42 protein-coding genes and 1 other RNA gene (2 of these 43 running past the window's edge) are annotated in these 57,671 nt (G+C 65.4%); 22 read left to right on the top strand and 21 right to left on the bottom strand.

Annotation, left to right across the window (positions count from 1 at the left end; genetic code table 11):
- Together XARJCFBP2528_RS00880 and XARJCFBP2528_RS23085 are read left to right on the top strand one after the other, a co-directional pair.
- Positions 1–1,150, top strand: partial view of a 3-hydroxyacyl-CoA dehydrogenase NAD-binding domain-containing protein gene (locus tag XARJCFBP2528_RS00880; RefSeq protein ID WP_016903800.1) — the 3' portion only. 932 nt of this gene lie to the left of the window's left edge; 1,150 of the gene's 2,082 nt are visible here — the last part of the coding sequence; its start codon lies off the left edge, out of view; it ends in the stop codon at positions 1,148–1,150.
- A 346-nt stretch (positions 1,151–1,496) separates the two neighbouring features.
- Positions 1,497–2,423 (top strand): hypothetical protein, encoded by a 927-nt coding sequence (locus XARJCFBP2528_RS23085; RefSeq protein ID WP_146011209.1) that lies wholly within the window; start codon positions 1,497–1,499, stop codon positions 2,421–2,423.
- Positions 2,424–3,245: 822 nt separating this feature from the next.
- Here XARJCFBP2528_RS23085 and XARJCFBP2528_RS00875 read toward each other — a convergent pair.
- The 6 genes from XARJCFBP2528_RS00875 to XARJCFBP2528_RS00850 all read right to left on the bottom strand — a co-directional run bounded on the left by XARJCFBP2528_RS00875 (position 3,246) and on the right by XARJCFBP2528_RS00850 (position 10,781).
- A complete protein-coding gene (locus XARJCFBP2528_RS00875; protein WP_016903801.1) occupies positions 3,246–4,211 on the bottom strand; it encodes a cation diffusion facilitator family transporter in 966 nt (321 codons plus the stop codon).
- 845 nt (positions 4,212–5,056) lie between these two features.
- Entirely contained in the window at positions 5,057–5,959 is a 903-nt protein-coding gene (gene mmsB, locus XARJCFBP2528_RS00870) for a 3-hydroxyisobutyrate dehydrogenase (RefSeq protein ID WP_180968826.1), read from the bottom strand.
- Positions 5,960–6,117: 158 nt separating this feature from the next.
- On the bottom strand, positions 6,118–7,290 hold the full coding sequence (locus XARJCFBP2528_RS00865) for an enoyl-CoA hydratase/isomerase family protein (protein WP_026064480.1): 1,173 nt from the start codon (positions 7,288–7,290) through the stop codon (positions 6,118–6,120).
- The gene (locus XARJCFBP2528_RS00860; RefSeq protein ID WP_016903185.1) at positions 7,290–8,087 is read right to left on the bottom strand and encodes an enoyl-CoA hydratase; all 798 of its coding nucleotides are present in this window, start codon (positions 8,085–8,087) and stop codon (positions 7,290–7,292) included. Before XARJCFBP2528_RS00860 ends, XARJCFBP2528_RS00865 begins: the two co-directional genes overlap by 1 nt.
- On the bottom strand, positions 8,084–9,265 hold the full coding sequence (locus XARJCFBP2528_RS00855) for an acyl-CoA dehydrogenase family protein (RefSeq protein ID WP_016903186.1): 1,182 nt from the start codon (positions 9,263–9,265) through the stop codon (positions 8,084–8,086). The genes XARJCFBP2528_RS00860 and XARJCFBP2528_RS00855 overlap by 4 nt, the downstream gene beginning before the upstream one ends.
- Positions 9,266–9,275: 10 nt before the next feature.
- The gene (locus tag XARJCFBP2528_RS00850) at positions 9,276–10,781 is read right to left on the bottom strand and encodes a CoA-acylating methylmalonate-semialdehyde dehydrogenase (protein WP_047124201.1); all 1,506 of its coding nucleotides are present in this window, start codon (positions 10,779–10,781) and stop codon (positions 9,276–9,278) included.
- A 123-nt stretch (positions 10,782–10,904) separates the two neighbouring features.
- Here XARJCFBP2528_RS00850 and XARJCFBP2528_RS00845 point away from each other — a divergent pair, with 123 nt between their 5' ends.
- The 4 genes from XARJCFBP2528_RS00845 (at position 10,905) to galA (ending at position 19,263) form a co-directional block, all read left to right on the top strand.
- Positions 10,905–12,290 (top strand): helix-turn-helix domain-containing protein, encoded by a 1,386-nt coding sequence (locus tag XARJCFBP2528_RS00845; RefSeq protein ID WP_047124200.1) that lies wholly within the window; start codon positions 10,905–10,907, stop codon positions 12,288–12,290.
- Positions 12,291–12,652: 362 nt separating this feature from the next.
- Positions 12,653–15,337, top strand: coding sequence for a TonB-dependent receptor (locus XARJCFBP2528_RS00840; RefSeq protein ID WP_047124199.1), 2,685 nt, complete (start codon positions 12,653–12,655; stop codon positions 15,335–15,337).
- A 162-nt stretch (positions 15,338–15,499) separates the two neighbouring features.
- Positions 15,500–16,699: a glycoside hydrolase family 53 protein gene (locus XARJCFBP2528_RS00835; RefSeq protein WP_047124198.1), complete on the top strand. Its 1,200-nt coding sequence runs from the start codon at positions 15,500–15,502 to the stop codon at positions 16,697–16,699.
- A complete protein-coding gene (gene galA / locus XARJCFBP2528_RS00830) occupies positions 16,696–19,263 on the top strand; it encodes a beta-galactosidase GalA (RefSeq protein ID WP_047124197.1) in 2,568 nt (855 codons plus the stop codon). The genes XARJCFBP2528_RS00835 and galA overlap by 4 nt, the downstream gene beginning before the upstream one ends.
- A 191-nt stretch (positions 19,264–19,454) precedes the next feature.
- Here the strand turns inward: galA and XARJCFBP2528_RS00825 are convergent, their stop codons facing one another.
- Both XARJCFBP2528_RS00825 and XARJCFBP2528_RS00820 read right to left on the bottom strand, forming a co-directional pair.
- Positions 19,455–19,760: a hypothetical protein gene (locus XARJCFBP2528_RS00825; RefSeq protein WP_016903192.1), complete on the bottom strand. Its 306-nt coding sequence runs from the start codon at positions 19,758–19,760 to the stop codon at positions 19,455–19,457.
- A 212-nt stretch (positions 19,761–19,972) separates the two neighbouring features.
- Positions 19,973–21,898, bottom strand: a complete 1,926-nt coding sequence (locus tag XARJCFBP2528_RS00820; protein WP_047124196.1) for an alpha-L-fucosidase — start codon at positions 21,896–21,898, stop codon at positions 19,973–19,975.
- Between the two features lie 878 nt (positions 21,899–22,776).
- Here XARJCFBP2528_RS00820 and mutS point away from each other — a divergent pair.
- The 3 genes from mutS (at position 22,777) to katG (ending at position 28,857) form a co-directional block, all read left to right on the top strand.
- Positions 22,777–25,332 carry a DNA mismatch repair protein MutS gene (mutS, locus tag XARJCFBP2528_RS00815; RefSeq protein ID WP_374057750.1) on the top strand — a complete coding sequence of 852 codons (2,556 nt, stop codon included), beginning with the start codon at positions 22,777–22,779 and terminating at the stop codon, positions 25,330–25,332.
- A gap of 301 nt (positions 25,333–25,633) precedes the next feature.
- On the top strand, positions 25,634–26,248 hold the full coding sequence (locus XARJCFBP2528_RS00810; RefSeq protein WP_047124195.1) for a DUF937 domain-containing protein: 615 nt from the start codon (positions 25,634–25,636) through the stop codon (positions 26,246–26,248).
- Between the two features lie 362 nt (positions 26,249–26,610).
- Positions 26,611–28,857: a catalase/peroxidase HPI gene (katG, locus tag XARJCFBP2528_RS00805; protein ID WP_047124194.1), complete on the top strand. Its 2,247-nt coding sequence runs from the start codon at positions 26,611–26,613 to the stop codon at positions 28,855–28,857.
- A 522-nt stretch (positions 28,858–29,379) separates the two neighbouring features.
- Here katG and XARJCFBP2528_RS00800 read toward each other — a convergent pair.
- Entirely contained in the window at positions 29,380–29,787 is a 408-nt protein-coding gene (locus XARJCFBP2528_RS00800) for an RNA-binding S4 domain-containing protein (RefSeq protein ID WP_039528472.1), read from the bottom strand.
- A gap of 315 nt (positions 29,788–30,102) precedes the next feature.
- On the opposite strand from XARJCFBP2528_RS00800, the gene XARJCFBP2528_RS00795 reads away from it, so the two are divergent.
- On the top strand, positions 30,103–31,578 hold the full coding sequence (locus tag XARJCFBP2528_RS00795; protein ID WP_047124193.1) for an MATE family efflux transporter: 1,476 nt from the start codon (positions 30,103–30,105) through the stop codon (positions 31,576–31,578).
- Positions 31,579–31,905: 327 nt separating this feature from the next.
- On the opposite strand, the gene rplS is transcribed toward XARJCFBP2528_RS00795, so the two are convergent.
- The 7 genes from rplS to ffh form a co-directional block, all read right to left on the bottom strand.
- On the bottom strand, positions 31,906–32,313 hold the full coding sequence (gene rplS, locus XARJCFBP2528_RS00790; protein ID WP_005989873.1) for a 50S ribosomal protein L19: 408 nt from the start codon (positions 32,311–32,313) through the stop codon (positions 31,906–31,908).
- Between the two features lie 144 nt (positions 32,314–32,457).
- Complete coding sequence (gene trmD, locus XARJCFBP2528_RS00785) at positions 32,458–33,216, bottom strand: tRNA (guanosine(37)-N1)-methyltransferase TrmD (RefSeq protein WP_039520068.1); 759 nt, start codon at positions 33,214–33,216, stop codon at positions 32,458–32,460.
- Positions 33,217–33,285: 69 nt separating this feature from the next.
- Positions 33,286–33,798, bottom strand: a complete 513-nt coding sequence (gene rimM, locus XARJCFBP2528_RS00780; protein ID WP_016901486.1) for a ribosome maturation factor RimM — start codon at positions 33,796–33,798, stop codon at positions 33,286–33,288.
- 44 nt (positions 33,799–33,842) lie between these two features.
- Positions 33,843–34,103 (bottom strand): 30S ribosomal protein S16, encoded by a 261-nt coding sequence (gene rpsP, locus XARJCFBP2528_RS00775; RefSeq protein WP_011036396.1) that lies wholly within the window; start codon positions 34,101–34,103, stop codon positions 33,843–33,845.
- 97 nt (positions 34,104–34,200) lie between these two features.
- On the bottom strand, positions 34,201–34,998 hold the full coding sequence (locus XARJCFBP2528_RS00770) for an aminotransferase class IV family protein (protein ID WP_047124192.1): 798 nt from the start codon (positions 34,996–34,998) through the stop codon (positions 34,201–34,203).
- A complete protein-coding gene (locus XARJCFBP2528_RS00765) occupies positions 34,989–36,059 on the bottom strand; it encodes an NAD(P)H-dependent flavin oxidoreductase (RefSeq protein WP_047124191.1) in 1,071 nt (356 codons plus the stop codon). The genes XARJCFBP2528_RS00770 and XARJCFBP2528_RS00765 overlap by 10 nt, the downstream gene beginning before the upstream one ends.
- 92 nt (positions 36,060–36,151) lie before the next feature.
- The gene (gene ffh / locus XARJCFBP2528_RS00760) at positions 36,152–37,528 is read right to left on the bottom strand and encodes a signal recognition particle protein (RefSeq protein WP_016901489.1); all 1,377 of its coding nucleotides are present in this window, start codon (positions 37,526–37,528) and stop codon (positions 36,152–36,154) included.
- 337 nt (positions 37,529–37,865) lie between these two features.
- Between ffh and XARJCFBP2528_RS00755 the strand changes: the two genes are divergently transcribed.
- On the top strand, positions 37,866–38,657 hold the full coding sequence (locus XARJCFBP2528_RS00755) for a cytochrome C assembly family protein (RefSeq protein WP_016901491.1): 792 nt from the start codon (positions 37,866–37,868) through the stop codon (positions 38,655–38,657).
- A gap of 52 nt (positions 38,658–38,709) precedes the next feature.
- Here XARJCFBP2528_RS00755 and XARJCFBP2528_RS00750 read toward each other — a convergent pair whose 3' ends face one another.
- Complete coding sequence (locus XARJCFBP2528_RS00750; RefSeq protein ID WP_047124190.1) at positions 38,710–39,759, bottom strand: aldose epimerase family protein; 1,050 nt, start codon at positions 39,757–39,759, stop codon at positions 38,710–38,712.
- Positions 39,760–39,997: 238 nt separating this feature from the next.
- Between XARJCFBP2528_RS00750 and XARJCFBP2528_RS00745 the strand changes: the two genes are divergently transcribed.
- Positions 39,998–41,581, top strand: coding sequence for an alpha-N-arabinofuranosidase (locus tag XARJCFBP2528_RS00745; RefSeq protein WP_047124189.1), 1,584 nt, complete (start codon positions 39,998–40,000; stop codon positions 41,579–41,581).
- Between the two features lie 187 nt (positions 41,582–41,768).
- Here XARJCFBP2528_RS00745 and XARJCFBP2528_RS00740 read toward each other — a convergent pair whose 3' ends face one another.
- Positions 41,769–42,734 carry a LysR family transcriptional regulator gene (locus tag XARJCFBP2528_RS00740; RefSeq protein ID WP_047124188.1) on the bottom strand — a complete coding sequence of 322 codons (966 nt, stop codon included), beginning with the start codon at positions 42,732–42,734 and terminating at the stop codon, positions 41,769–41,771.
- Between the two features lie 135 nt (positions 42,735–42,869).
- Here XARJCFBP2528_RS00740 and XARJCFBP2528_RS00735 point away from each other — a divergent pair, with 135 nt between their 5' ends.
- Together XARJCFBP2528_RS00735 and XARJCFBP2528_RS00730 are read left to right on the top strand one after the other, a co-directional pair.
- Positions 42,870–43,145: a DUF2798 domain-containing protein gene (locus XARJCFBP2528_RS00735; protein WP_039528493.1), complete on the top strand. Its 276-nt coding sequence runs from the start codon at positions 42,870–42,872 to the stop codon at positions 43,143–43,145.
- A gap of 427 nt (positions 43,146–43,572) precedes the next feature.
- Positions 43,573–44,922: a glycoside hydrolase family 16 protein gene (locus XARJCFBP2528_RS00730; protein ID WP_047124187.1), complete on the top strand. Its 1,350-nt coding sequence runs from the start codon at positions 43,573–43,575 to the stop codon at positions 44,920–44,922.
- A gap of 84 nt (positions 44,923–45,006) precedes the next feature.
- Here XARJCFBP2528_RS00730 and XARJCFBP2528_RS00725 read toward each other — a convergent pair whose 3' ends face one another.
- Both XARJCFBP2528_RS00725 and XARJCFBP2528_RS00720 read right to left on the bottom strand, forming a co-directional pair.
- Complete coding sequence (locus tag XARJCFBP2528_RS00725) at positions 45,007–45,375, bottom strand: response regulator (RefSeq protein WP_024938072.1); 369 nt, start codon at positions 45,373–45,375, stop codon at positions 45,007–45,009.
- Positions 45,368–46,531, bottom strand: coding sequence for a PAS domain-containing sensor histidine kinase (locus XARJCFBP2528_RS00720; RefSeq protein ID WP_047124186.1), 1,164 nt, complete (start codon positions 46,529–46,531; stop codon positions 45,368–45,370). Before XARJCFBP2528_RS00720 ends, XARJCFBP2528_RS00725 begins: the two co-directional genes overlap by 8 nt.
- A 156-nt stretch (positions 46,532–46,687) precedes the next feature.
- Between XARJCFBP2528_RS00720 and XARJCFBP2528_RS00715 the strand changes: the two genes are divergently transcribed.
- The 6 genes from XARJCFBP2528_RS00715 to trxC all read left to right on the top strand — a co-directional run bounded on the left by XARJCFBP2528_RS00715 (position 46,688) and on the right by trxC (position 53,764).
- Positions 46,688–49,852: a response regulator gene (locus tag XARJCFBP2528_RS00715; protein ID WP_047124185.1), complete on the top strand. Its 3,165-nt coding sequence runs from the start codon at positions 46,688–46,690 to the stop codon at positions 49,850–49,852.
- On the top strand, positions 49,825–50,676 hold the full coding sequence (locus tag XARJCFBP2528_RS00710; RefSeq protein ID WP_180973865.1) for a CheR family methyltransferase: 852 nt from the start codon (positions 49,825–49,827) through the stop codon (positions 50,674–50,676). Before XARJCFBP2528_RS00715 ends, XARJCFBP2528_RS00710 begins: the two co-directional genes overlap by 28 nt.
- Before the next feature lie 5 nt (positions 50,677–50,681).
- Positions 50,682–51,260: a chemotaxis protein CheB gene (locus tag XARJCFBP2528_RS00705; protein ID WP_024938076.1), complete on the top strand. Its 579-nt coding sequence runs from the start codon at positions 50,682–50,684 to the stop codon at positions 51,258–51,260.
- Complete coding sequence (locus XARJCFBP2528_RS00700; RefSeq protein WP_016901504.1) at positions 51,257–52,387, top strand: hybrid sensor histidine kinase/response regulator; 1,131 nt, start codon at positions 51,257–51,259, stop codon at positions 52,385–52,387. The genes XARJCFBP2528_RS00705 and XARJCFBP2528_RS00700 overlap by 4 nt, the downstream gene beginning before the upstream one ends.
- Positions 52,388–52,775: 388 nt before the next feature.
- Positions 52,776–53,141: a DUF1428 domain-containing protein gene (locus tag XARJCFBP2528_RS00695; protein ID WP_024938078.1), complete on the top strand. Its 366-nt coding sequence runs from the start codon at positions 52,776–52,778 to the stop codon at positions 53,139–53,141.
- 176 nt (positions 53,142–53,317) lie between these two features.
- Complete coding sequence (gene trxC / locus XARJCFBP2528_RS00690) at positions 53,318–53,764, top strand: thioredoxin TrxC (protein ID WP_016901506.1); 447 nt, start codon at positions 53,318–53,320, stop codon at positions 53,762–53,764.
- Positions 53,765–53,912: 148 nt separating this feature from the next.
- On the opposite strand, the gene XARJCFBP2528_RS00685 is transcribed toward trxC, so the two are convergent.
- Positions 53,913–56,288, bottom strand: coding sequence for a TonB-dependent receptor (locus tag XARJCFBP2528_RS00685; RefSeq protein WP_047124184.1), 2,376 nt, complete (start codon positions 56,286–56,288; stop codon positions 53,913–53,915).
- A 108-nt stretch (positions 56,289–56,396) separates the two neighbouring features.
- Here XARJCFBP2528_RS00685 and XARJCFBP2528_RS21770 point away from each other — a divergent pair.
- Both XARJCFBP2528_RS21770 and XARJCFBP2528_RS00680 read left to right on the top strand, forming a co-directional pair.
- Positions 56,397–56,473: non-coding RNA, sX9 sRNA (locus tag XARJCFBP2528_RS21770), on the top strand.
- 249 nt (positions 56,474–56,722) lie between these two features.
- Positions 56,723–57,671, top strand: partial view of a glycoside hydrolase family 43 protein gene (locus XARJCFBP2528_RS00680; RefSeq protein WP_047124183.1) — the 5' portion only. 701 nt of this gene lie beyond the right edge of the window; the window shows 949 of its 1,650 coding nt (coding positions 1–949); the start codon lies at positions 56,723–56,725; the stop codon falls past the right edge of the window.

Raw genomic sequence — 57,671 nt, 5'->3', positions numbered from 1 at the left:
TGCAGCCTTGGCACCGATTCGCTATGTGCATGTGGTCGGTGCCGGCGTGATGGGCGGCGATATCGCGGCCTGGGCGGCCTACAAGGGCTTGGAGGTGACGCTGCAGGATCGCGAGCAGCGCTTCATCGATACGGCGCTGGGCCGCGGCGGCGAGTTGTTCGCCAAACGCGTCAAGGACGAGGCCAAGCGGCCGGCGGTGGCGGCGCGCCTGCGCGGCGACCTGGCCGGCGCGGGCGTGGCGCAGGCGGATCTGGTGATCGAAGCGATCATCGAGAACCCGCAGGCCAAGCGCGAGCTGTATCAGTCCATCGAGCCGCAGCTCAAGCCCGATGCGTTGCTGACCACCAACACCTCGTCGATTCCGTTGACCGAGCTAAGCGGGCATCTCCAGCGCCCGGCGCAGTTTGCCGGCCTGCACTACTTCAATCCGGTATCGATGATGCCGCTGGTGGAAATCGTGCAGCACGACGGGCTGGACCCGGCCAACGTCGCGCGCCTGGCTGCGTTCTGCAAGGCGCTGGACAAGTTCCCGGTACCGGTGGCCGGCACGCCGGGCTTCCTGGTCAATCGCGTGCTGTTCCCGTACCTGCTCGAAGCGGCCACCGCCTATGCCGAAGGCGTACCGGGCCCGGTACTGGACAAGACCGCAGTGACGTTCGGTATGCCGATGGGGCCGATCGAACTGATCGACACGGTGGGGCTGGACGTTGCCGCCGGCGTGGGGGCGGAGCTCGCCCCGTTCCTGCACCTGCCGATCCCTGCGGCGCTGGCCACTGTGGAGCCGGGCAAGCGCGGCAAGAAGGACGGCCAGGGCCTGTACAAGTGGGAGAACGGGCGCGCGGTCAAGCCCGAGGTCGCCAGCGGCTACGAGGCGCCGGCAGACCTGGAAGATCGCCTGATCCTGCCGCTGCTCAACGAAGCCGTCGCCTGCCTGCACGACGGCGTGGTGGCCGACGCGGACCTGCTCGACGCCGGCGTGATCTTCGGCACCGGCTTTGCCCCGTTCCGCGGCGGCCCGATCCAGCACATCCGCAGTGTCGGCGCCGACGCATTGCTGGCACGTCTGCAGGCACTGCAGGCGCGCCATGGCGAGCGTTTCGCGCCGCGCCCGGGCTGGGAGTCGCCGTTGTTGCGTGAGCCGGTGGTGTGAGCCGTTGACACCGTCGTCGACGTCGATCAGACACGCAAGCGAGGGGCGATCGGCGACTGAGATGATCTGCAGGTTGCAGCGCGGCGAGCCATCGACAAAAGCTTTCGCAGGCCACAAAGAACAACGGCGAGCCAAGGCTCGCCGTTGTTTTTACCAGCTTGTCAAACGATCACATTATTGATTTTGACGCCACAGCAACCTTCGCTTGAGTAGAGCCTTCACGGTCAATTTGACAGAAGAAAAATAACGAAGTATAGAGACTCTGCGCCATAAGGTAATGGCTGCATAGGAAGTGCTCACCTGCGCAACCGCGTACGTTCTACAACGAAGCAAATGAGGGATCTATATGCGCTTTAGATTTATTTATATTGGAATTATGACAATAGGTGCACTTTTGTCGTCATCTGCTAAAGCAGAGGATACGGCGATTGTCTGTGACACGTGCACTTCACTTAGTCAATTTCAGATGGCTGCCAGAGGCGGGGTCTCGGGAACAAACGTAAACAGTGAGGTGCTGGTAGTAAACCCAGTAACGGAGCAGGCAATTTGGATTTCAGTCCTTCCACGGTCTGGAGGAGGTACTAGATCCCAGAAAAATTCAGAAGTTTATAACAAGGAACTTTTGCCAGGTGAACCAGTAACACTTATTGAGAGTGCAGGAATAATTCGTGGCAAACAACAGCTTGATGCTTTAGCCTCTGCAGCAGCACCCGGCTACGACTTTCTCAATAGAGATCTAACCCCAGATGAAAAAGCAGAAGTAGGCTCCCTTATAAAACTCAGCGGAAAAGATACAATTGTAGTATTACCTCCGGATGACGGAAGTGGCTACTTCAACTCATATCACGGGTCTATTGCTGAAGGCACCAAGCTTTATGTATTCAATCGAGTAGCAGCATCCAACGAAGGGCTACTTAAAACCGCTCTAGCTTCACGAATTCGCCAATTATTGACAAATCGGCTTGCTGCATATTTTGGCAAACAGAGCAGAAATTGCGCCGTATACAACAACGGAGATTCTGTTTGCTGGCAAATTGATCTTATGTGCCCCAGCTGTAATACAAGCATTAATGGCACTGCCAAAGATGTCAGAGGCAATATCCTTCCATCTACTGGTGGGGAGCCAATCAGAGGGGAAGGTCTCACCGTAGTAAACACCCCTCCAAATGTCAATTATGGGCCAGCGGGCGGGAATGGCAGCAAGGGCGAGGTATGGCTTTTCTGTAGCTTTGTAGGTAACCAAGTACAAACATGTTATCTCCAGAGATTTTAGCTTAGAAGTCATTTCCGCAAACATCGCATTAATCAATATTAGACATTGATAAAAATTTTCTGCACCCTACCTTGAACTTAAATCGACAGAAAATTTATAATTTAATTGTAAAATTAAATAGAAATTAACCGGAAATTATATAATGCTTGTTTAGCTCGCACTACGCGGGCTTTTTTTATCAGATAGACGCATTTAATTCAATAAAAATTGCAGTACAAACGATGAAGGCCGTAGTGAAGCAAGCCTGGATTATTTCCTGTTACAGCGAGGCAACTTTATTGCACTTTCCGACTATGCGCACCACTGCCCCCACCTTCCTGTAACTTGGACCAGTCACAGCTAGCGCATATATATGTCCAAAACTTTTAGATGCACCATGCTATCGGGTTGCCCCTGAAAAACTTCTTCCAAACACCAATTGCCTGCTGTGAAAAAGTGCAGGCTACTGAATAATGTGAATGCCATTGTGCAGATCCTGCAACAACGTGATTCAGCGCAGCAGCCTATACACCCATATCACTCAAAACACATTCAATCTGCAACGGCGCAACTCGCGACCATTTTTTAGATGTCCGATCGCCAGTTCCACGCTTGACATCGTTTGACCCGCCACTATACAGCAGCATTTTGCCATCCTCATGCACAGCAACGCCTCCCCGCTCTAGCAAACTTCTTAACATGCTCAACTAACATATAAAGCAGTAGGAAAACCATCAATAGCCGAGCTTCGTGGGAAGCAAGCCGCATCAGCAGCGTGCGGATGCTAATTAAGCTCATATCGCTATCGCTTGCCTATTCAGATGAATAAACCTCACTGAAAAATCAGCGCAAATGGAAGCGATGGGTGTGCGAGTGATCTTGGTGATCATGCCCCGCTGCGCCTTTCAATACACTAGGCGTCCCACACGGCTCGGTACCGCAATCGCCGCTCTCCACCTGCAAGGTGACGTGGGCGATCTCGAAGCGCGCGTGCAGCAGCTCGGCAAGGGCGTCGCGCAGGCGGTCGCGGTCGGTGGTTTCGCCGACCACCACGTGTGCGGTGAGCGCGGGCGTGCTGGAGGCCAGTGCCCAGACGTGCAGGTCGTGCACGTCCTCGACGCCGGGGTGGCTGGCCAGCGCCTGCTGCACCTGCGGCAGATCGATGCCTTTGGGAACACCTTCCAGCAGCACGTTGATCGCCTCGCGCAGCAGCACCCAGGTGCGCGGCAACACCCACAGGCCGATCAGCACGGCCAGCACCGGGTCGATCCACTGCCAGCCGGTCCAGCGGATCAGCAGCGCGCCGATGATCACCGCCACCGAGCCGAGCATGTCGCTCCAGACTTCCAGATAGGCGCCCTTGACGTTGAGGCTCTCGCCGCTGCCGGCGTGCAGCAGCTTCATAGCGATCAGATTGATCACCAGGCCGAAGCCGGCGATCAGCAGCATGCCGCTGGAGGAAATATCCTGCGGTGCGCGAAAGCGCTGCGCGGCCTCCCACAGGATGTAGGCGCCGACTGCGAACAACAGCGCGCCGTTGGCCAGCGCGCCGAGCGCTTCCAGCCGCACATAGCCATAGGTGCGGCGCGCATCGGCAGGACGACGGCTCAGGCGCACGGCAAGCAGGGCGATCATCAGGCCCACGGTGTCGGTGGCCATATGCGCGGCGTCGGACAACAGCGCCAGGCTGTTGGTGATGAACGCACCAATGACTTCCGCCAACAGGAACGTGGCGGTGAGGCCCAGCGCCCACCACAGCGGTGTCTCGTGGCGGATTTCGCTGGGTGCGTGGTTGTGGTCGTGTCCCATGGATGCGGTAGCCTCGTGCGATGCGCGCACCTTAGGCGCACGCGAGGGCGGAGACTATTACACCCGGGCGTGATGACATCACATCACGCGGAAGTGGCACTGCACGTTATTGCTCAGGCCAGGTAGCCACCTGGAGTGACTCACGAAACCCCTCGAACGCTGCAGCGATGGCGGCAATGTATCGGCAACACTCGCCCTCGTTGGCGGGTGGAGTGATGTCGTATTGGCAGTGACATTGCTCGGATTGAAAGAAGCCGATCAGACCGCACCTCAGCGGACGGCCGCGCTGCAAGCACTGCATGCACCGCTTGCAACCATGCGTACCGAACATCGTGACAGGTCCTTGCCCGCCCGCCGTCGCGGGACCTTACGCGGCATGGATGCCGCGTAAGAGCTTACCAGGACGTACTTGCAGCGTGTCCCGCGATGGTGCGCGGGCAAGGACCCTGCAGCAAACTTGCAGCGTCGAGGGCGCGGCGCCCTCACCGCACCAGACAGTTGGTCGGCGCTCATTTGAAAAGCGGTCTGTAGTCAGGTGTGCATCAGACGTGGAGCCGATGCTTCGTGATCGAACGAGGCGCATCCGGACGGCTTTTACATGCACACCGACCATCTCGACGGGTCCTTGCCCGCCCACCGTCGCGGGACCTTACGCGGCACGGATGCCGCGTAAGAGCCTCCATGGACGGATTCACGGCGTGTCCCGCGATGGTGGGCGGGCAAGGACCCTGCAGCAAAGCCGCAGATCAGACGCCGCCCCGTTCTATCAACTCTCCAGACGGATGCAAACCACCACTCTGGCCGCGCCTGTTCGACGGCAGGCGTAGACGCCTTGACGACCGCTCTCACACCTTGGCCACCAGCTTGATCACGCTGGAAAAATCCAGCGCACCGTTGCCGGCCTGGCTGTTCATCGCATACAGATTGCGCGCCAGCTCGCCGAGCGGAATCGACACGCCCGCCTGCACTGCGGATTCGGCGACCAGCCCCAGGTCCTTGAGCATCAGATCGTTGCCGAAGCCACCGCTGTAACCGCGCGATGCCGGCGCGTTGGGCAGCACGCCTGGCCACGGATTGCAGACTTCGGTGGCCCAGCTTCGCCCGGTGCTGACCGCCATCATCTGCGACAGCACCGCCGGGTCCAGCCCCTGCGCAACGCCGAGCGCCAGCGCCTCGCCGGTGGCCGCCATGATCACGCCCAGCGCCATGTTGTTGCACAGTTTGGCGACCTGGCCGGCGCCGTTGTCGCCAACGTGGAAGATGTTCTTGCCCATTGCCTGCAACACCGGCCGCGCGCGCTCCAATACCTGCGCAGCGCCGCCGACGATAAACGTCAGGCTGCCTGCAGCCGCACCCGCCGTCCCGCCGGAGACCGGCGCATCCAGTATCGCCAGGCCACGCGCCTGCGCCTCGGCAGCGAGCTTGCGTGCGCTGGCGGGTGCGATGGTGCTGCAGTCGATCACCAGGGCAGCGGCAGGAATCTGCGCCAGAATCCCGGCCTCGCCCAGGTACAGCGCTTCGACATGGCGGCTGGCCGGCAGCATCGAGATCACGATCTCGGCGTCGGCCAGGGTGTCGTGTGCGGAGCTGGCGGCATGCGCGCCGGCAGCAACTGCCGCGTCCAGCGCAGCGGGCACCAGATCGAACACCCGCAGCTGGTGCCCGGCCTTGCTGAGGTTGGCGGCCATCGGCCCGCCCATATTGCCCAGGCCGATAAAAGCGATCTTGCTCATGGTGTGGTTTTCCAGGGTTGGGCGGCCATCACCGACTGGCGCGGCCGTTGAATGGTGTGCCCGGCCGCAGCGCAGCGCGGCAAACGGGCACAGTGGCGTCCCTCGGTCCTGCACTGCAGATGCGGCTCATTGTCCGCATCCGCCAAGACCGTTCGCAGCGGCGTAGCAGCGACTCAACCTGCACCAAGGTCGGCAAGCGGATGCCGTGCAGGTGGCCAGGGCGATTGCAGGAATGGCGCCGCCCATTGCGCATCGGCCTGTTCGAGCGCGGCAGGCTGCCACTGCGGCGTACGGTCCTTGTCGATCAACAGCGCGCGAATGCCTTCGGCGAAGTCGCCATGCGCGGCGGCATGCAGCGCCACCACGTACTCGGTGCGAAAGGTGTCGGCCAGCGTGCCGGTGCCCGGGTGACGTTGCAGCTCCCAGGCCAGGCGCGCCGAGCCGGGGGCGCCGGCTGCCAGCGTTGCACGCGCGGCCTGCAACCAGGCATCTTCACTTTGCAGTGCCAGGATTGCGGCGACCACTTCCTGCAGCGTCTGGCCTGCCACCAATTGCGCGATCAGCGCCGCATGCACCTGCAGCGGGCCGGGCTCCAGCGGTTGCGCAATCCCGTGCAGGAATGCGCCGAGCTGGGCGCGATCCTCGCTGGCATCGCCTGTCCAGGCATGCGCGTCCAGGGCGTCCAGCACTGCCGCGTACTGCGCATGTTCCAGGCGCACATCCGCAAGCCCGGCATAGATGGCATCGCTGGCATCCAGCGGCGCGCCGGTCAGTGCCAGAAACAATCCTGCGCCGTGCGGCACGCGGCGCAACAACCAGCTGCCACCCACGTCGGGAAACAGGCCGACACTGATCTCCGGCATCGCCAGCCGCGAGCGCTCGGTGACCACGCGATGGCTGGCGCCGGACATCAAGCCGATACCGCCGCCCATGACGATGCCGTGGCCCCAGCACAGCAGCGGCTTCGGGTAGGTGTGGATGCGATGGTCGAGCCGGTACTCCTCTTCGAAGAACGCAGCGGCGTGCGCATTGCCCTGCGGTTGCGCGCGACGTTGCTGCGCGTCCGGTACCGCCTCGCGATGCGCGCGCATGCTCTGGTACAGACCATGCAGGTCGCCGCCCGCGCAGAACGCTTTCTCGCCGGCACCACGCAACACCACGCAGGCAATCTGCGCATCGTCAGCCCAGACGCGCAACTGCGCATCCAGCAGGCGCGTCATCTGCAGGGACAGGCCGTTGAGCGTCCTGGGCGCATTCAAGGTGGCGATGCCGATGCGATGCCCGTCGGCGCAATCGCGTTGTTCGAACAGCACCGGGGCTTCTTCGGGGAGGCTCACATCCAGCATCAGCCATTGCTCCACTGCGGTGCGCGCTTCTCGAGAAAGGCAGCCACTCCCTCGGCCTGATCGGCCTGCTCGAACAGGTCGACGAAGGCTTCGCGCTCTGCCACCAGCGCGGCGGCATGCGTGCCGTGGCGGGTGGACTGCACCAGGCGCTTGCACGCCGCAACGCTGGCCGGACTCTGCTTGCCGGCGCGCTGTGCCCAGGCAATGGCCAGCGCGCGCGACTCGCCCGTGCCCACCACCTCTTCCACCAGGCCGATGCGGTGCGCGGTGGCGGCATCCAGACGCTCGCCAAGCAGGATCATGCGCTTGGCCCAACCCTCGCCGACCAGGCGCGGCAGGTTCTGGGTGCCGCCGGCGCACGGCAACAAGCCGACGCTGGCTTCCGGCAAGGCCAGCTGTGCGTGCTGCTCGGCAATGCGCAGGTCGCAGGCCAGCGCGCACTCCAGGCCACCACCCATCGCATAGCCGTTGATGGCGGCGATCGACACGCCGCGAAACGCGCTCAAGGCCTCGAAGGCTTCGCCGAAGCGACGCGCGGCCTCCCGTGCAGCAGCCTTGTCGCCATCGGCAAACTGCTTGAGATCGGCGCCGGCACTGAAGAACTTCTCTCCATCGCCAGTGATCACCAGCGCGTAGATGCTGCGGTCCGCATCCAGCGCGCGGACCAGGTCGCGCAAGGCTGCAAGACTGTGCACGGTCCAGGTGTTGGCCGGCGGATTGCGCAGGGTGACGATGGCGACATGGCCGTCGCGTTCGACATGTAAACCGGTATGCGTGCGTGTTGCCCAATCGCTCATCGCAGTTCCTCCTCGCCGTTGAGCAGGTGGCGCGCAATGATCATGCGCATCACCTCGTTGGTGCCTTCCAGGATGCGGTGCACGCGGCTGTCGCGCAGCAGGCGCTCGATCGGATACTCGCGGATATAGCCGTAGCCGCCGTGGATCTGCAAGGCATCGTCGCAGATCGCAAAGCCGGCGTCGGTGGCGAAACGCTTGGCCATCGCGCACCACACGGTGGCATCGTGGCTGCCGGCATCGAGCTTGCGTGCAGCGGTGTGCACCATCTGCCGCGCGGCCACCAGTTGCGTGGCCATGTCGGCCAGTTTGAACTGCAGCGCCTGGAAATCGGCCAGCTTCTTGCCGAACTGCCGGCGCTCGCCCATGTAGCGGCGGGCGGCGTCCAGCGCGCCTTGCGCCGCTCCCAACGAACAGGCGGCGATATTGATGCGGCCGCCATCCAGTGCCTTCATCGCCATCTTGAAACCTTCGCCTTCCTTGCCCAGCAGATTGCCGGCCGGAATGCGCACGTTCTCGAAGCTCACCCCGCGCGTGGGCTGGCTGTTCCAGCCCATTTTCTCTTCCTTGCGGCCGTAGCTGATGCCGGGCGCATCGGCGGGCACCACGAAGGCGCTGATGCCGCGCGCGCCGTCGTCGCCGGTGCGGGCCATCACCACCAGCACATCGGTGGCGCCCGCGCCGGAGATGAAGGCCTTGCTGCCGTTGAGCAGGTAGTTGTCGCCGTCGCGCTGCGCACGCGTCTTGAGCGAGGCCGCGTCCGAGCCGGCACCCGGCTCGGTGAGGCAGTACGAACCCAGTTTGGCGCCGCTGGTCATCGCCTCGCCCCACTGCGCGCGCACCGCGTCGTTGCCGTAACTGGCGATCAACCAGGTGGCCATGTTGTGGATGCTGATGAAGGCCGAGGTGGATGGATCGACCGTGGCCAGTTCCTCGAACACCACCGCGGCATCGAGCCGGCGCATGCCCAGGCCGCCCACGCCCTCATCGGTGTACAGCCCGCAGAACCCCAGCTCGGCCGCCTTGGCGATCGCCTCGCGCGGGAAGTGGCTTTCCGCATCCCAATGCGCGGCGTGCGGTGCGAGTTCCTTGTCGGCAAAGTCGCGCGCGGCAGCGCGGAACGCTTCCTGCTCGTCATTCAAATCGGCCGTATTGGCGTGTAGCTGGATGGCTGCATTCATGGCGATCGTGTCACTTGAGGGAAATGGTGGTGTTGACGCCTTGGCCCAGCGTTTCGTCGTCGAACCAGCGCGCGGTCACGGTCTTGGTCTGGGTGTAGAACATCACCACCTGCTTGCCGTACGGGCCCAGGTCGCCGAGCTTGGAGGCACGCGATCCGGTGAACGAGAACAGCGGCACCGGTACCGGGATCGGCACGTTGATGCCGACCTGGCCCACGTCGATGTCTTCCTGAAAACGCCGCGCCGCCGCACCGGACTGGGTGAACAAGGCGGTGCCATTGCCATTGGGGTTGGCATTGACCAGGGCGATGGCCTCGTCCAGCGTGGCTGCCTCCAGGATCACCAGCACCGGTCCGAAGATTTCCTCGTCGTAGATGCGCATGCCCGGCCTCACGCCGGAGAAGATCGTCGGGCCGACGAAGTTGCCCTGCTCGAAGCCCGGCACGCTGGGCGCGCGCCCATCCAGTTCCAGTGTGGCGCCCTGCTCGACGCCGGAGGCGATCAAGCCTTCCACACGCTCGCGCGCCGCGCAGGAGATCAGCGGCCCGACCTCGGTGCCCGGCGCATTGCCTGCGCCCAGGGTCAGGCCCTTTGCCTTGGCCACCAGCGCCGGAATCCATTGCCGCGCCTCGCCCACCAGCACCAGCGTGGACGCGGCCATGCAGCGTTGGCCGGCCGCACCGAAGGCGGCGCCGACCATCGCATTGAGCGTCTGTTCCTGATTGGCGTCCGGCAGCACCACGGCATGATTTTTCGCACCCATCATGCATTGCACGCGCTTGCCGGCCAGCGCGGCGCGCCGATAGACGTGCGTGCCGACCCTGGTCGACCCGACAAACGACAGCGCCTTGATGTCCGGGTGGTCGCACAACGCGTTGACCACGTCTTCGCCGCCGTGCACGACATTGAGCACACCCTTGGGAATGCCTGCCTCCAGCGCCAGTTCCACCAGCCGCATGGTCACCATCGGGTCCTGCTCGGATGGCTTGAGCACGAAGGTGTTGCCGGTGGCGATGGCCATCGGAAACATCCACAACGGAATCATCGCCGGGAAGTTGAACGGGGTGATGCCCGCGCACACGCCCAGCGGCTGCAGCAGGCTATAGGTGTCCACGCCGTTGGCGACGTTGTTGGCCAGCTCGCCCAACTGCAGGTTGCCGATCGCCGCAGCGTGTTCCACCACCTCCAGCCCGCGGAACACATCGCCTTCGGCATCGGCCAGGGTCTTGCCCTGCTCGGCGCTGAGCAGCGCGGCCAGCTCGGGCATGTGCTCGCGGATCAGCTGCTGGTACTTGAGGAAGATGCGCGCACGCGTGCCGATCGGGGTCTTGCGCCAGCTCACGAAGGCCTGGCTGGCCGCCGCCACCGCCGCGGCCACTTCGCCGGTGGTGGCGAACGGCACCTGTGCCAGCACCGACTGATCGGCCGGGTTGACCACGTCCTGCCAATGGGGGCTGGCGGAGGTGACGAACTGGCCGTCGATCAACAGGGAAACGCGCGGGACGGAATTACTCATTGCAGGGTCGCTCGCAGAAGGTCGCTACGGATGCTTCGCATTGTTCGCACCGCGACCTGGCATTCCCAGCCCGAGACTGCTTAATCGCGCTAAGCTGCCGTCACTATTTTGCGAATCTTGCGAATGCCCCAGTCGCCTCTCCCGCTCCGCCACCAGCTCGGCCTGCGCCTGCAGCGGCTGCGCCAGCGCCACGGCCTGACCCAGGCGGAGCTGGCGCGCCGGCTCGGGCTGTCGCCGAGCTACCTCAACCAGATCGAGCGCAACCAACGCCCCCTGACCCTGGCAATCCAGCAGCGGCTCAAGGCCGCCCTGGGCGATCTGGACGGCCTGCTCGACCTGGACGACCCGGCCGCGCTGGTCGAGCCGCTGGACGAATCGCTGCGCAGCCTGGGCCACAGCCTCTCGGCCGCAGAGCTGCGCGTGCTCACCGGCAACCTGCCGCAGGTGGCCCAGGCGCTGCTGGACCTGCACCGCGCTCACCAGCACCTGCTCGAGCGCACCGCCGCACTGGAAATACAGATCGGCGCCGACCACGCCACACTGCCCTCGCTGTCGCCGGGCGAGCAGGTGCGCGATTACTTCAACCGCGCGCACAACTATCTGCCGGAACTGGATGAGCGCGCCGAGGCGCTGTATGCCGAACTCGGCCTGACCTCGGACAACCTGCCGCTGCGGCTGCGCCAACGCCTGGCCGATCGCCACGGCCTGCTGGTGCAGGATGCGCCGGATCTGCACAGCGACAAGCGCAGTGTGGATACGCAGGCGCGCGTGCTGTGGCTGCCCGCGCATCTGCGCCCTGGCCAGCAGGCCTTCCAGATGGCCGCGCAACTGGCCTTGCTGGAATGCGCGCCCTTGCTCGACGCACGCATTGCCGATGCCGGCTTCGAAGATGCCGAGCGTATCGCGTTGTCGCGGATTGGGCTGTCGAACTATTTCGCCGGCGCGCTGGTGATGCCGTATGGCCAATTCCTGCGCAGCGCCCAGCGCTCGCGCTACGACATCGAATGGCTGGCCGATCGCTTCGGCGTCGGCTTCGAGGCGGTCTGCCACCGGCTCAGCACCTTGCAGCGGCGCGGTGCGGCCGGGCTGCCGATCTTCTTCATGCGGGTCGATCGTGCCGGCAACGTGTCCAAACGCCACTCGGCCACCGACTTCCACTTCTCGCATGTCGGCGGCGCCTGCCCGCTGTGGATCGTCTATGAGGCCTTCAACCAGCCCGACCGCATCCTGACCCAGATCGCGCGCATGCCCGATGGCCGGCGCTACTTCTGGCTGGCGCGCCAGGTCAGCAGCGGCGCGCCGGGCTACGGCCGCCCGCGCAAGACCTTTGCGTTGGCGATGGGCTGCGACCTGCGCCATGCCGATCAACTGGTGTATGCGCGCGGCTGGGATCTGGACGCGGTGGACGATGCGGTGCCGATCGGCCCGGGTTGCCTGACCTGCGAACGCAACGACTGCGTGCAGCGCGCCTTTCCGGCACTGCCCCGGTTATCTACCAGCGCGCGCTAGGCCGAGACCCGGGTCCGTCGCGTCCACCAGGCAACCTTGGTTCCCGGTACCGGCAACTCACGCCGCAACTGTGACCAGGCAGACGCTACCGCTGCACTGCAGCATTCCAACGCGAGATAGCTCCCGCAAAATGCTTCATTGGAATGGAATGGCTTGCGCTTCTACCCTGAAGCGGACACATGCAGGACAGGGGGACGTCAAGGCGATCGACCATCGTCGCAGCGTCACGCAAACGATCAGTCAGCTCCACACCGCAGCAACCGCCATGCCCGCGTTGGACACGCCAACGCGCAGCCGCGCCACAGCGCCGCACCAGCGGCCACTATTTCATTCGGTAACTTTGTCCTGGGAGGGATCAAACGATGCCCGTTCACCACACCGGCCACCTGGCCAGCCGGCGCCTGCGCCGCACCCCCGTGCGCGACGTCCTCTGCACCACCATCGCCTGCGTGCTGGCCACCGCGTTCAGTGCGCAGGCACAGGACAGCGCGCCTGCCGCGCAGCCGGCCACTGACGCCACCACCAGTGCTGCGCCGCCGGTCACGCTCGACAACATCACCGTGATCGGCCAGCGCGCCAGCCTGAACCAGGCGGTGCAGGCCAAGCAGATGTCCGATCACGTCATGGAAGTGATCTCTGCCGACAACATGGGTCAGATGCCCAACGTCACCGTGGCCGAAGCGCTGGTGCGCCTGCCCGGTGTCAACGGCACCCGCGACCGCGGCAACGAGAGCCTGGCCACCGTGCGCGGCCTTGGCCCGCGCATGACCATGGGCACCGTCAACGGGCGCGAAATCGCCTCCTCCGAACCCAATCGTGCAGTGCGCTGGGAAGTGTTTCCCACCGAGATCGTCTCCACCGTCAAGGTCTACAAGACCCAGTCGGCGGACCTGGTCGCCGGCGGCCTTGCCGCGACGGTGGACATCTCCACCATCAGCCCGCTGGACTACACCGGCCCGGGCTTTGTCGGCACCGCCGGCCCGGTGTTCTACGACCACGCCAAGGACGTGGACGGCTATTCCCCGTGGGGCAGCCGCTTCGGTGCCAGCTGGGTGCACCACATCAACGACAACCTGGCGGTTGCGCTGGGTGCCACCTACCAGAAGCAGAAGAACTCCAACTCCTCGATCGGCAGCTGGGGCTATACCGATGCCACCACCTCGCGCGATGTGGATGGCGACGGCCGCGTAGACCCGACCCCGTTCGGCGCGGCCGACCAGCTCAAGCTCACCGAGCAGACCCGCACCGGTGCGATGGGCACGGTGCAATGGCGCTCGGGCAACTTCGAGTTGAAGTTCGACGGCCTGTATTCGCGTATCGAGATCGACGAGGACCAGTTGCAGAACTGGTTCAACGGGCTGGCCTACAGCACCTTCTCGACCGGCGCCAATCCGTACACCACGCCGGGCTCGTCCTACACCATCGTCGATGGCGATGTGGTGGCCGGCACGCTGGCCAACTCGAACCTGCAGGTCGACCATGTGGTCAGCCACTACAACGAGGTCAAGACGCTCACCGCCGGCGGCCTCAACGCTAAATGGAGCGGCGATGTGTGGACGCTGGGCAGTGACCTGTCGTTCTCGCAGGCCAAGCGTGACAACACCTGGCAGGCGGTGCGCTTCGGCAGCAACCCGGACACCGTCTCGTTCGATTTCCGCCGCAGCGTCACCCCCACCATCAGCACCAGCTCGGACACGCTCGAGTGGGGCATCGCCGGCCAGACCGAGCCGCAGGGGCTGCGCGACAAGATCGCCGCGCTGGTGCTCAACGCCAGCCGCCCGGTCGATACCGCGGCGTTCACCTCGCTGGAATTCGGCGCACGCGCCGCGCGCCGCGAGAAGCAGAACCGCCGCTTCATCAGTAACCAATCCGGTTACGACCAGCCGATCTCGGCGTACCAGGGCCTGATCTATCCGGTCACCATGCCGGACTTGAACGTGCCCACGCTGACCGGCGGCAACATGGATGCCATCGCCCAGATCGGCTTCGGCGGTTTCGACCCGGCCACGCTCGACGAGCAGTTGCTCGACCACTGGAACGTCAAGGAAGACGTGCGCGAAGCCTTCGCCAAGGCGGTGTTCAGCTCGCAGCTGTTCGGCACCGATGTCACCGGCAACATCGGCGTGCGCCTGGTCAACACCAAGACCACCAGCGACGGCTTCGATTCGGTCGGCACCACCGTGCAGGCCAGCAGCGATAGCAAGGAATACACCGACGTGTTGCCCAGCGCCACCGTCAACTTCCTGATCGACGATCAACGCATCCTGCGTTTTGCGGTGGCCAAGGTCATCGCACGTCCGCCGCTGGACGAGTTGCGCACCGGCCGGCGCCTGGATGACCCCAACGTCACCGTCGGCCAGCTCACCGGCAGCGGCGGCAACCCGCAGCTGGATCCGTTCAAGGCCACCCAGGTCGACCTGTCCTACGAGTGGTACTTCCACAAGGAAGCGCTGGCGGCGATTGCGGTGTATCGCAAGGAAGTGGATTCGAGCATCGGCTACCGCACTGACCGCGAAGTGATCAACGGCCTGGATTACCTGGTCAGCGCGCCGTTCAATGGTGGCGGCGGGCATATCAACGGTGTGGAACTCACCTTCCAGACGCCGTTCTACTTCATCCCGCACATGGAAAACTTCGGCGTCTACTCCAACTTCTCGCTGGTCGATTCCAACCTCAAGGAGTTCTCGCCGGAAGACAACCCGCTGCCGCTGAGCGGGCTGGCACGCAAGACCGGCACCTTCGACCTGTGGTACAGCAACGGCAGCTTCGAAGCGCGCGTGGGTTACAAGTACCACAGCCCCTACACCGTGGTGTACGGCTGGAATGCGGCGCGGCTGGCACGGTTGCAGAGCGAAGGCACGGTGGATCTGAGCCTGAACTGGCAGTACAGCAAGCAGCTCGGTTTCCGCTTCCAGGCCGGCAACCTCACCAACGAACCGCTGCGCGCCTACACCGACAACAAGCCCAACCGTCTGGCCAATCAGGACGACGGCGGCTATCAGGTGTTCGGCCGTCGCTACTCGCTGGAAGCGACCTACAAGTTCTAAAGCACCGCTGACACCGCTGCTGCACGCCTGCTCCACCACTGCGCGCGGTGTGCGCAATCGCCTACGTCGCTGACGTTGTGATTGCGCGCACCGCCCGCACGACGGCACCGCCGCATGCGGCAGGCTGTCACCCGCTCCGCGTTTCATCTGTCGAGGAATTGCATGCGCTCCACACGCCGCCTCTGGACGCCCGCGCTGCTCGCGCTGGCCATCTCCACCTTCGCACACGCCGCCCCGGCCCCCGCCACGTTGTATCTGGGCGCGGACCTGTCCTACGTCAACGAGATGGAGGAATGCGGTGTGCAATACCGCGAGAACGGCGTGGTCAAGGACCCGTTCGAACTCTTCCATGCGCACGGTGCCAATCTGGTGCGCGTGCGGTTGTGGAACGATGCCCGCTGGACCCGCTACAGCGACCTGTCCGACGTCAAGAAGACCATCGCACGCGCACGCGCGCAAGGCATGCAGGTGCTGCTGGACCTGCACTATTCCGACGACTGGGCCGACGGCGAAAAACAGCTGATTCCCAAGGCCTGGGCCAGCATCACCGACACCGATGAACTGGCGCGCACGCTCTACGGCTTCACCTACGACACGCTCAGCGCGCTCGACCGTGCCGGCCTGATGCCGGAGCTGGTGCAGGTCGGCAACGAAAGCAATTCCGATCTGATGGACAGCAAGCCGTGGGACAAAAAGCGCCCCATCGACTGGCAGCGCAATGCCAAGCTGTTCAACGCCGGCATCAAGGCGGTACGCGACATCGGCGCACGCTCGGCGATCAAGCCGCGGGTGATGCTGCATATCGCCCAGCCGGAGAATGTGGAACCGTGGTTTGCCGCCGCGACCAAGGCCGGCGTCACCGACTACGATCTGATCGGCATCAGCTACTACCGCAAGTGGTCGACCCAGTCGATGGCCGAGCTGGGCAGGACCATCAAGCGCCTGCGCGGCCGCTTTGATGCCGACGTGGTGGTGGTGGAAACCGCCTATCCGTGGACGCTGGACTCCGGCGACACCTCGCACAATCTGCTCGGCCAAGACTCGCTGATTCCCGGCTACCCGGCCACGCCGCAGGGCCAGTTCCGCTACATGGTCGATCTCACTCAGCTGGTGATCGACACCGGCGGCGCCGGCGTCGTGTACTGGGAGCCGGCATGGACCAGCAGCAGTTGCAAGACCCGCTGGGGCACCGGCTCGTCGTGGGAAAACGCAAGCTTCTTCGACTTCAAGCACGCCAATGAAGTGCTGCCGGCGATCGACTTCATGCGCCACCCGTATACCGGCGTGCCTGCAACGACAAGCAAGCCTGCTGCGGGCACGCAAGGCAACGCTGCGGATACCGACAAGAGGACCCAGCCATGACCGGCATCAATCGCCGCGAACTGCTGCGCGGCATGCTCGCCAGCGGCGTGAGTGCCGCACTCCCGGTCGGTACGGCCGGTGCGTTGCTGCCCGCCATCGCCGCTGCAGCACCAGCTGCAGGTAATACCGCCACGCCGCTTGCCGCGCTCGGCGATGCAGCCCTGGCACCACGCGAACGGCTGCTGTTCGACTTTGGCTGGCGCTTCCATCTGGGCCATGCCAGCGACCCAGCGCGCGACTTCGAGTTCGGTACCTTCCAGCGCAGCTTCGCCAAGGCCGGCAAGGACACCGCCACCGCCGCGCAACTCGCCTTCGACGACAGTGGCTGGGAACTGCTGGATCTGCCGCACGACTGGGCCGTCACCCTGCCCTTCCGGCAGGAACCGATCTCGGCCACCATCACCGAGGAAGATCCGGCCGCCGCGCACGGCTACAAACCGCTGGGCACGAGCTTTCCGGAAACCAGCGTGGGCTGGTATCGCCGCGTGCTGCAGATTCCCGCAGACGATCTGGGCAAGCGCATCAGCCTGGTGTTCGACGGCGTGTTCCGCGACTGCATCGTGTTCTGCAATGGCCACATCGTCGGGCGCAATGCCAGCGGCTATTGCGGCTTCGAGGTCGACCTCAGCGAGGTGCTCGACTACGGCAAACCCAACCTGATTGCGGTGCGAGTGGATGCCACGCTGGGCGAAGGCTGGTTCTACGAAGGCGCCGGCATCTATCGCCATCTGTGGTTGCACAAGACCGACCCGCTGCATCTGCCGCAGGACGGCGTATTCGTGCGCAGCACGCTGCAAGGCGCCACCGCCACCGCGCAGCTGTCCACCGAGGTGCGCAACGACGGCAGCGCCCCGCGCCAGTGCACGGTGCAGGCGCGCGTGACCGCCCCGGATGGACGCGTCGTCGCACAGGCAGCCAGCACCGCGGTCACCGTTGCACCCGGCCAGGTGCACCTCGTCGAACAGACCCTGCCGCTCGGCGAAGCGGCGCTATGGTCGATCGACACCCCGCAGCTCTACCGCCTGACCACCAGCGTGCACAGCGACGGCAAGGCGGTCGATGCGCTGGTCACGCCGTTCGGCGTGCGCACGGCCGTCTTCGATGCACAACGCGGCTTCCTGTTGAACGGTACGCCGCTCAAGCTGCACGGCACCAACAATCACCAGGACCACGCCGGCGTCGGCACCGCCGTCCCCGACAGCCTGCACGAATGGCGCCTGCGCCAGCTCAAGTCGATGGGCTGCAACGCGTACCGCAGCTCGCACAATCCGGCCACGCCCGAACTGCTCGCGCTATGCGATCGGCTCGGCATGTTCGTGATCGAGGAAACCCGCCGCATGTCCACCGACCCCGAGGCGATGGGCGAGCTGGAGACGATGGTGCGGCGCGGGCGCAATCATCCCAGCGTGATCCTGTGGTCGCTCGGCAACGAAGAGCCGCAGCAGGTCACCGAGCGCGGCGCGCGCATCGTCAGCCGCATGCAGCAACGCGTGCGCCAGCTCGATCCCACCCGCCCCACCACCTTCGCCATGGACAAGGGCTTTGGCGATGGGGTTGGCCAGGTCGTGGATGTGGTCGGCTTCAACTACCGCACCAGCCAGATGGATGGCTTCCACGCGGAATATCCGCATATTCCGATCTACGGCAGCGAAACCGGCAGCACCGTGTCGGTGCGCGGTAACTACCAGCGCGACGACGCGCGCGGCTACACCCGCGCCTACGACACCGACCACCCATGGTGGGCCAGCACCGCCGAAGCCTGGTGGAGCTATGTCGCGCAGCGCCCGTATATCGCTGGCGGCTTTATCTGGACCGGCTTCGATTACCGCGGCGAACCCACGCCCTACAACCGCTGGCCGAATGTCGCCTCGCAGTTCGGCGTGCTCGACAGCTGCGGGTTTCCCAAGGACAACTACTGGTACTACCGCGCGCAATGGACCAGCGAACCAGTGCTGCATCTGTTCCCGCACTGGAACTGGGACGGCCTGCTGCAGCCCGATGACAAGGGCCGCGTCCAGGTCTGGTGCCACAGCAATCTCGAAGCGGTGGAACTGCTGGTCAACGGCGTCAGCCAGGGCCTGCAGCAGGTGCCGGCCTATGGCCATGTCGAATGGCGCGTGGCGTACGCACCGGGCGTGATCGAGGCACGCGGCTATCGCGGCGGCAACTTGGTGCTCAGCGAACGCCGCGAGACGGCCGGCAAGCCGGCAGCGATCCGCCTGAGCTGCGACCGCAATGCAGTGCGCGCCGATGCCGAAGACGTGGCGGTGGTCAAGGTGGAGATCGTCGATGCGCAGGGCCGCCTGGTGCCGACCGCCGACAGCCTGGTGCAGTTCGCGCTGCGCGGGCCTGCGCGGTTGATCGGCGTGGGCAACGGCGACCCTGCCAGCCATGAGGACGACAAGGCGCCGCAACGCAAGGCCTTCAATGGACTGTGTGCGGCCCTGCTGCAGAGCACGCGCAGCGCCGGCAGCATCGTCTTGCAGGCCACCGCACCCGGCCTCGCCGCTGCCACCCTGCGCCTGGATGCCGACAAGGCCAAACCGCGCGCATCGGTGGCCTGACGCAGGTCGTAGCAGCGGCTGCAGTGATCATCAGGAACCATGTCGGCACCAACCGACCGCAGGACTGGGAGCCATGACCGGCTCCTGGCACAGTCAGTCGCCTGCGCCTGCGTGCGCAAGCGACAGGCAGTGGCGACACCCGCCCGGCCCACCGCCGCTAGGTCGCGCGACTGGATTGCTGGCGGGCCGGTTCACGCATCCGTGCTCCCTGCATCCGGCGCACGCGGAAAGTAGCGGCTGAGCTTTTCTTCCCACGCCTGGAACTGCTCAAGCGTGTAGGCATCCATCGGCCGCGGATCGGCGGCGACCGCCTTTTTCTGCGCCACATACGCGATGCGCTGGGACGACAGCTCGTCCCACGCCTTGCGCAGCATCACCGGGTCGGGATGCGAGACCATCATCGCTTCCAGCAGCGTGGCCTGGGCCACGCGTGCGGCCAGCAGGTCGCTGAGCGCCTCGGTCACGGCCTGCATCCACTCTTGCTGTTTCTGTTCCATACCCAACCGATCGCTTGCCCCATGCGCCGCGTACCATAGCGCGTCATCCGGAACGGCGGTGTGCAAGCACGGTTCAAGATTCAGGTCACCGCGTGCTGCGAACAGGTGATTTCTCTCTCGATCGCTTCGCCTGATCCATCTCATGCCCGCGACACTGCATCACCGCAACGATGTGCTCCCGCGCGGCGCATGGCGGCGCGGGAGCGCAAGCCTCATCGCAAGCGCGAGAACGCACCGATACCCGCGATCGCCAACCGGTCGGCGGGCACCGCCGTCTCCGCGAACGACAGCCGCAGGTAGCGGATCTGGCGGACCTCGGGGAAATTCAGGCGCTGGGTCGAGAGCGCATAAGCGATATTGGACAGCTCGCCGGCGCCAGCCGGCTGCCAGTGCTGCCCATCTTCGCTGGTTTCAGCGCGATAGCCCCTAGGCGGCGCCTCACCGTTCATCACCGTGCGCGAGGGCGTGAGGCTGAAGCCGGCAACCTGACGCAGCGCACCGAGGTCGATGGTCGCTTGTACGGGATGGCCCGGCGTAGGAGCGGGCGTGATCCAGATCGTGCTGGCATCGTCGTCGAGCAACGTGTCCGCCCCTGGCGCGCTGGCCTCGACGATTCGCCAGCCGGCCGTGGACAGCACGTCTGGCGCGTTCGTGGTCGGCCGCGCGACCCGCACCGGCGCGACGGCGCTGAACAGCGCGAATTCGCTGATCGCCGGGCACACCGGCGCCTCCAGCACGACCAGGCGCACCCGGCGTGCGGCTATCGGGCGATCCAGTCGCACGATGCGCTGTGCACCGATGCACTGCGCTTCGGCCAGCCGCCGCCATTGTCCATCGACCTCGGCTTCGACCGCGAAGCGGGTGACGCGCACGCCCAGCGGCAGATACTCGCGCAGCCGGATCAGGTCGAAGCTGTGCACCGCCGACAATTCCAGCGTCAGCGTCGGCGTGGTGACCTCGTTCGGCGTGGACCAGTAGCTGTCCGGCTGGCGGTCGAGGACGCGCGCCGGCTCGAACCCCGGGCCACGCGATGCGCTGGCACTGGCCCTGGCACCCTTGGCCAGATCGATGGCGAAGCTGGCGCGGATCGCGTCGCCGAAACTCTGCAGCACCGCCACATCGTGGTCGGGGATGCGGCCGCGTCGGTCGGGCGGAAGATTGAGGTTCATGTTGGTGCCGCGCGCGACCGAGGTGTCGAAATAGCGCACCAGGTTCTCCGGGCTGCGCACCTTGCCGTCTTCATCGGCATGGTAGAACCAGCCAGGGCGGATCGAGGTGTTGGTTTCGGCCGGCCACCACAGCGCCCCGCCGCGCACACCGGAATTGCCGTTTTCCTGGGTATACGGGGCATTGGGCATGGTTGGCCAGCTCGGATCGCCGGCGATACCGTCCTCGTTGCCGCCCCAGCGGATATCGGCGCCGAGCGGGTCGAAGGTGCAGGCCATCGGCTGGTGCCGATGCACCAGCTCGATCATCCGTGGCCAGTTGTAGTAAGCGGGCGCATCGATCTTGCGCGATTCGCGCGCTCCACCGTAGTAGCCGTCGCCGCCATTGGCGCCGTCGAACCAGAACTCGAACAGGTCGCCATAGCCTGTGCAGAGTTCGACGATCTGCTTGCGGAAATAGTCGAGATAGCCGGGACGCCCATACTCGGCATGATTGCGATCCCAGGGGGACAGGTAGATGCCGAACGCCAGGCCAGCGCGACGACACGCCGCTGCCATTTCGCCGACGATGTCACCCTTGCCGTTCTTGTAGGGCGAGTTTCGGATGCAATGCTCGGTCAGGCGCGTCGGCCAAAGACAAAACCCATCGTGATGCTTGGCCGTGAAAATAAGCCCTTTCAGATTGCCGGCCTTGGCAGCAGCAACAATCTGATCGGCTGAAAAATCGCTGGGATCGAATTTGCGCGGATCCTCGTCGCCGTAGCCCCATTCCTTGTCGGTGAAGGTGTTCATCGCAAAATGCACGAAGGCGTATTGCTCCCACCGATGCCAGCGCAGCTGTCGCGCACTGGGCACCGCACCCCACGGCGCGGGGCTGCTGGCGCGTGGCGTTTGCGCGATGCGAGCTGCCGAGGCACTGAAGCTGGCGGCGGCCAGCACACCCGTGGCAAGAAAGGTACGACGATCGATCATTAGCGCCTCCGACTTTGCACAAGTTTCGATCTTAGCTTTTCCAAAGGCGAAAGAGTCCCAAAACAACAGGCGGTTGGTGCAATGCACCGCACACACGCGGGCCTTTGCGCGGCGAGCGCCGAACAGCGTGTCAAGCAAGCCGGGCATGCGTCGTTTGACGGCTGATGGCCGCGCCGCACGCTGCGTTGTTGGTGCTCGCATGGCTGCATCTTGCGTACGCGAAGCGCGTTCCGCGAACAGAACGGACAATGGCTGGCCGACGACAACCAACAAGCACCGCACGACAGCGTCGGCGTGCCAACACCTGCAAGTTTTGGCATCAACATTGACCGTAGAGGTCTCATCTTGGCTGGTACTGACTTGCGGCAAGTCCATAGGTCATGACGTAGCGGCACGTGCTCGGGCTGACCGAGCCACACGCTCAGGGATCAGGACACCCAGCCGGCAGCCGTGCGCACTAGCGACGCTGTCGCGGAGTCATCTGCGACAGCGGCGGTATGCGTTGAGCGATCCGGCAATGGACGTGTGAAGGCCCCGGCCCGATGGCCAATCGCCCACTTGGACCCAGGGCCGGCACCCTCTCGACCGCCAGCGCAAGGATTTGTCGGTGGGTGGGCTTAAACTTGCATCCGCGCCGACGTGAGACGGCTCCTGGTTCCGTCGCAACATCCTGTGCCATTCCAACGCTTCGTCCGTTTCGTCGCAACATCGATTGATCTCGTTTGGAGGGTCGTCGCAACAGCCTCGCAACAAATCACCGTTACTCGCCGCAGGCGACCCTGATTGACCGCCACATCCCGGAAGAACATTTCTTGCAAAGCACTGATACAAAAGAAAAAACCAAGAACGCTAACGGGGCTGTAGAGCACACCCCGCTGATGAAGCAATTCTTCGCCGCCAAGTCGGACTACCCCGACCTGCTGCTGTTCTTCCGCATGGGCGATTTCTACGAGCTGTTCTACGACGATGCGCGCAAGGCTGCGCGGCTGCTCGACATCACCCTGACCCAGCGCGGCAGCTCCGGCGGTGCGCCGATCCCGATGGCCGGCGTGCCGGTGCATGCCTACGAGGGCTATCTGGCGCGGCTGGTGGCGTTGGGCGAGTCGGTGGCGATCTGCGAGCAGATCGGCGACCCGGCGCTGGCCAAGGGCCTGGTCGAGCGCAAGGTGGTGCGCGTCGTCACCCCCGGCACGGTCACCGACGAGGCGCTGCTGGACGAGCGCCGCGACACCTTGCTGATGGCGATCTCGCGCAGCAAGCAAGGCTACGGCCTGGCCTGGGCCGATCTGGCCGGCGGGCGTTTTCTGGTCAACGAAGTGGACAGCGTGGACGCGCTGGAAGCGGAGATCGCACGCCTGGAACCGGCCGAGCTGCTGGTGCCCGACGAAGACAACTGGCCGGAGTTCCTGCGAGGCCGCGTCGGCGTGCGGCGGCGGCCACCGTGGTTGTTCGACGCCGACAGCGGCCGGCGCCAGCTGCTGGCGTTCTTCAAGTTGCACGATCTGTCCGGCTTCGGCATCGACGACAAGCCCTGCGCTACCGCCGCCGCTGGCGCGCTGCTGGGCTATGTCGAGGAAACCCAGAAACAGCGGCTGCCGCATCTGACCTCCATCGCAATGGAAGTAGCCAGCGAAGCGATCTCGATGAACGCGGCCACGCGCCGGCATCTGGAGCTGGACACGCGCGTCGATGGCGACACCCGCAACACCTTGCTCGGGGTGCTGGACAGCACGGTCACCCCGATGGGCGGGCGCCTGCTACGGCGTTGGCTGCACCGCCCGCTACGCCTGCGCGAGGTACTGGTGCAGCGCCACCACGCGGTCGGCACGCTGATCGACAGCGGCGCCGATGCCGACGTGCGCGAGGCCTTCCGCGCGCTGGGCGATCTGGAACGCATCCTCACCCGCGTGGCGCTGCGCTCGGCGCGCCCGCGCGATTTTTCCACCTTGCGCGATGGCCTGGCGCTGTTGCCGAAGGTACGCGCGATCCTCGCACCACTGGATTCGCCGCGCCTGCAGACGCTGCACGCCGAACTCGGCGAGCACGATGCCACCGCGCACCTGTTGATCAGCGCGGTGGCGGACCAACCGCCGCTCAAGCTCAGCGACGGTGGCGTGATCGCCACCGGCTACGACGCCGATCTGGATGAGTTGCGCCGCCTGTCCACCAATGCCGATCAATTCCTGATCGACCTGGAACAGCGCGAACGCGCCAGCAGCGGCATCGCCACACTCAAGGTCGGCTACAACCGTGTGCATGGCTACTACATCGAGATCAGCAAGGGCCAGGCCGAGAAGGCCCCGCTGCACTACAGCCGCCGGCAGACCCTGACCAACGCCGAGCGCTACATCACCGAAGAACTCAAGAGCTTCGAGGACAAGGTGCTGTCGGCGCGCGAGCGCTCGTTGTCGCGCGAAAAACTGCTGTACGAAGGCCTGCTCGATGCACTCGGCAGCGAGCTGGAAGGTCTCAAGCGTTGCGCGAGTGCATTGAGCGAACTCGACGTGCTGGCCGGGTTCGCAGAACGCGCGCAGGCACTGGATTGGTCGCAGCCGGAGCTGGACAGCGCCCCCTGCCTGCACATCGAACGCGGCCGCCACCCGGTGGTGGAAGCGGTGCGCGACCAGCCGTTCGAACCCAACGATCTGGAGCTGCACGCCGACCGCCGCATGCTGGTCATCACCGGCCCGAACATGGGCGGTAAATCGACCTACATGCGCCAGAACGCCCTGATCGTGCTGCTGGCGCATATCGGCAGCTATGTGCCGGCCAGCCGCGCGGTGATCGGGCCGATCGACCGCATCCTCACCCGCATCGGCGCGGGCGACGATCTGGCGCGCGGGCAATCCACCTTCATGGTGGAAATGGCCGAAACCAGCTACATCCTGCATCACGCCACGCCGCAATCGCTGGTGCTGATGGACGAGATCGGCCGCGGCACCTCCACCTACGATGGCCTGGCGCTGGCCGATGCCGTTGCACGCCACCTGGCGCATACCAATCGCTGCTACACGCTGTTCGCCACGCATTACTTCGAGCTCACCGCGCTGGCAGACGAATCGCATGCCGGCGGTGCCAGCGGCATCGCCAACGTGCATCTGGACGCGGTCGAACACGGCGAGCGCCTGGTGTTCATGCATGCGGTCAAGGACGGCCCGGCCAATCGCAGCTTCGGCCTGCAGGTCGCCGCACTCGCCGGCTTGCCCAAGGCCGCCGTGACCCAGGCGCGTCATCGCCTGGCCGAACTGGAACAACGCGGCGGCGAAAGCCATGTCGCACAGATGGCGCCGGCCGCATTGGACGCCCCGCAACAGTTCGGCCTGTTTACCGCGCCCTCGTCCGCTGCGCAGGAAGCGCTGCAGGCGCTGGACCCGGACGAACTCACGCCCAAGCAGGCGCTGGAAGCCTTGTATCGGTTGAAGGCGTTGCTTTGAGTGCGGGGATTGGGAATTCGGGATTTGGGATTCGTAATAGCGCAGCTTGCTGCGCTTACGGATCTGTTACGGCGGCAAGGTTGGTTGGTCGTTTGAATGCTGGTTTTTAGGTTCGTCACGGTGTAGCTGCATGACTGATGCTTGCGGGCCTGATAATCCATTGGCTGTTGCAGGTTTGCGTGGTTGCCTGAGTGCTGCGCTGCGATAACGCTGCATCGCGCGGTGACGTGCAGCGCGCGGATTGCTCTGCTGCCGCGACGGGCGCACGCTGCGGCAACGTTTTGTCCAATTGGAGACACCCATGACCACGTCCGCCTCGTTGACCGATCAACTCGCCGCGCAGTTGCAAGGCCCGCAGTTACAGCAGCTCGCCAGCCGGCTCGGCATTGCGCCCGAGCAGGCGCAATCGGCGGTGCAGACCGCGCTGCCGCTGTTGATGGGCGCCCTGGGCCGTAACAGCCAGCAGGCCGGCGGTACCGATGCGTTGCTGGGTGCCTTGCAGCGCGATCATGCCGGCAGCCCGGACATCGGCAGCCTGTTCGGTGCGCTGCTGGGCGGCTCGGCCACCGGCGCGCAAGGCAATGGCGCCGGTATCGTGGGGCATCTGTTCGGCGACAGGGCGCCGCAGGCTGCCGCCGGTCTGGGCCAGGCCACCGGACTGGAAACCGGCAAGGCCAATCAACTGCTGCAGTTGCTGGCGCCCATCGTGATGGCCTATCTGGCCAAGCGCTTCCTCGGCGGCAATGCCGCTGCCAGCAGCCAGCTCGGCCCGGCCCTGGCGCAAGAGCAGCAGCGCGCCAGCAGCAACACCGGGATCAACGGCTTGCTGGGCAGCGTGCTGGATCAGGACGGCGACGGAAAGCTTGGACTGGGCGATGTCATGAAGCTCGGCGGCAGCCTGTTCGGCAAGCGCTGAGATCGCAGGCACAGGTCGGTTCGGCACCGGCGTGCCATCCATAGCGTCTCGCTATCGATATGGTTGAATAATTCGAATTCCCCAACCGATCGATGCTGCTTATCGTGTGCGCACGCCACCACGATGAGCCCGCCTGATGCGTCTGTCTGCCAGTCACAGTCTGCATATCGACCTATACCGGCGCCTGCAGGCAGGCGCTAGCATCGGCACACCCGGCGACCATTGTCGATAACCCCACGGCCGCATCTGCGCCTTCGATCGATGACCACCGCTGACGCATTGCCCACCTTTTCGATTCCACCAGCACGTGTCCGCAGTTTCGGCACACAGCTCCCCAAGTGCTCACGCACACAGGTATTGCCATGACAACCGAAGCAAAGTGCCCTTTCAATCACGCCGTCGTCGGTACCGGAACCACCAACCGCGATTGGTGGCCCAAGCAGTTGCGCGTGGACCTGCTCAGCCAGCATTCGAGCAAGTCCAACCCGCTGGGCCAGACCTTCAATTATGCCGAGGCGTTCAAGCGCATCGATCTGGCCGCGCTCAAGCAGGAACTGCGTGCGCTGATGACCGATTCGCAGGACTGGTGGCCGGCCGACTTCGGCCATTACGGCCCGCTGTTCGTGCGCATGGCCTGGCATAGCGCCGGCACCTACCGCATCGGCGACGGGCGTGGCGGCGGCGGTCGCGGCCAGCAGCGCTTCGCACCGCTCAATAGCTGGCCGGACAATGTCAGCCTGGACAAGGCGCGCCGCCTGCTGTGGCCGATCAAGCAGAAGTACGGCCAGGCGATCTCCTGGGCCGATCTGATGATCCTCACCGGCAACGTCGCGCTGGAAAGCATGGGCTTCAAGACCTTCGGCTTTGCCGGTGGCCGCGAAGACACCTGGGAACCGGATCAGGACCTGTACTGGGGCCGCGAAACCAAGTGGCTGGGTGGCGACGAACGCTATTCGCGTGGTTCGCCCGGCGTGGACGAAGCGCACGGCGTGCTGGTGAAGGACGACGACAGCGAAGTGCCGCACACCCGCGATCTGGAAAATCCGCTGGCCGCCGTGCAGATGGGCCTGATCTACGTCAATCCGGAAGGCCCGGACGGCAAGCCCGACCCGGTCGCCGCCGCGCGCGACATCCGCGACACCTTCGCACGCATGGCAATGAACGACGAAGAGACCGTGGCACTGATCGCCGGCGGCCACACCTTCGGCAAGACTCACGGCGCCGGCCCGGCCGACAACGTCGGTGCCGAGCCGGAAGCCGGCGAGTTGGAGAGCCAGGGCCTGGGTTGGCACAACCGCTACGGCAGCGGCAAGGGTGCCGACACCATCACCAGCGGCCTGGAAGTCACCTGGACCACCACCCCGGCGCAGTGGAGCAACGACTTCTTCGACCATCTGTTCAAGTTCGAGTGGGAACTGAGCAAGAGCCCGGCCGGCGCGCACCAGTGGGTGGCCAAGAATGCCGACGCCATCATTCCCGACGCCCACGATGCAGCGAAGAAGCATCTTCCGACCATGCTGACCACGGATCTGGCGCTGCGTTTCGACCCGGCCTATGAGGCCATCTCGCGTCGCTTCCACGAACACCCCGACCAGTTCGCCGACGCGTTCGCCCGCGCCTGGTTCAAGCTCACCCACCGCGACATGGGCCCGCGCTCGCGTTACCTGGGAACCGAAGTGCCGAGCGAAGAACTGCTGTGGCAGGACCCGGTGCCGGCCGTCGACCACCCGCTGGTCGATGCGCAGGACGCTGCCGCCCTCAAGCAGACCATCCTCGACTCCGGCCTGAGCGTGGCGCAGCTGGTGTCCACCGCGTGGGCATCGGCATCGACCTTCCGCGGTTCGGACAAGCGTGGCGGCGCCAACGGCGCACGCATCCGTCTGGCACCGCAGAAGGATTGGCAGGCCAACCAGCCCGAACAGCTTGCACAGGTACTGGGCACGCTGGAGCGCATCCGGGCCGACTTCAACGGCGCGCAGTCGGGCGGCAAGCAGATCTCGCTTGCCGACCTGATCGTGCTGGCCGGTAATGCCGCGGTCGAACATGCCGCACAGGCCGCTGGTCACAGCGTCACCGTGCCGTTCGCACCCGGCCGCACCGATGCCTCGCAGGAGCAGACCGATGTCGAATCGCTCGCGGTGCTGGAACCGGTGGCCGATGGCTTCCGCAACTACGCCAAGCAGCGCTATGCGGTGCCCGCGGAGGCGCTGTTGATCGACAAGGCACAGCTGCTGACGCTGACCGCGCCCGAGTTGACCGTGCTGGTCGGCGGCCTGCGCGTGCTCGGCGCCAACGTTGGCGACTCCAGCCATGGCGTGTTCACCACCCGCCCCGGCGTGCTGAGTAACGACTTCTTCGCCAACCTGCTCGACATGCGCACCGAGTGGAAGGCCACCTCCGAATCGAAGGAGATCTACGAAGGCCGCGACCGCAGCACCGGTGAAGCCAAGTGGACCGGCACGCGCGTGGACCTGGTGTTCGGCTCCAACTCGATCCTGCGTGCGGTGGCCGAGGTCTATGCCAGTGCCGATGCACAGGAGAAGTTCGTCCAGGACTTCGTCGCTGCCTGGACCAAGGTGATGCAGCTGGATCGTTTCGATCTGGCGTAAGTGGCAAGGCGCACGCCCTCGTGCGTGCGCCTCCAACTCTCTGTTGAAACTACACGCAAGAGATCGACTCGGCGCACTGAAGACGTCCATGGAGCGGCTGGTCTGCGGTTTTGCTGCAAGGCCCTTGCCCGCCCACCGTCGCGGGACACGCCGCAAGTACGTCCCTGTAGGCTCTTACGCGGCATCCATGCCGCGTAAGGTCCCGCGACGGTGAGCGGGCAAGGACCCGTCGAGATGGTCGGTGTGCCTGGTTAAGAGCAGAGCATGACGTGCGCTGGTTGGATACTGTGCGGCTTGCACCAACACCTCCACCACTCGACCGCTAGCCAGCCGGCAAGGTCTTATGAGCGGTTCTCAAGCTTCTGATCGATGGTTCTGCACCGGCTACATCGCGCACCACAACAGAAAACAGCGCTTCCCCCGCGATGGAGAAGCGCCGTTTTTATTAATTGAACAACATGACGGATGCCAAGGCGTTTCTTGTTTCCGTCAGTCGATTCGCAGCGAATAGCCCGCGCAGTGCTACAACGCGTCGATATCGCCCAGCGCGTTGATCAGCCGGCGTGCGCGCTTGTCCGGCTTGCCCTCGGGTGCGCGATAGCCGGTACGTTCGGCGGCGCGCTGCAGCCGCCATTGCGCCCGCGCCTCGCGTGAGGCATCGCTTTCCACGTACAGCGTCTGTGCGACCGGAGCCGGGCCGCGCACATCGCTCAGCGCGGCAACGGTGACTTCGAAGATTTCGCCGCCACGGTCGATGCGCAACTGCTCGCCGCTGCGCAGCGTGCGCGAGGGCTTGGGCCGCTGGCCGGCGACGTCCACCTTGCCGTTGTCCACCGCCGTCTTGGCCAGGCTGCGCGTCTTGAAGAAGCGCGCCGCCCACAGCCAGACATCCAGCCTGACCGTCGTCGCTTGTTCCACCAGTTGAGTCATCGCGTTGTGCTTGCCGTCGGGTCCAATGGGCTGCTGGCCGCTGCCGTGAGCGCCAATGTATCGGCGCGTCGCAACGGGCTGCGTTGAGCGGGAAATATCTGGGCAAGCCCGCTGTAACTCAAGCGTCGCTGCCGTCCAAATACAGCCTTCCTTTCACGCTCTGGCTGACTCATACAGACTGGTCCGCACAGCGTGCTCCGTGTCATCGGCCTGGCGGCTTCACGCTCCTGCGGCGGTTAGTACTTGCCTGGCGACAGCACGCCTCACACCTGCCAATGCTAGTGTTCGCAGCTTCCGCACCACGGCGCGCCTGCGATGCCCAAATCCGCTGTCCTGACCGAAGGCCCGATCGGCAAGAATCTGCTGCTGTTTGCGATGCCGATCCTTGCCGGGAACATCGCGCAATCGCTCAATGGCTCGATCAATGCGATCTGGGTGGGCCGCTACCTCGGCGAGGCGGCACTGACTGCGGCGGCCAATGCCAACAGCATCATGTTCTTCCTGATCGGCTCGGTGTTCGGCATCGGCATGGCCTCGGCCATCCTGATCGGCCAGGCGATGGGCGCGCGCGACATCGCACAGGCGCGCAAGGTCATGGGCACCAGCGCCAGTTTCTTCGGCGGGCTGTCGGCGCTGATCGCGGTGCTCGGCTGGTTTCTGGCGCCGCATCTGTTGACCGCGATGGGCACACCGCCGGCATCGCAGACGCTGGCCGAGGAGTACCTGCGGGTCATCTTCCTGGCGATGCCGCTGATCTATGTGTTTGCGTTCCTGTCGGCGGCACTGCGCGGTACCGGCGATGCCCGCACGCCGTTCCGCTTCTTGCTGGTGTCGGTGGTGCTGGACATTGTGTTCAACCCACTGCTGATCTTCGGTCTGGGTCCTTTCCCGGCGCTGGGCATCGCCGGTGCGGCCTGGGCCACGTTGCTGGCGCAGGCGGTGGCACTGGGCGGTTTGCTGCTGTATCTGCGCAGCAAACGCCATGTGCTGTGGCTGGGGCGCGCCGATCTGCACCTATTCCGCATCGCGCCGGCGATCCTGCGCGCGCTCATCGTCAAAGGCGTGCCGATGGGCCTGCAAATGGTGCTGATTTCGCTGGCCATGATCGCGATGATGACGCTGGTCAACGGCTTCGGTACCGACACCGCAGCCGCCTACGGCGCGGCGCTGCAGCTATGGACGTATGTGCAGATGCCGGCGATGGCGCTGGGCGCGGCGTGTTCGACGATGGCCGCGCAGAACGTGGGCGCCGGCTTGTGGACGCGCGTGGATGCGACCGCACGCACCGGCATCGTGGCCAACTTCCTGATGACCGGCGTGCTGATCGGGCTGCTGATCGTGTTCGATCGCTGGACGCTGGCGCTGTTCCTGCCCAGCGACAGCCCGACGCTGGAGGTGGCGCGGCATCTCAATCACATCGGTATCTGGTCGTTCCTGCTGTTCGGCGTGAGCTTTGTGGTTTCCGGCGTGGTGCGGGCCACCGGTGCGGTGATCCCGCCGCTGCTGATCCTGGCGTTCGGTCTGTGGGGCGTGCGCGTGCCGCTGGCGAATGCCTTGATTCCGTACCTGGGAGCCGACGGCATCTGGTGGAGCCTTCCGATCAGCTCGCTGTGTTCGATGCTGCTGTCGCTGGCGTATTACCGCTGGGGCGGCTGGCGCAAGGCACGCATGCTGACCACGCCGGCAGATCCTGCGGAACTGGCCGCCGCCGCCGAAGTGCAGGCGCATCCGGCCTCGCCGGTCGCCGATACCGCGCCCATCGCAGGCGCGCCGCAGCCCCGCCGGTACTGACGTCCGCTGGCCCAGCCGGGTAGCGCGCTGTCACACCGGCCGACATCACGCGCGAAAGCAGGAGCCGGACGCCGTGTTGGGATGATCCATGCCGCGCGGACGCTCGTGCGTAATCGGCCGGGCCCCACTGGCGCAACCGCTTACCGGCGCGCTACAGGGAGGTCCCGCCCACTGCGCAGCAACCGCGCGCTCACGTGCAAACCCATGAGCATCGCGTACGCACAACCGGCGAATCGCTAATCTCGATTCCCCAATCCCGATTTCCACAACGCAAACGGCCGCCCGAAGGCGGCCGTTTGGCAACAGCAGGGCAAGCCTGCCAGTGACTTACTCAGCCTTGGCAGCAGCCTGGCGAGCGGCCTTGGCCTGCGCAGCGGCGGCCAGATCTTCCTTGATGCGGGCAGCCTTGCCTTCCAGACCACGCAGGTAGTACAGCTTGCCGGCGCGCACCTTACCGCGACGCTTCACTTCGACCGAGTCGATGATGGCGCTGTGGGTCTGGAACACGCGCTCGACGCCGAAGCCGTGCGAGATCTTGCGCACGGTGAACGCGGAGTTCAGGCCGGCGTTCTTGGTACCGATCACGACGCCCTCATAGGCCTGCACGCGCTCGCGGTTGCCTTCCTTCACCTTGACGTTCACCACGACGGTGTCGCCCTGGTTGAACTCGGGAAGCTTGCGCTGAATCTGGGCGGCTTCGAAGTCAGCCAGGATGGTCTTGTTGAGTTTGCTCATAATGGGCACCGCGTGTCTGGTGATATTGGACCGGCAGTCGCCGCACGGCGATTGCTCGAGGTTCGTAGGAGGGCCAGACGCAAGGCTGGCCAGCAAGCCGCACATTATACCCCAACCAAAGTGGCAAGGGCTAGGGGTGAGCCCTTATTTCTCGTCGCCCGGAGCGAGTTCGCGGCGAAACTCGTCCAGCAGACGGCGATCGTTCTTGTCCAACCCGGCCTCATCGAGCAGGTCCGGGCGACGCAACCAGGTCCGGCCCAGCGACTGCTGCCGACGCCAGCGCGCAATTGCAGCGTGATTGCCCGAGCGCAATACCTCCGGCACATCGCCCCAGTCATGGGTCGATGGATGGCTGTAGTGCGGGCAGTCGAGCAGGCCTTGCGGGCCTTCGAAACTGTCCTGGGCTGCGGATTCGGCGTCGTTCAACACACCCTCCTGCAACCGCGTCACCACATCCACCAGCACCGCCGCGCCAAGCTCGCCACCGGACAACACGTAGTCGCCGATGGAGATTTCCATATCCACCGCCTGCGCCAGAAAGCGCTCGTCCACGCCTTCGTAGCGCCCGCACAGCAACACCATGCGTGGCAACTGCGCCAGCTCGCGAGCGAGCGGCTGGGTGAGCGGGCGCCCCTGCGGGCTGAGATAGATCACCGGCGCTGGACGCGCGTCTGCCGCTTGCACCGCGTCCAGGCAGGCCCGCAACGGCTCGATCAACATCACCATGCCGGGTCCGCCACCGAACGGACGATCGTCCACCCGGCGGTAATTGCCCTGCGCATGCTCGCGTGGATTCCAGCCCTGCAATTCCAGCAAGCCACGCTCCTGCGCCCGCCCGACCACGCCGAACGCCGCGCATTGCGCGATGAACTCGGGGAACAGGCTGATGACGTCGATGCGCACTGGGGAATCGGGAATCGGAAGTGGGGAATGGGTAAAGCAAGAGCGGAGCTGCGCGATGCGCCATTCCGGTCAGAAATCCGGATCCCAGTCCACCACGATCAGGTTGGCTTCAAAGTCGACCGACTTGACGAAATCCGGCAGCACGAACGGCACCAGCCGCTCGCGATCGCCGCGCACCACCATCACGTCGTTGGAGCCGGTGGAGAACAGGTGCGACACCGTGCCGAGCTTGACGCCTTCGACGGTTTCCACCTGCAGCTCTTCCAGATCCACCCAGTAATATTCATCGGGCTTGGGTGGCGGCAGCACGCTGCGCGCGACGTAAATCTCGGTTCCGTGCATGGCTTCGACGGTGTCGCGGTCGGTGACGTCGGGGAACACCGCAATCAGATTCTTGCCCTGATCGCGCCCACGTACGCCGCTCACGACCGATTCCTGCCCCGAGGGCGTCCGCACGATCCACGGCTGGTACCGGAAGATCGCACTGCGCGGCTCGGTCCAGGATTCGAGCTTGAGCTCGCCCTTGACACCAAAAGCGCCGACAATCCTGCCTAACAGGATGCGGCGCTCGGTCGGCTTCATCTGTGTCGACTCTGGGCCAGGCGGTGACGCCCGGCGCTCCAGGATCAGGCCGCAGCGGCCTGGGACTTGGATGCTTCGCGATACAGGTTACGCACCTTGTCGGTCAGCTGTGCGCCCTGGCCGACCCAATGGTCGACGCGTGCAACGTCCAGCACGACGCGCGGTTCTGCGCCCTGCGCAACCGGGTTGTAGTAACCCAGACGCTCGATGTTGCGGCCGTCGCGCGCGCTGCGCACGTCGGTCACGATGATGTGGTAGAACGGACGCTTCTTGGCGCCGCCGCGGGTCAGTCGAATCTTGACCATGGTGTCGTTTTCCTGAGTTGCCCAGTCGCCAGAGTGGCGCGGTAAGCCGGCGATTATAGCGGGCTCCGGCGGCGAAGCCAAGTCACCCCGGAATCGCTCAGATCGCTTGCCAGGCCTGGGACTGCAGGGCCTGCTCCAGCAATGGCAGCTGCGCGCCCCGCGCCGGCCATGACGCCGATCCGGCTTGCACGATCGCCTGCTGACCGCGCGCGTTGCAGCTGAACGCGCCATCGAAGCTGCCCAGTTCGCTCAGCATGACCGGGCGAAACTCCTGCTGGATACCGAGCGTTTGCAGGCCTGCCTGCAGCAGACGCTGCTGGGTGCCGGGCAGCGCCGGCCCTTGCGGCCACACCACCCTGCCCTGCTGCCACACGCCCAGATTCCAGAAAGTGCCTTCCAACAGATGCTCGTGCGCGTCGATCAGCAATGCATCGTCGTAGCCGGCCGCCATGGCCTGGCGACGCAGATGCAGCAGCGCGAAGGTGCCGACATGCTTGTGGCGGGGTTGCTCGCGCACATGATGGACCGGCTGCACGCGCAGCGCAGTGGCCGGCGTTCGGGCTGCAGGCGCGATGGAGATCAGCACATCGAGTGCAAGCTGGCGCGACGGATCGCGCAGGTCGAAATCCTGCGCAAACACGGTGATGCGCACGCTGGCGTCTTCGCGGTTCGCAGACGACAACGCAGCGCGCAACTGGGCGCGCAGGCATGCCTCGTCGATCGATGCACCGAACAAGGCAGCGCCGTCGTGTTGCAGCCGCTGCAGATGCAGGTCCAGCCCGCGTACCGCACCGGCGCGCACCTGCAGCGTGGTGAAGTGGCCGTAATTGATCAATGCGGCCGCGCCCAACTGCTGCGCTGTCGCCACTGCGCCGTTGCAGAAGATCAGCGGCACAACAACGCCTGTGTTTCAGCCCACCACTGGGTTAGCAATTGCGCGGCAGGCTGGGCAGGTGCCATCCAGGCCGATTGGCCGGCCCAGGCCTGCATGGCATCCAGGCGGTTGTCGCGCGCGGCGGCCTGACGCATCGGTGCGGTCAGCGCGCGCTGCACCGGATACGGCGCCGGCACCGGCGCCTCTGCGGCAATGGCAGCACGCACATAGGGCGTCGCGAGTGCACGCCCTAGCCGACCGGAAAATGCACGGGTCGGTTGGGTCTGTTCCGGCTCGGCCTGGGCCAGGGCGTCGGCCCAGGCACTGGGCAGCGCCGCCTCGGGCGTGCGCAGCAGGCCGGTACCGATCTGCACGGCGCTCGCGCCCAGCGTCAGCGCCGCGGCAATGCCGCGCGCATCGGCGATGCCGCCTGCGGCGATCACCGGAAGATCTAGGTGATCGACCAAACGCGGCAACAAGGCGAACAACCCGGTCATCTGCCGCTCCGCCCGACCGGCGTCGAACGCACCGCGATGCCCACCGGCCTCGGCACCCTGCGCAACCACCGCATCGGCACCGGCCGCCTGGGCCGCACGCGCTTCGTCCAGCGTGGTGGCGCAGGCGAACCAGGCAATGCCGGCACTTTTCAGCCGCGCAACCTGATCGGGCCGAAACACGCCCATGATCGATGAGGCCACGGCAGGCCGCGTAGCGAGCAAGGCCTCGAACTGGGCATCGAAGTCGGCCGGCGTTGCATCGCCCGCCGCCTCGGGCACCGGCGGCCCCCACTGCGACAGAAACGCGCGCATGCGCGCCTCCGCAGCGGCGTCGCGCACCGGTGCCGGATCGGGAATCCACAAATTGACCTGGGCAGGCCCGGCACTCGCTTCACGAAACGCCGTCATCCACGCCACGATGTCCTGCGGCTGCGACAGCACGGCGCCCATCGCGCCCATGCCGCCGGCATCGGCAACGGCCGCCGACAACGGCACCGGGCAGGCACCGGCCATGGGGCTGAGCAGGATGGGAAGGCCTAAACCAAAACGCCGCTGGAAGGCGTCGATCTGCGAAAACGAACCCATCGTGCGCGGCCTGAAGTGATGACGCGTCATGCGCGAGTTCAACGCCACGCGTGCCTGTCGAAGGACTTACCGCGCGCGTCGCCGATTGAAACTCAACGGAACGGCATGCCGCCGCGGCCGCCCATGGCGCCCATCATGCCCTTCATATTGCGCATCAGGCCCTTCATGCCGCCGCCGGCCAGCTTGCCCATCATCTTTTCCATCTGCTGGTACTGCTTCATCAGCTTGTTGACGTCGGCCGGCTGCATGCCGGAGCCGCGGGCGATGCGGGCGCGGCGCGAGCCGTTGAGCAGGGCCGGGTTGCGGCGCTCCTTCTTGGTCATCGAATTGATGATCGCGATCATGCGCGGCACTTCCTTGCCGGTGACCTGCTGCTTGACGTTGTCCGGGATCTGGCCCATGCCCGGCAGCTTGTCCATCAGCCCATGGATGCCGCCCATGTTCTGCATCTGCTCGAGTTGTTCCTTCATGTCGTTGAGGTCGAACTTCTTGCCTTTGGCGACCTTGGCGGCGAGCTTGGCGGCCTTTTCCTGGTCGACGCTGTGCTCGACCTGCTCCACCAGCGACAGCACGTCGCCCATGTCCAGGATGCGGCTGGCGACGCGGTCGGGATGGAACACGTCCAGGCCGTCGGTCTTTTCGCCGGTACCGACGAACTTGATCGGCTTGCCGGTGATGTAGCGCACGCTCAACGCGGCGCCGCCACGGGCGTCGCCGTCGGTCTTGGTCAGCACCACGCCGGTCAGCGGCAGCGCCTCACCGAAGGCCTTGGCGGTGTTGGCCGCGTCCTGGCCGGTCATCGCATCGACCACGAACAGGGTTTCGGTCGGGTTGACCGCGGCGTGCAGCGCCTTGATCTCCTCCATCATCGCCGCATCGATCGCCAGGCGGCCGGCGGTATCGACCAGCAGCACGTCGGCGAACGACTTGCGCGCATCGCTGATGGCGGCGCGCACGATGTCGACCGGCTTCTGCGAGGCGTCGGACGGGAAGAACAGCACGCCGACCTGCTCGGCCAGGGTCTTGAGCTGCTCGATCGCGGCCGGACGGTAGACGTCGGCCGAGACCACCATGACCTTCTTCTTGCGCTTTTCCTTCAGGTGCTTGGCGAGCTTGCCGACCGTGGTGGTCTTGCCCGCGCCCTGCAGGCCGGCCATCAGGATGATCGCCGGCGCCGGCACGTTGAGGTTGAGGTCGGTGGCGGCCGCGCCCATCACGGCGGTCAGCTCGTCGCGAACGATCTTGATCAGCGCCTGGCCCGGGGTCAGCGACTTGAGCACTTCCTGACCGACCGCGCGCACCTTGATGCGCTCGATCAGCGCCTGTACCACCGGCAGCGCCACGTCGGCTTCGAGCAACGCGATGCGCACTTCACGGGTGGCTTCGCGGATGTTCTCCTCGGTCAGGCGGCCGCGGCCGCGCAGGCGCTCCATGGTGCCGGAGAGACGTTGGGTAAGGGACTCGAACATGCGCAAGGGACCGCGTGAGGGGAAACGGGCGTCGATTATAGCGGCACCGGCCAGCCGGCCGCCCCAGCGGCCGCCAGCGCCCGACCGGCAAAGCCAGATCAGCGAGCAGCCTCACCAACGCGCACGGCCAACCAGCGCAGCAGCGCCAGGACAGGAACGGCAACTGCGGTGCCAGCAGGTAGCCCCTGCCCGCTCGCGCTCCGCCCCCAGCACGCCAGCCCACCTCCAGCCCCGCAGCTCGCAACTGCTTTTCCCGATTCCCGATTCCCGATTCCCGATTCCCGATTCCCGATTCCCGAATCCCGAATCCCAGCCCCCAATATGCGAAACTTCCACGATGACAATCGTTCTCATCGCGTTCGCCTTGTATCTGCTGGCCACGGCGCTGCTCACCCGCTCGGTGCTGCGCGATGGCAACCAGGCGCCTGCCCGCTGGCTGATCCCGGCACTGGCGGCCGTGGCGCTGCACGCCGGGTACCACGTGCTGGTGGCGCTGCGCACCGCCGGCGGGCCGGACATGCATTTCTTCGCGGCGCTATCGCTGTGCGGCCTGGGCATGGCCGCGCTGACGGCGGTGTTCGGCGCGCGCGGGCGCATGGCGGCGGTGGGCGTGGTGGTGTTCCCGCTGTCGGCGATCTTGCTGGCCTGCTATCACGCTTACGGCCACGAACCGAGCTCGGACCTTGGCTGGCGGCTGGAACTGCACGCGTGGATGGCACTGCTGGCCTATGCCACGTTGGGCATCGCCGCGTTGCTGGCGATCATGCTGTGGCTGCAGGAGCGCGCCCTGCGCCGGCGCGATTTCCATACCTGGCTGCGCGCGCTGCCGCCGTTGACCGAGCTGGAGACGCTGCTGTTCCGCACGATCACCGTCGGCTTCGTGCTGTTGAGCCTGACCCTGCTGACCGGCCTGCTGTTCGTGCAGGACTTCCTGGCGCAGCGGCTGCTGCACAAGACCGTACTCAGCATCCTGTCGTGGATCGTGTTCGGTGCGCTGCTGATCGGGCGCTGGCGCAATGGCTGGCGCGGCACCAAGGCGGTGCACTGGACGCTGACCGCGATGGCGCTGCTGGTGTTGTCGTTCTTCGGCAGCAAGTTCGTGATCGAACTGGTGCTGGGGCCGCGCTGATCGCGTTGGCTCCAGGCCCGTCCAGGCCCCGCCGTCGCCACACCGCCCGCGCTCAGGCGTCCAGCGCAGCGCTCACCGCCGCCCACGGCTGATCCGGCCCCGGGCTGGCGAAGTGATAGGCGATGCGGCGGCGGTAGACCTGCCCGGGCCGCAGGATCGTCGACGGGAAATTGGGGTGGTTGGGCGCGTCCGGGTAGTCCTGCGGCTCCAGGCAGACGCCACGGCCGAGTCCGGGATGGTGGTCGTCCAGATGCTGGCCTTCGTAGAGTTGCACCGCCGGTGCGTCGCTGCTGATGCGCAGCGCCACGCCACTGTGCGGCGAGTACAACTCGGCAACGCAATCGGCTCCGGCGGCCAGCACCAGGCATTGGTCGTAGCCCTTGCCGAGTACCACCTGCGGGTGCGACGGATCGATCGTGTCGGCCAACGCCGCAGCATGGCGGAAATCGAACGGCGTGCAGGCGACGGAGGCGATTTCGCCGGTCGGGATCGATTCGGCATCCACCGGCAGATAGCGATCTGCCGGCACCCGCAGCACCTGCAGCGCGGCGCGCCGATGCGGGTCACCGGATAAATTGAAGTACGGGTGATGCGTGAGGTTCAACGCGGTGGCGGCATCGCAGTGCGCCTCGAAGTCCAGCTGCAGGCTGCGTCCTTGCAGGTGCAGCCGCGCACGCACCTGCAGATTGCCGGGATAGCCTTCTTCGCCATCGGGCGAGTCGTAACCGAGCAGCACCTGGTCCGGCGCCTGCTCCAGCACGCTCCACACGCGCCGACCGAAGCCGCGCAGGCCGCCGTGCAACTGGTTGCGCCCTTCGTTGGCCGCCAGCGTGTGGGTGACCCCATCCAGCGTGTAGCGAGCGCCGGCGATGCGGTTGCCGTAGCGGCCGACCAGGATATTGAGGCTGTCGCCATCGGCGGCGTAGGCCGGCAGATCCGGCAATGCCAGCAGCAGCGGCACCACCGCGTGCTCGGTGGTCAGCCGCAGCGCATGCAGGATGCCGCCGTAGGTGAGCACCTCCGCCTCCAGCCCGGCAGTGCTGCGCAGCGTGAGCGCGTGGACTTCGACACCGTCTGGCAACTGCCCGAACACTCGCTGCATGGATCGTCCTGCCGATACTGGAAGCTGGCGAGCATAGCGGGGGAGCGCGGTCGCCGACCATGCCCCGGCGCACATCCTGGCGTGCGACGTGATGACCATGTCGGCGAGACCTGCGCCAGCCCTGGCTGATTGATCGCGATGCAGCGACAACCTGCCATTGCAGGCACTAGGCTAGCGACGCGCCCGCCACGCAGCGGCGTGCGCCCCCTCGATCGATCAGCACAGGAGCGCCAAGCCGATGCAGTGGATTTCCCCCGCCTTGCGAATCTCACCCGGACGGCTGTTGCAGGCTGTCGTTGGCGCGGCCTTGCTCGCCAGTGCGCTTACCGCTCCTGCGGCCGAGGTAAAGGTGACCGGCACGCTGCGCGTGGACCAGCCCGGTGCACAGGTGTCGCGGCAGCTGTTCGGCCAGTTCGCCGAGCATCTGGGCACCGGCATCTACGGCGGGGTGTGGGTCGGCGAGGACTCGGCGATTGCCAATACGCGCGGCTATCGCAACGATGTGCTGGCAGCGTTGAAGGCGATTGCGGTGCCCAACATCCGCTGGCCCGGCGGCTGTTTTGCCGACGAATACCATTGGCGCGATGGCGTCGGTGCGCCGGCCAAGCGCCCGGTCAGCGTCAACACGCACTGGGGCGGCGTGGAAGAGTCCAACCGCTTCGGCACGCACGAGTTCATGGACTTCACCGAACTGCTCGGCACCCAGGCCTATATCGCCGGCAATGTGGGCAATGCGGCGCCGGACGAGATCGCGCAGTGGGCCGAATACATGACGGCACCGACCCGCTCGAGCCTGGCCAACGAGCGCCGCGCCAATGGCCGCGACGCACCGTGGCAGGTGCCCTACTTCGGCGTCGGCAACGAGCTGTGGGGCTGCGGCGGCAACATGCGCGTCGAATACGCGGCCGACGTCTATCGGCGCTACCAGACCTTCGTCAAGGCGCCGGCCAATCAGAAGATCCTCAAGATCGCGCCCGGCCCCAACAACGACGATTACCACTGGACCGAGGTGATGATGCGCGAGGCCGGCACGCTGATGGACGGCCTGAGCCTGCATTACTACACCGTGCCAGGTGGCTGGCCACCGCGCGCCTCCTCCACCGACTTCGACGAAGCCGCCTGGATCGACACGCTGTCGCGCACGCTGGTGATGGACGAGCTGATCCGCAAACACAGCGCGATCATGGACCGCTACGACCCGGGCAGGAAAGTCGCGCTGGTGGTGGACGAATGGGGCACCTGGTACGCCGGGCTGCCGGATGCGAACCCGGGCTTCCTGCATCAGCAGAACACGCTGCGCGATGCACTGGTGGCGTCGTTGAACATCGACATCTTCAGCGCACATGCCGAGCGCGTGCGCATGGCCAATATCGCGCAGATGGTCAATGTGCTGCAGGCGATGATCCTCACCGACGGCGACAAGATGGTGCTGACGCCCACCTACCATGTGTTCGCGCTGTACAAGCCCTACCAGGACGCCACCCAGCTGCCGTTGCGCCTGCAGACACCCGAGTATCGCCATGGCGATGTCCACGTGCCCGCAGTGCACGGCTCGGCGGTCAAGGCCAGGGATGGACACGTCTATATCGCCCTGACCAATCTGGATGCGACGTCGGCCGCGAGCGCCAGTGTGCAGGTGGATGGCCTCCCGGCGCGCGGGGTGACCGGGCAGATTCTGACCGGGCCGGCGATCACTGCGCACAATACCTTTACGCAACCGCGCACAGTGGAACCCAAGGCGTTCAAGGGGGCACGCATGCAAGGCAACGCAGTGACTGTCACGCTGCCGGCGCGCTCGGTTGTGATGCTCAAGCTGGAGTGAGCGATGGCGGCGGCAGCATCAACTGCCGCCTTAGTCGTTGGTCGAGAACGACGACTGCGCAAACTGCGTCTTCAGCGTCGTTCGCTCTCAAGCAACCCGGCATCCATCAGGCATCAGCACGTCACCCCCACGTGCGCCCTGTCGAACAGAGCACGGAACCAGGCGCTCTCCAGATGTCGAATGCTGGCTACACTCCGGTTGCTGCGTGAGCCGGCGCCAGCGCGGGCTCGGCAGTACGCCATTGCACCGGCAGGCGTTCGAGCACGTGTTCCATGAAGGCGCGCACCTTCGGGGTGAAGTCGCGGCGATCGGCGACGCAGAGGTAGATCCGTAGCGGCTCCGGCAATGCCTGGGCGGTGCTGGCGAGATCGGAGACAAACAGCGGCTGCAGCTCGCCGCGCTGCAGGTAAGGTTGTACGACATAGGCGGCCAGGCGCGCGATGCCGCCGCCGGCCGCGGCCATGGTGGCGAGCGCGTCGATGTCGTCGCTGACCATCGCCTTGCCCAGTTCCGGCTGGAAGCGCACGCCATTGCGCACGAAATTCCACGGCAGGCAGCGCCCGTCGACCGGGTAACGCAACAGCAGGCAATCGTGATATTTCAAGTCGTCCGCGCCCTGCGGCGTCCCGCAGCGCGCCAGATACTCGGGCGCTGCGCAGACCACCAGCGGTACCTGGGCGATGCAGCGTGCGACCAGACCGTCTTCCAGCTGCGCTTCGATGCGCAGGCTGACATCCACGCTTTCCTGCGCGTGCTGCACGGCCCGGTCGGTGCACAGCAGCTCGATCTCCAGCTGCGGGTACTGCTGGCGCAGGGCCGGCAGCATCGGGGCGAGCACGTGCCGCGCAAAGGCTGCGGTGCTGGCCACCCGCAAGCGCCCCGCCGGCGCCTGCTGCGGCCCGGCCACCGACTGGCGCGCGCGCTCCAGGTCGCGCTCCAGCTGCCGCACTTGCTCGAAGTACAGCGTGCCGCGTTCGGTCAGCGCCAGGCTGCGCGTGGTCCGGTGCAGCAGACGCACGCCCAGGTGCTGCTCCAGTCGCGCGATGTTCTGGCTGACCGCAGCCGCACTGATCCCCAGCAACTTGGCGCCTCCGGCAATGCTGCCGGCATCGACAGTGCTGACAAAGCTACGGATGGACTGAAGAATGTTCATTGGCTAGGCAAGTATTACCAAACGATTCGTAAGTTTTTCTTACGTAAGCCGCAAGGCTACGCGATCTACCCCGCCCGCGGTGGCGTCTCTACAGTGCTTCCCATCACGCCGATCCGCGGCAACCGAGGCCACTGCATGTCGTCATCTCCCCCCTCCTCCTCATTGCTGCGCCCGCGCTGGAAACTCGGCGTGCGCACCACCCCGTTTGTGTTCGCGTTCTATATGGCCGCGATCATGGCCTTGCTGATGTGCCTGGTGATCACCGGCGCCAACACCGGCCTTGCCCCCGGCTACCTGTGGCGCGTGCTGGATGCCTACCGCATTGCGATGCCCACCGCGTTCTGCTGCGTGCTGGTGGTGCGACCGCTGGTGATACGGCTGGTGGCCTGGACGGTGCACGCCGGGCATTGAGTCCGACGTATGCGGCATGCGCGAAACGCTGCCGCGGGCAATCGTGCCGATGCATCCGCAAGGCCATCGATGTGCCGCAGCACCTGGCTTGCCGGCCACGGTGGCATTCCGATGGCGTTCCCAGCGCCGTAGCCGCTCCAGCGCCTGCCAACGCGTGCATGCGTTGGCGCTCGAAGCATCTGTCGGCTTGAACGCATTGAGCTGGACGCGCCGATGCGGTCGCGCCCGCAACGAAACATCCGCAGCCAGCTGCTGCCACGCAGCATCCGGCGCATGCAGTCTGCGACCGCCGTCATGCCAATGCTGGATTATTCCGGAATGAACACCACGGAACTGAAACGCGCCACACAATTGCTTTGACACTGAAGTAGCCGCTGCGCAGCGTCACTTCTCCATGGACGTCGGTCCACTTTTGGAGACGCACGCAATGAACACGCTACGCAGTGTCGCTGTGCAGTTCGCCCTGCTGTGCGCAGCGGCGATGCCACCAGGCGCGCACGCGCAAACCCTGGTCTGGGAAGACAACTTCAATGGCCCCGGCATCGATGGCAACAAGTGGACCTACGACGTCGGCAACGGCTGCCAGATCGGCCTGTGCGGCTGGGGCAACGGCGAGATGCAGTACTACACCAGCCGCGCCGAAAACGCGCGTATCGATAACGGCCGGCTGGTGATCGAAGCGCGACGCGAAGCGTTCCAGGGCATGCCGTTTACCTCGGCGCGTCTCAAGACCGAAGGCCGTATGCATTTCAGGTACGGCACGCTGGAGGCGCGCATCAAGACGCCGGTGGTGGGCAACGGGCTATGGCCGGCGTACTGGATGCTGGGCACCATCGGCGTGTGGCCAGGTCGCGGCGAGATCGACCTGCTGGAAGCCGGCATGGCCGCGGCTATCGCCAATGGCACCGCCAATCGCCGTATCGGTGCCGCGGTGCACTGGGACTACAACGGTCAGCAGGCCGACTACGACACCAGCTACACCAGCCCGGTGGATCTGCATGCCGACTTCCATGTGTACCGCATGACCTGGGACCCGCAGTTCATCCGCGTGTCGATCGACGGCCAGCAATACTTCGAGTTTGCGATCTCCAATATCGAAGGCGCCTCGCTGCACGAATTCCATCAGCAGCAGTATCTGCTGCTCAATCTCGCCGTGGGTGGCACCTATACCGGCATCACCTCGCCTGCGGCGGTGACCGCGCCGTTGCCGGGCAGGATGGAGATCGATTATATCCGCCTGTATCAAAACCCCGGTTCGCAACTGTATGTGGGTGCGCAACACGCAGCGCCTGCCGGGCGCTTCGGCGTGTTCACCGAGCAGGCCGATACCAGCGGGCGACTCAACTTCGGCCAGGATGCCGAGCTGTATCTGTGGAACAACCTCACCCCGATTGCGCAGGCGCCGTTCGAAGGCAGCAACGTGATGGCCTACCGCGCCAACGCCGGTGCCTGGTATGGCCTGGGCATCCAGACCGACTATCGCAACATGGCCGCCTATGCCGGCGGCGCGCTGAAGCTGCATCTGAAAACCACCACGCCATCGACCTTCAAGATCGGCATCAACACCAGCTTTGGCGACAGCTGGGTGGATTTTGCTGCGGGCAGCAATCAATACGGCCTGGTGCGCGATGGCGCCTGGCACGAGGTGAGCATTCCCTTCAGTGCGTTCTACGACCTGGATCTGCAGGCGGTCAAACAGATGTTCATGCTGGTGGCCGATCCGCCGGCTGCGCCAGTGGAGATCGCCATCGACAAGGTGTACTACCAAAGCCGTTGAGCGGCGTAGACGCAGGACTCTCGGTCACGGCCTGCGCGATTGCAGGCAGGACTTTCTGCAGCGCAGGACACACGCAGCCAACGCTCAGGCGTTGGTTGCCACGCCTTTCAACACATCGATTAGCTGACGCAGGCGATACGGTTTGGGCAGGAAATCCACCTGCGCCGGCAGCGGCGGCAATTGCGCCTTTGCAAACCCCGAGGCCAGGATGACCCGCGCCTGCGGCAGCAGCTGCGCCACGTGTTCGCTCAGTTCGATGCCCGACATGCCGTTGGGCATGCGGATGTCGCTGAAGACCACATCGTAAGGGCCGTTCTCGCGCAGCATGCGCAAGGCGCTATGGCCGTCGTCGGCGGTTTCGACGGTGATGCCTGCATCGCGCAGTGCCTCGCCGATCAGTTCGCGCAATTCCTGCTGATCTTCCACCATCAACAGACGCAGGGATTCAGTCATGCTCAGCCTCCTCGATGGCCGGGAGAAACAGGGTAACGGTGGTGCCATGGCCAGGAGCGGTATCCAGCTCGACAAAACCACCGGATTGGGACGCAAAGCCGTATACCTGGCTCAATCCCAGGCCCGAGCCCTTGCCCACGTCCTTGGTGGTGAAAAATGGCTCACTGGCGCATTGCGCCACGTGTGCAGACATGCCGGGGCCATCATCGCGCACGGCAATGCTGACGTAGTTGCGCGGCCGGCCATGCGGATCGGACGGCGCAACACGCTGCTGCACGGCCGTTTCCAGCACGATGTTGCCGCCGCCAGGCATGGCATCGCAGCTGTTGAACACCAGATTGAGCAAGGCCGCTTCCAGTTGGCCGGGGTCCACGCGGATATCGGGCAATTGCTCGGCAAACTCGAGCGACAAGGCAAGGCCGGCCGGGCAGGCACGCCGCAGCAGTTCCAGCGAGCGCGTCACCACCGCGTTGGCGCCATGGCGCTCGGGAATCAGCCGCTGCCCGCGTGCAAAGGCGAGCAGCTGGCGCGTCAGCAAGGTGCCGCGATCGACTGCCGTCTGCGCCGCTTCCACCAGCATGCGCGTGCGCGCATCGTCGCCGGCACGCAGCGCGATCAGGTCCAGGCTGGTCACCATCACGGTCAGCAGATTATTGAAATCGTGCGCCATGCCGAGCGTCAGGCGGCCCAGCGCATCCACCTTCTGCGACTGCATCAGGGCGTGCTGCGCGTGCTGCAACAGCTGCTGCGCCTGGTGCCGCTGGTCGATGTCGCAGGTGACCTTGGCAAACCCCACCAGCACGCCGAATTCCAGCACCGGCTCGATCGCTACGCTTGCCCAGAAGCGGCTGCCGTCCTTGCGCACCCGCCAGCCTTCGGTGGCAAAGCGCCCCTCGCGTCTGGCGGTGTCCAGATTGCGGGCCGGCTCGCCACCCTGCGCATCCTCTGGCAGATAGAAGCGCGAAAAATGCGAGCCAATGATCTCGCCGGCGGTGTAACCCTTGATGCGCTCGCCGCCGGGATTCCAGCTGCACACATGGCCGCCCGTATCGAGCATGTAGATCGCATAATCGGACACGCTCTGCACCAACAGCTGGCACTGCCGGCTGTCGTGAGAAAGCGGCCCCGTACTGTCGACGGCCGTTTCCGCATCCATCACGCGACTTTCCCCCGAGAAAGCGCGCGACCATAGTGACGAGTGCGTGAAGGCTGCGTGCAAGCCGACCCAGCTGCAGAGCGTCAAAATCCCGGCGATTTGCGCGTGAAAGTTATCGGCTACCATGACCGCCCTCCCTGTCCGGTCCGCGCCTTTATGCAGAACATCTCGACCACACGCGACCGCTGGGTGTGGGTGATCGCGGGGGCCCTGATGGCGGGAACGCTCGGCGTGGAATTGGTCACGCCGCTCGGCTATGCGGTGTGGCTGACCTATTTCGTCGCGGTGGGCGTGACGGTCTTCCAGAATCGCGTGCAGGTGCCTCTGGTAGTCGCCGCGCTCTCGTGCGTGCTGCTGGCAGTCGGTTTTCAGCTGGCGCCATCCAGTACCAGTTCGAGTTTTTCCTCGATCAACCGCAGCATCGGCGGGGTGTCGTTCCTGGCGATGGCGCTGGTGGTGATGCAGGCGATCCGCGCGCGCCGCCAGGCCGAACTGGCGCTGTGGCTGCAGCAGGCCGAAAACACCGTCGAAGCCAGTTTGCGCGGCGATCACAGCCCGGACGATCTGGCCAATGCTGCCGTGCGCGCGCTGTGCGACACGCTGGATGCGCAGGTCGGCGCGCTGTATCGCATCGAGGGCGAGCGCCTGCGTCTGACCGGCGGCGCCGCGCTGCCGGCCGATGCGTCCAAGACATTGCCGACCGATGCCGGCCAACTCGGCGAGGCCTTGCGTAGCGGCGCGGTGCGCCGGGTGCGCGGTGTGGAGGCCGGACATCTGCAGATCGCCTCGGGCCTGGGACGCAGCGCCTGCCAGGAACTGCTGCTGGCACCGGTCATCGCCGATGGGCGGGTGATCGGCATCCTCGAGCTGGGCCGCGCCGCTGCGCCGGGCACTGCCCGCACGCGCGAGGAAGAACTCCTCACGCGCTGCGGCGAGAACATCGGCCTGGCCTTGCGCACGGCATTGCTGCGCGCGCAGCTGGTGGCCCTGCTGGAAGAAACCCAGCGCCAAAGCGAAGAGCTGCAGACCCAGCAGGAAGAGCTGCGCGTGGCTAACGAGGAGCTGGAGGAACAAAGCCGCAGCCTGCAGCAATCGCAAAGCGATCTGGAACTGCAGCAGGCCGAGCTTGAACAGACCAACGTGCAGCTGGAAGAGCGCACCCAGGCGCTGGAAGCGCAGAAGCAGGCCTTGCTGATCGCGCAGAATCAGCTGGTGCGCAACAGCAACGAGCTGTCCACCGCCTCGCGCTACAAATCCGAATTCCTGGCCAACATGTCGCACGAGCTGCGCACGCCGCTCAACAGCGCGTTGATCCTGGCCAAGCTGCTGTCGGACAACAAGGACGGCACACTCAGCCCCGAGCAGGTGAAATACGCGCAGGCGATCCTGTCGTCCAACAACGATCTGCTGGCGTTGATCAACGACATTCTCGACCTGTCCAAGATCGAAGCCGGGCATGTGGAACTCGCCGACGAAACCGTCGCCACCAGCTCGGTGCTGCAGCGCCTGCGCGAAACTTTCGAGCCGCTGGCGCGCCAGAAAGGCCTGGCGTTGCAGCTGGCTGCCGAATCGGACGCACCGACGCAACTGGTCGTCGATAGCCAACGCCTGCAGCAGATTCTCAAGAACCTGCTGGCCAACGCGATCAAGTTCACCGAGCACGGCAGCGTCAGCCTGTCGATCCAGGCGCACACGCCGGGACGAGTGCTGTTCAAGGTCAACGACACCGGCATCGGCATCGCGCACGAACAGACCGAGGTCATCTTCGAAGCATTCCGCCAGGCCGATGGCAGCACGCGCCGTCGCTACGGCGGCACCGGCTTGGGGCTGTCGATCTCGCGCGACCTGGCCCAGCGCATGGGCGGCAGCATCCGCGTGGACAGCCAGCCCGGACGCGGCAGCTGTTTCACGCTGGAATTGCCGATCGACGGCGCGCCCGCCGAGCTGGTCACCGCAGCACAGGCCAGCGCGGGCGCGATGGCGATCGGCGCCGCGCCGTCGTTGCAATCCGCCAGTGGCACGGCCATGGCCTCGCGCCTCGATGGGCGCGCAACGGTTGCGTCCACGGGAATGCCGCTGCCGATTCCGGCAGCCGCCGCCCCGCCGCTGCAGCGCGCCGACGATGATCGCGACCAACGCACCCGTCCCGGCCGGCTGATCCTGGCGGTGGAAGACGAAGCACGCTTTGCACAGGCGCTGGTCGACCTGGCGCACGAGCTGGACTTCGATTGCGTGGTGGCGCCCAGCGCCGAAGAAGCGCTGCGCCTGGCCGCCGAACTGCGTCCCAGCGGCATCCTGCTCGACATCGGCCTGCCGGATGCGTCCGGCCTGAGCGTGCTCGAACGCCTCAAGCGCGATCCGGCCACGCGCCATATTCCGGTGCATGTGGTCTCCGCGCTGGAGCGCAGCCAGATTGCGCTGGAACTGGGTGCGGTGGGCTATCTGATCAAGCCGGCCACGCGCGAGCTGCTGGCGGGCGCGATCCGTCAACTGGAAGACACCAATGCACGCGCGGTGCGCCGCCTGCTGATCGTCGAAGACGACAGCGCGCTGCGTGCAAATCTGCAATTGCTGCTGGCGCGCGATCAGCTGGACATCATCGCAGTGGGCAGCATCGCCGAGGCGATGCAGCAGCTGGCCGGCTCAACCTTCGATTGCATGGTCACCGATCTGGCGCTACCCGACGGCAGCGGCTACGACCTGCTCGAGCGCATGGCCGGCAACGACGCAGTCGCGTTTCCACCGGTCATCGTCTACACCGGGCGCGCGCTCACCCGCGACGAGGAACAACGCCTGCGCCGCTACTCCAAGAGCATCATCATCAAGGGCGTGCGCTCGCCCGAACGCCTGCTCGATGAGGTGACGCTGTTCCTGCACAGTGTGGAAGCCTCGCTGCCCAGCGACCAGCAACGCCTGCTGCGCGAAGCGCGCCGCCGCGACGCGGTGCTGGACGGCGCCACCGTGCTGCTGGCCGAGGACGACGTGCGCAACATCTTTGCGCTCTCCAGCGTGCTCGAGCCGCTGGGCGTGACGCTGCAGATCGCCCGCAACGGCCGCGAGGCGCTGGAACATCTGGCCAAGCACGAGGTGGATCTGGTGCTGATGGACATCATGATGCCGGAGATGGATGGCCTGACCGCGATGCGCCAGATCCGCGCCGACCGCCAGTGGCAGGATCTGCCGATCATCGCGCTGACCGCCAAGGCCATGGCCGACGATCGCGAACGTTGTCTCGAGGCCGGTGCCAACGACTACATCGCCAAGCCCATCGACGTGGACAAGCTGGTGTCGCTGTGTCGGGTGTGGTGCTCGCGGCAATGAACGCGGTGGAGCTGTTCGACCTGGAGCTGCGGGTGCTGCTGGAAGCGGTCTACCAGCGCTACCACTACGACTTCCGTGATTACGCGGTGTCGTCGCTGCGCCGGCGCATGCGCCACGCGATGGCACGCCTGGAGTGCGAGCGCGTGGCCGATCTGCAGCACCGCCTGCTGCACGAACCGGACACCTTTGCGCAGGCGATGCAGTTCTTCACCGTGCAGGTGTCGGAGATGTTCCGCGACCCGGCCTACTTTCGCGTACTGCGCGAGCATGCGGTGCCGGTCTTGCGCACCTATCCGTCGATCAAGCTGTGGGTGGCCGGCTGCAGCACCGGCGAGGAAGTCTGGTCGCTGGCGATCCTGCTGCACGAAGAAGGCCTGCTGGAAAAGGCCGTGATCTACGCCACCGACATCAATCCCGAAGCACTGGGCATGGCCGAGGCCGGCGCCTTCGGCATCGACCGCATCGCGCAGTTCAGCCGCAATTACCTGGACGCCGGCGGCCGCGGCTCGCTCTCGGACTATTACACCACCGCCTACGACGGCGCGGTGTTCGATCGCCGGTTGAAGCGCAATATCGTCTTCGCCGACCACAGCCTCGCCACCGATACGGTGTTCTCCGAAGTGCACCTGGTGTCGTGCCGCAACGTGCTGATCTATTTCAACCGCAGCCTGCAGGACCGTGCCGTGGGCCTGTTCCACGATGCATTGGTGCACCGCGGGTTCCTGGGCCTGGGCAGCAAGGAGTCGCTGCAGTTCGGTGCGCATGCGCAGGCGTTCGAAACCGTGGCACGCGAGCAGCGCCTGTTCCGCAAGGCGGCGGCATGAACGCAATGCACGCGGCGGCGGCGCAGTTCGACGCGATGGTGATCGGCGCCTCGGCCGGCGGCGTCATGGCCTTGCAGGCGCTGCTGTCCAGCCTGCCTGCGGACCTGCCGATGCCGGTGCTGGTGGTGTTGCACCTGCCGCGCGACCGCACCAGCCATCTTGCCGAGCTGATGGATGCACGCTGCGCCTTGCCGGTGCGCGAGGCCGAAGACAAGCAGCCGCTGCTTGCCGGCAGCGTGACCATCGCCCCGCCCGACTACCATCTGCTGGTGGAAACGCGCGACAGTCTGGCGTTGTCGATGGATGCACCGGTGCTGTTCTCGCGCCCGGCGATCGACCCCTTGTTCGAATCGGCGGCCGACGTCTTCGGGCAGCGCCTGCTGGCGATCCTGCTCACCGGCGCCAGCAGCGACGGCAGCGCCGGCGTGGCAGCCGTGCGCGCGGTCGGTGGCACCGCCTGGATCCAGCGCCCCGACGATGCCGCCTCACCGCTGATGCCCGCCTCCGCTCTCGCCTATGCTGGCGCCGATGCGGTGCTCACCCTGCAGGCGATCTGCAGCCGACTGGAAGCCTTTCACCCATGAATCTCACCGCGACCGGCCTGGCTGCGCACGGCAATGGCGACGAACCCGCCAAGCTGCTGATCGTCGACGACGTGCCACAGAACCTGGTGGCGACGGAAGCGCTGCTGCAGCGCGACGGCCTCCAGGTGCTGTGTGCCGCGTCCGGCGCGCAGGCGCTGGAGCTGCTGCTCGAACACGATGTGGCGCTGGCGCTGCTGGATGTGCACATGCCGGAAATGGACGGCTTTTCGCTGGCCGAACTGATGCGCGGCTCGCAGCGCAGCCGGCATGTGCCGATCATTTTCCTGACCGCATCGCCGAACGATCCGATGCGCGCCTTCCAGGGCTACGAAACCGGCGCGGTGGATTTCCTGCACAAGCCGATCGAGCCGCACGTGATCCTGAGCAAGGTCAATGTGTTCATCGAGTTGTACCAGCAGCGGCGCCTGCTCAAGGCACGCAACGCCTCGCTGGAACGCGCGCTCACCCTCAACGAAACCATGATGGCCGTACTCACCCACGACCTGCGCACCCCGCTGTCGGTGATCCTGCTGTGCGCCGACAAGCTCAGCCTGGATGTGGAGGCCGATGGCTCGGCCGCACGCACGCTCGATCACCTGGAAAACAGCGCGCGGCGGATGGCGCGGATGGTCGAGCAGCTGCTGGATTTCTCACGGCTGCGCAGCGACGGGCTGTCGATGCAATTCGGCCCCTGCAATCTGGGTGAAGTCACCCATAGTGTGGTGGGCGAAGTAGCGCAGGCCAATCCGCACACGCCGATCGACCTGCGTACCGAAGGTGATCTGGACGGCGATGGCGATGGCGATCGGCTGGCCCAGGTCGTGTCCAACCTGGTCGGCAACGCGGTGCTGCATGGCGGCAGCCAGCCGGTGCGGGTGCATCTGGACGGACGCGAACGCGACACGCTGCGGCTGTCGGTGCGCAATGTCGGACGCATCCCGGACAGCCTGATGCCGCGCCTGTTCGAGCCGTTCAAGGCCAGCTTCCATGCCAGCCAGGGCCTGGGGCTGGGCCTGTTTATCGCCGACCAGTTCGTCAAGGCGCACGGCGGTACGCTGCAGGCACGCAACGAAAGCGGCGACGTGGTGTTTGAAGCCGTGCTGCGGCGACGCAATCTGGCCGCGTAATCGCGGCCAACGGGGCGACCAAGCATCACGCCGGGCGTTCGCCGCGGCGCCCGGCAAGGCGTGATGGGTGATCGAAGCCGGTGCAATCCGGGGCTGGCGGCCTGTCGCAAGCCCAGCCCATCGCCACAACACAATCCCTCTGACGAACTCATCCAGGACGCGGCACGCAGCGTGCCGCGCATGCGATACGAGAACGAAACCGGGCACGACAACGGTGTGCATGGTCATGCGAGCGCGACCAGTGCTCGCCATCCGGATGCACCGTATGCTCGCATTCCACGCGCGGGCGACATCCATCGCGGCGCCGCATTCCAGCTTGTTTCGGTCGCACCAGCATCTGTTCGTCATCATTAGGCGCACGCCGTGCGCCGTGTCTGAGGAGGTGGTCATGTCGTATGTGGATGGGTTTGCGCTCGCGGTGCCGACGGCCAACAAGGCCGCGTTTCTGGAACATGCCCGCATGGGCGATGCCATCATCATCGAGTACGGCGCGCTGCGCGTGGTGGAGTGCTGGGGCGATGACGTCCAGCATGGACAACTGACCGACTTCCATCGCGCGGTCGATGCCGGCGAGGACGAAACCGTGGTGTTTTCGTGGATCGAATGGCCGGACAAGGCGACCCGCGATGCGGGCATGCGCAAGATGATGGACGACCCGCGCATGGACCCATCGGTCAACCCGATGCCGTTCGATGGCAAGCGCCTGATCTACGGCGGCTTCGTTCCGATCCTGAGCCTGGGGCAATCGGGCTGAGCACTGCAGCGCGCGTGCGCCAGCTTGTGGCATGAGCGCCGCACGCCCGGTGTTGCGTTCGTGGCCGACGGCACCGGACCTTCGGCGATGGCAGTTACACTGGCCGCATGCAGCCGCACTTGCCGCCATGGCGTGCGAGCACAGCGACTGCATTGCCTGCCACCGGAGACCGCCGCATGACCGACGCACCGCTTTTGATCGCCTGCCCGAGCTGCGCTGCGATGAACCGTGTCGCAGCTGCGCGTCTGCGCGATGCACCCAACTGCGGCAGTTGCCACAAGCCCTTGTTCCTGGGGACGCCGGTGGCGCTGTCGGGCACCGATTTCGACAAGCATGCGGTGCGCAGCGCGCTGCCATTGGTGGTGGATTTCTGGGCGCCGTGGTGCGGGCCGTGCCTGAGCATGGCGCCGCAGTTTGCCGCAGCCGCGGCACTGCTCGAACCGCAGGTCCGGCTGGCGAAGGTCGATACCGATCTGCATCCGGCACTGGGCACGCGCTTCGGCATCCGCAGCATCCCGACCTTGCTGGTCATCCGCGGCGGCAGTGAGCTGGGCCGTCACTCCGGCGCGGTGAGCAGCGCGCAGATCGTCAGCTGGGTGCAGTCGGTGTTGCGCAGCCGTTGATACAAAAAACCCGCTGCATGATGTACGCAGCGGGTCTGGTTCTGCTGTCGGCATCACTGCGACACGCGCAGTGGTGCAGTCGATCGATCAATCACCGGGAGCGGCTGACCAGAGCACTGTGCAGCCGCTGGCGACTTTTCAGTCGCTCTTACTGCCAGTTGACGTTGACCGACACGCCCACCACGCGCGGCTCGTTGTACACCGCAGCCATGTAGTTTTCGATCACGCCCTTGACGTTCTTCTCGTTGGTGATGTTGCGCGCAAACGCCGCCACTTCCCACGCACCATAGCCGCCGGTGTAGCCAAGCTTGAGGCCGCCTTCGAAATTGCCGTTGGCGCGGAACTCGGTGGAGTCGTACAGCACGAAGCTGGTTTCGCCCTGCTTGTTCCAGTCGGTGGAGACGAAGAAGGCGCCATCGTTGCCCACCGGGATGTCGTAGCGCGCGGCCAGGTTGAGGTTGTACTTGGGCGCGTTGGGCAACGGGTTGCCGTCGATCTGCGCAAAGGTGTTGGCACCGACGCGGATGGTCGGGTCGTTGACCGTGCACACCACCACGCCGTTGAGCGCACAGGCCTGCGCGTAGACGCGATCGTCGTGGATTTCGCTGTGCAACAGGCTCAGGCCGACGGTCAGCGACAGGTTGGAGATCGGGCGCCAGTCCAGATCCGCCTCCAGGCCGTAGGCCTTGGCCTTGTCGGCATTGAACAGCACGCCGTTGCCGTCCGAATCGTTGCCGTTGAGCTGGATGTCGTCCACCGTGTAGGTGAAGCCGCTGACGTTCAGACGCAGGCGGTTGTCGAACAGGCTGCTCTTGATGCCGGCCTCCCACGACAGGATGGTTTCCGAATCGGCGGTGGTGAAATCCGAATTGAACACCGCGCTGCGGCCCTGGATGGTCGGACCGCGGAAACCGCGTGCCACGCGCGCATAGACGCTCAGCTCGGGATTGATCTCATACATCGCGCTGAGATCCCAGCTGGGCTGGGTATCGGACATGCGCACGTCGCGACGGCCGCGATAGGTCACCGCACCGGCGGCGGTATCGGCGGTCTTGAGCAGGCGGGTTTCCTTGCTGTCCTTGGTCTGGCGCAGACCGGCAGTCAGGGTGAGTGCGTCGGTGGCTTTGTAGCTGAGCTGCCCGAACCCGGCCCAGGAGGTATTGGTGTTGCGCAGGCGCACCCAGTTGTTGGGGTTGCGCGCGGCGGTCTGCAGGAAATACGCACGCTGATAGAAATCGGTGGTGTCGCGCCCGTCGAAGTAGAACGCGCCCACCTGCCATTGCAGAGCGTCGTCGCCTTCGCTGGCCAGACGCAGTTCCTGGGTGTACTGATCCAGGTCGCGGATCTGCCCCATCGACTGGCCGAAGCCGTTCGGCACGCCGTTGACCGGGTAGTTCGCCGCGGCGCCGCCATCGGTGTCGCCGCGGCTATAGCCGGAGGTGGTTTCGTAGGCGGTGATGGAGGTCAGCGACACGCCGCCGAAATCGTAGATCGCCTTGATCGAGCCGCCGTCGGTCTGATACGCCTGCGGGTTGTCGTGCGCCTCGTCGTAGGCCACGCGATCGCGCGGCACGTCGACCTTGTCGCTGCCGCGCGTGACCGCATTGCGCAGGAACAACGTGGAGGTGCCGTCGTAGTCGCGCGTGTGCACCGAGCCCAGCAGCGAAAACGCGTCGTTGGGCTTGAGCAGCAGCTGCAGGCGCGCATTGCGGTCGTTGTAGCCGCCCATCGCATCCTTGCGCGGGGTACGCGTGCCGTCGGCGCTGCTGCCGGCGAAGGTGTTGTCCACCCAGTCGTCGCGGTGCTGGTACAGGGCCGACACACGGAACGACAGCACGTCGTTGATCGGGCCGCCGAAGCCGCCGTCCAGCGACACCGTGTTGTAGCTGCCGTAGCTGGCATCGACGCGGCCGGTATAGGTATCGCCGGGTTTGATGGTGTCGAACTTGACGATGCCGGCGGTGGTGTTGCGGCCGAACAAGGTGCCCTGCGGGCCGCGCAGCACTTCGACCTGGTCCACGTCATAGACCGGGTTGGACTTGAGCACCACGTGCTCCAGCACCACGTCGTCCTGGATGATGGACACCGGCTGCGAAGCGCCGAGGTAGAAATCGATATTGCCCAGGCCACGGATATAGAAGCGCGGGAAGATGCGCCCGGTGGTGGTCTCGGCATAGAAGCCCGGCACGCGGCCGGACAGCGCCAGCAGTGTGTCGTCGCCACCGGCGGTGAACTCGCGCATCGCCGCGCCCTGCACCACGCCCACCGACACCGGCACTTCCTGCAGGTTCTGCTCGCGGTGTTCGGCAGTGACGGTGACCGTATCCAGCGCGGTCGGGCTGCCCTCGCTCTCGCCCTGGCGCGTCGGCGCCTGCTGCGCAGAGGCAGCGGCGGCCAGCGAGGCAAGCAGCAGGCCGGCGCAGGCACGCGCCAGCGGCGTGCGCTGCAAGGCGGCGCGACGGCGTGCGGGTGCGTGCGTGGTGGCGGACGTCAGGGACGCGGAGACAGACGAGTACAGCGACATGCGAGATGATCCTTGGGTAGGTGACGCGAGGGGTGACACGGAGGCAAACGCGGCGATCAACATGACTGCGCGGCGATCAGGCGGGCACGGCCGGTACTTGGAATCGGCACGTCGCACTCGTACACGCCGGTTCCTCCCCTACCGTCCGTGCCCACTTGACAACCGCTCGCCACGTTTTGTTGACCACTCCAGCGTCCGTCGACACCGGGCATGCCGGCCGACGACGCTAGGTGGCGCCGCGCGCACGATATGTCAGCAATGTTGCAGCTCTATGGCAAGCGTGCCGTTGCGCACATGGCCGCCGTTGCAGAGCCATGCCGCGGCGCGCGCCAGGCATTTCGAAACGGCATGCCTGCGCTAGCCGCGTGCTGGCATGCTGGCGCCATGCGGACGCGCTCAGCGGCGAGGGACAGAGCTTGAAACGACTTGGATGGATGGCGGGCGTACTGGCCGCGGTGAGTTGTCAGCTGGCGCAGGCCGGCAGCGCGGTGATCAGCCGGATCGACTACCAGGGCGATGATGGCGGCCCGGTACCGACCGCGGCGCAGTACCGCAACCCGGTCGTGGCCGGTTTCCATCCGGACCCCTCGGCGGTCCGCGTGGGCGACGACTTCTATCTGGTCAACTCCAGCTTCGGCTATTTCCCCGGCCTGCCGGTGTTCAAGAGCCGCGATCTGGTGCACTGGACGCAGATCGGCAACGCGATCGATCGCCCTGATCAAATCAAATACGGCAACGACGAACTCACCCGCGGCCTGTTCGCCGCCAGCATCAGCCACCACGACGGCACCTTCTACATCGCCAACACCTGTTTCTACTGCGATTACGGCAATTTCCTGATCACCGCCAAGGACCCGGCCGGGCCCTGGTCGGACCCGATCTGGCTGGATGCCAAGGGCATCGACCCATCGCTGTTCTTCGACGACGACGGCAGCGCCTGGCTGGTCAACAACGATGTGCCGGCCGGCAAGCTGCGTTACGACGGGCACCGCGCGATCTGGCTGCAGCGGCTGGATCTGGCCAGCATGAAACTGGTCGGCACGCGCCAGGTGCTGGTGGATGCGGGCTTCCAACCTGCCAGCAACCCCGAGCATATCGAAGGCCCGCATCTGTTCCGCCGCGATGGCTATTACTACCTGACCGCAGCCGAGGGCGGCACCGGCGAGCAGCATGCACAGATGATCTACCGCAGCCGCCAGATCGCCGGGCCATATCAGCCCTGGAGCGGCAATCCAGTGCTGACCCAGCGCGATTTGGACCCCAGCCGCAGCGCGCCGATCACCTCCGCCGGTCACGCGCAACTGGTCGAATTGCAGGACGGCTCCTGGTGGGCGGTATTCCTGGCCACCCGCCCGTATCAAGGCAACCACTACACCCTGGGTC

This window comes from Xanthomonas arboricola pv. juglandis, from assembly GCF_001013475.1.
Lineage (GTDB): Bacteria > Pseudomonadota > Gammaproteobacteria > Xanthomonadales > Xanthomonadaceae > Xanthomonas > Xanthomonas arboricola.
The sequence above is the reverse complement of the archived record's forward strand: the minus strand, read 5'-3'. Positions and strand labels throughout refer to the sequence as shown.

What these genes read in the sequence shown, in the direction of transcription:
- XARJCFBP2528_RS23085 (WP_146011209.1), top strand. Translation starts at nt 1,497, where the DNA reads ATGCGCTTTAGATTTATTTATATTGGAATTATGACAATAGGTGCACTT.
- XARJCFBP2528_RS00875 (WP_016903801.1), bottom strand. Translation starts at nt 4,211, where the DNA reads ATGGGACACGACCACAACCACGCACCCAGCGAAATCCGCCACGAGACA.
- XARJCFBP2528_RS00865 (WP_026064480.1), bottom strand. Translation starts at nt 7,290, where the DNA reads ATGCTGGATGTGAGCCTCCCCGAAGAAGCCCCGGTGCTGTTCGAACAA.
- XARJCFBP2528_RS00860 (WP_016903185.1), bottom strand. Translation starts at nt 8,087, where the DNA reads ATGAGCGATTGGGCAACACGCACGCATACCGGTTTACATGTCGAACGC.
- XARJCFBP2528_RS00855 (WP_016903186.1), bottom strand. Translation starts at nt 9,265, where the DNA reads ATGAATGCAGCCATCCAGCTACACGCCAATACGGCCGATTTGAATGAC.
- XARJCFBP2528_RS00850 (WP_047124201.1), bottom strand. Translation starts at nt 10,781, where the DNA reads ATGAGTAATTCCGTCCCGCGCGTTTCCCTGTTGATCGACGGCCAGTTC.
- XARJCFBP2528_RS00845 (WP_047124200.1), top strand. Translation starts at nt 10,905, where the DNA reads ATGCCCCAGTCGCCTCTCCCGCTCCGCCACCAGCTCGGCCTGCGCCTG.
- XARJCFBP2528_RS00840 (WP_047124199.1), top strand. Translation starts at nt 12,653, where the DNA reads ATGCCCGTTCACCACACCGGCCACCTGGCCAGCCGGCGCCTGCGCCGC.
- XARJCFBP2528_RS00835 (WP_047124198.1), top strand. Translation starts at nt 15,500, where the DNA reads ATGCGCTCCACACGCCGCCTCTGGACGCCCGCGCTGCTCGCGCTGGCC.
- galA (WP_047124197.1), top strand. Translation starts at nt 16,696, where the DNA reads ATGACCGGCATCAATCGCCGCGAACTGCTGCGCGGCATGCTCGCCAGC.
- XARJCFBP2528_RS00825 (WP_016903192.1), bottom strand. Translation starts at nt 19,760, where the DNA reads ATGGAACAGAAACAGCAAGAGTGGATGCAGGCCGTGACCGAGGCGCTC.
- XARJCFBP2528_RS00820 (WP_047124196.1), bottom strand. Translation starts at nt 21,898, where the DNA reads ATGATCGATCGTCGTACCTTTCTTGCCACGGGTGTGCTGGCCGCCGCC.
- mutS (WP_374057750.1), top strand. Translation starts at nt 22,777, where the DNA reads ATGAAGCAATTCTTCGCCGCCAAGTCGGACTACCCCGACCTGCTGCTG.
- XARJCFBP2528_RS00810 (WP_047124195.1), top strand. Translation starts at nt 25,634, where the DNA reads ATGACCACGTCCGCCTCGTTGACCGATCAACTCGCCGCGCAGTTGCAA.
- katG (WP_047124194.1), top strand. Translation starts at nt 26,611, where the DNA reads ATGACAACCGAAGCAAAGTGCCCTTTCAATCACGCCGTCGTCGGTACC.
- XARJCFBP2528_RS00800 (WP_039528472.1), bottom strand. Translation starts at nt 29,787, where the DNA reads ATGACTCAACTGGTGGAACAAGCGACGACGGTCAGGCTGGATGTCTGG.
- XARJCFBP2528_RS00795 (WP_047124193.1), top strand. Translation starts at nt 30,103, where the DNA reads ATGCCCAAATCCGCTGTCCTGACCGAAGGCCCGATCGGCAAGAATCTG.
- rplS (WP_005989873.1), bottom strand. Translation starts at nt 32,313, where the DNA reads ATGAGCAAACTCAACAAGACCATCCTGGCTGACTTCGAAGCCGCCCAG.
- rimM (WP_016901486.1), bottom strand. Translation starts at nt 33,798, where the DNA reads ATGAAGCCGACCGAGCGCCGCATCCTGTTAGGCAGGATTGTCGGCGCT.
- rpsP (WP_011036396.1), bottom strand. Translation starts at nt 34,103, where the DNA reads ATGGTCAAGATTCGACTGACCCGCGGCGGCGCCAAGAAGCGTCCGTTC.
- XARJCFBP2528_RS00765 (WP_047124191.1), bottom strand. Translation starts at nt 36,059, where the DNA reads ATGGGTTCGTTTTCGCAGATCGACGCCTTCCAGCGGCGTTTTGGTTTA.
- ffh (WP_016901489.1), bottom strand. Translation starts at nt 37,528, where the DNA reads ATGTTCGAGTCCCTTACCCAACGTCTCTCCGGCACCATGGAGCGCCTG.
- XARJCFBP2528_RS00755 (WP_016901491.1), top strand. Translation starts at nt 37,866, where the DNA reads ATGACAATCGTTCTCATCGCGTTCGCCTTGTATCTGCTGGCCACGGCG.
- XARJCFBP2528_RS00750 (WP_047124190.1), bottom strand. Translation starts at nt 39,759, where the DNA reads ATGCAGCGAGTGTTCGGGCAGTTGCCAGACGGTGTCGAAGTCCACGCG.
- XARJCFBP2528_RS00745 (WP_047124189.1), top strand. Translation starts at nt 39,998, where the DNA reads ATGCAGTGGATTTCCCCCGCCTTGCGAATCTCACCCGGACGGCTGTTG.
- XARJCFBP2528_RS00740 (WP_047124188.1), bottom strand. Translation starts at nt 42,734, where the DNA reads ATGAACATTCTTCAGTCCATCCGTAGCTTTGTCAGCACTGTCGATGCC.
- XARJCFBP2528_RS00735 (WP_039528493.1), top strand. Translation starts at nt 42,870, where the DNA reads ATGTCGTCATCTCCCCCCTCCTCCTCATTGCTGCGCCCGCGCTGGAAA.
- XARJCFBP2528_RS00730 (WP_047124187.1), top strand. Translation starts at nt 43,573, where the DNA reads ATGAACACGCTACGCAGTGTCGCTGTGCAGTTCGCCCTGCTGTGCGCA.
- XARJCFBP2528_RS00725 (WP_024938072.1), bottom strand. Translation starts at nt 45,375, where the DNA reads ATGACTGAATCCCTGCGTCTGTTGATGGTGGAAGATCAGCAGGAATTG.
- XARJCFBP2528_RS00720 (WP_047124186.1), bottom strand. Translation starts at nt 46,531, where the DNA reads ATGGATGCGGAAACGGCCGTCGACAGTACGGGGCCGCTTTCTCACGAC.
- XARJCFBP2528_RS00715 (WP_047124185.1), top strand. Translation starts at nt 46,688, where the DNA reads ATGCAGAACATCTCGACCACACGCGACCGCTGGGTGTGGGTGATCGCG.
- XARJCFBP2528_RS00705 (WP_024938076.1), top strand. Translation starts at nt 50,682, where the DNA reads ATGCACGCGGCGGCGGCGCAGTTCGACGCGATGGTGATCGGCGCCTCG.
- XARJCFBP2528_RS00700 (WP_016901504.1), top strand. Translation starts at nt 51,257, where the DNA reads ATGAATCTCACCGCGACCGGCCTGGCTGCGCACGGCAATGGCGACGAA.
- XARJCFBP2528_RS00695 (WP_024938078.1), top strand. Translation starts at nt 52,776, where the DNA reads ATGTCGTATGTGGATGGGTTTGCGCTCGCGGTGCCGACGGCCAACAAG.
- trxC (WP_016901506.1), top strand. Translation starts at nt 53,318, where the DNA reads ATGACCGACGCACCGCTTTTGATCGCCTGCCCGAGCTGCGCTGCGATG.
- XARJCFBP2528_RS00685 (WP_047124184.1), bottom strand. Translation starts at nt 56,288, where the DNA reads ATGTCGCTGTACTCGTCTGTCTCCGCGTCCCTGACGTCCGCCACCACG.